The sequence below is a fragment of the Streptomyces sp. DT190 genome (assembly GCF_049846985.1).
In the GTDB taxonomy this organism is placed as follows: Bacteria; Actinomycetota; Actinomycetes; order Streptomycetales; family Streptomycetaceae; genus Streptomyces.
In genome coordinates, this window is sequence record NZ_JBNCNM010000001.1 from 341855 (window position 1) to 399421 (window position 57567).

The following is a 57567-nucleotide window of genomic DNA, read 5'->3' on the forward strand; positions in this document are numbered from 1 at the left end:
TGGGACCTGGCGTTCCGTGACGAGTTCGACGGCTCCGAACTCGACACGGACCGCTGGGCCACCTGTTACGACTGGAACGAGGACGGCTGCACCAACAGCGGCAACGACGAGAAGCAGTGGTACCTGCCCGGCCAGGTCTCCGTCGGCGACGGGCGGCTGCGCCTGGACGCCGAGCGGCGCCCCACGACCGGCAGCGACGACAAGACCTATCCGTGGCGGTCCGGCATGATCTCGACGGGCCGGGACGACTGGTACGGCGAGCCCCGTCACGTGTTCACGTACGGCTACTTCGAGGCGTCCATCCGGATCCCCTCCCAGGAGGGGATGTTCCCCGCGTTCTGGATGATGCCGGCCTCCAAGTTCACGCCCCCCGAGCTGGACATCATGGAGTTCTTCGAGCGCACCGACCGGGTCATGATGTACGCGCACTGGCGCAGCCCGGAGGGCGACCAGCGGGCGCGCGGGACGTTCGGGCCCGTCCCGTTCCCGGAGAGGCACCACGTCTTCGGCATGCTCTGGACCCCCGACGAGGTGAGCTGGTACGTCGACGGGGTCCGCAGGTTCCGCGTGACCGAGCCCGAGCGGATCCCGCACGTGCCCATGGAGGTCCTGATCAACCTGGCCGTCGGCGTGCCCCGGTCGCCGCCCCCGTCCGTCGGCTCCGCCGTGATGACGGTGGACTGGGTGCGTGTCTGGCAGCAGTAGGGCCGGCCCCCGGACGAGGACGGGCCGGTCACCGGGAGGGTGTCAGCACCGGGTAGGGATGGTCGAGGCCGGCCCGCAGCCGCCGGTAGTGCCGCCAGGCCCTGGTACGGGCCCGCTCCGGGAACGGCGCCACCGGCGCACCCGTTCCCCGCACCCAGGCCAGGAACCGCTCCCGCGAAGTGTCGGCGCGCACCATCAGCCGGGCGATGCGCAGCACTTCGTCCGCGACGGAGCTGAAGCCGTACCGGACGGCGGCCGCCGAGGTCCACCCCGCTTCCGCCACCAGGCGACGCACCGCGCGGTCGTTGTAGCCGTGGGGATAGGCGAACGCGCCGACGCGATGCCCGAGGACGTCCTCCAGCCGGGCCTTGCAGCCCTCGATCTCCTCCCGGGCGGCCTGCCGGGGGAGGGCGTCCAGCTGCGGATGGGTCCGGGTGTGCCCGCCGATCTCCACGCACGGGTCGAGCTCCCCGACCTGACGCCACGTCAGCATGGGCGCGGAGGGAAGGAGACTGCCGCTTTCCGGTGGCCGGGACGCCGCCCCGCCCAGCGCGCCCGTGGTGACGTAGAGGGTCGCCGGCAGGCCCCGGGCGGCGAGCAGCGGTGCCACGGTGGTGTGGAAGTCGGCGAACCCGTCGTCGAAGGTCAGCACGGCCGGCCGGGCCGGCAGCGGCGGACCGCCGCGCAGCGCGGCGACCAGACGGCGCAGCGGGACGACCTGCAGACCGTGGTCCGCCATGAGGTCGAGCTGCCCGGCGAAGACCCGCGGGCTCACCGTGAAGGGGGCGATCCACGCAGGCGGGTCGGCGGACACCGAGTGGTACACGAAGACGGGGACGGGCTGGTACGTCATACCGGGCTCTCCTTCACCGGCGCGCGGCGGGGCGGTTCGGCGGCCCGGCGGGGCGAGCGGGCGGCGCAGCGCCGGGCCCGCACCGAGCCCACGGCGTATCCCAGGACGGTGGCACCGACGCCGAGAGCCAGGGCGAGGGCGGTACGGGCCGGAGCGGGGCGGCCCGGGTGCAGGGCGTCACGGAAGGCGCGCGGAATGGTCGTCGTGAGGTAGGCGCGTTCGCTGGACAGGGCGGCGGAGCCGTTGCCGTACCGGGCCACCAGGGCCTTGGAGAGGCCCTCGGCGTAACAGCGGGCCCGGAAGTACGACCATGTGGCGCGTGCGGCGGGGACCCGGTGCCGGACGGCGGCCGAGGGGTCGTGGAGCAGGACGGCGTCCGGCAGGCGGGAGGTGATGCGCAGACACAGCTCCGTCTCCTCGCAGCCCAGGGGCCGGGTGCCCACCCGTCCCAGATCGGTCCGGAAGCCACCGGCCGTGCGGAGCGCGTCCTTGCGGAACGACATGTTGGCCCCGATGAAGTTGCGCACCGGCGCGGGCTCCCGGGGCAGTCCGCGGTACGAGCAGCCGACGACCCAGTCGAACTCCGGCGGGAACCAGGCGGGACGGTCCGTCTCCCACCACGGGACGACGAGCCCGCCCACCCCGGCCACCCGCGGGTCGCGGTAGTCGCTCAGCAGGCGTTGCGTCCACGAGGGGTGGGCGGCCGCGTCGTCGTCGAGGAAGGCCACCACGTCCCCGACGGCCGCCTCGACGCCGGTGTTCCGGGCGCCGGACAGGCCCCTGCGCTGCTGGTTGGCCAGCACCCGTACGCCGGGCAGCATACGGCCGGCCAGCCGCAGGAGTTCGGGGCAGTGGTCGACGACCAGCACGATGTCCTCGGGCGGACGGCGCTGGGACTGCACAGAGACGAGAGCGGCCTGCAGGTCCTCCCAGCGGTCGAGCGTGTAGGCGCACACGACGACGGAGAGGCTCGGGTCGGCGTTCATGACGTTCTCCCGGGGGTCATGGCGTGCTCACGGAGGCGGGCACCAGCCAGCGGGACCGCCGGATCAGCAGGGGTGCGGCGATCAGGCACTCCGCCGCCAGCCACGCGACACCGGCGCCCGTCACCCCCAGGACCGGCAGCAGCAGCTGGACCAGTCCGAGCACCAGCACGCACAGGGCGATCTGGAGTCCGACCACCAGGCGCATGCGGCGCCGGGCCCGCAGCACGTCCACGGCCACGCTGAAGACCAGGTTGGGCAAGGCGGCGAGGGCCAGCAGCCGCAGCGGGGTGGTGCCGTGCTCGGCGTAGCCCGGCCCGAACAGCTCCAGGATCCAGGGCGCCCCCGCGACGATCACGGCGACTCCGGCGGCCAGCATCATCCCGGAGTGGCGCAGCACCCGCAGTCCGTGCTCCGCGAGCCGTTCGGGGCGGCTCACCACTTCGACGACCAGTGAGCTGCCCATGTTGCGCACCACGAGGAACAGCACGTAGCCGATGATCCAGGCGAGGGAGAAGTAGGCGCTCTGCTCGGCTCCGAGGGCGTTCAGCACCATCAGGGGCACGAGCGTGTAGGCGGCCATGCGGAACAGGCTTCCGGCGTAGTCGGCCGCCGCGTAGCTGAGCAGCCGCGGCGGGCGCACGGCGTCGGGGTGCTCCCGCTCGTGGCGCGGCACCGCCCGGCGCAGCAGAAGGTAGTTGGCGACGAGCAGGGAGACGAGCAGGGCACCCGCCCAGGACAGCAGGATCCCGGTCCGCAGCGCCAGGAACGCACCGCCGGCCAGGAGCAGGATCTTGACGAACGCGAAGACCATGTTCTCGGCGACGACCCAGCCGGGGCGGCGCATCGCCGTCAGCGCCCCGTCCTGGAGGACGAAGACGGTGTACGCGGCGGTCGCCGCCACGAACCAGACGGCGACCAGGGGGTCCCGCAGGAAGGCCAGTTCGGGGGAGAGCGCCGGTACGAGGAGGACGAAGAGGAGGCAGACCAGGGCGCTCCAGGAGGCGGTCACCGCGTAGCAGGTCAGCAGCAGTTTCCGGGTCTGCCGTCCGGAGCAGGGCAGGAACCGGATCAGGAAGTCGTTGAGGTTGAGCTGGCCGATGTTGGCCAGCAGCAGGGACGCGGACAGGGCGGAGTAGCTCACGCCCACGACCTCGTCGTCGTACCAGTGGGTGGCGAACAGCCAGAAGATCGCGCCGACTCCCGCGTTGACCAGCGAACTGATCGCCAGCAGATGGCCGTTGCGCACCAGGGGCTCGCTGGGCAGGACGCGGGCGATGCCGGTGCGCACCGCCGTGGTCACCGACCGGCCGCGACCCGGTGGAGACGGGTCCCCGGTTCGGCCGACTGTCTCCTGGGCGGTGTCCACGCTCACTCCTCAAGGCCAGCTGCGGCCGTTGCGGCGGCGACTGCGCAGATAGCCGACCGGCCCGTACAGCAGCCCGCGCAGTTCCAGGCGGGCGAGCTGCCGGGACCGCGCGGTGCCCGTCGTCGCCGCCTTGCGGTGCGCCTGGACCAGGGCGTACCGGATGCCCCCGGGCAGCCTGCGCAACAGGGCCGGGATCATCCGGGGTTCGCCGACCAGGGCGCCGGTGAGGTACGCGCCGAGCCCGGCTCCGTAGCCGAACGCCTGGGCGCGCAGGGCGTCCTGCGTGCGGCGGTGGCGGTGCCAGACGAGCGCGTCCGGCCGGTAGGCCAGTGCCTGCCCCGCGGTCAGCACCCGGAAGAAGGCGAGCAGGTCGTCCCCGCCGCGGGCCGGGGTCCCGGTGCCCGTGGCCGGGTCGAAGCCGCCCAGTGCCCGCAGGGTGGCGATCCGGAAGGCCATGTTGGTGCCCGAGCCGAAGCGCCCCGTCGTGAAGGGGAACAACGGGTCCCCGGGCGGGTGGCGCAGGGACCACACGCGCGGCGTGTACCCCTTGGCGAAGCCGCCGTGCCGTTCCAGGGCCGCCTGGGCGGCCGTCTCCAGTTCGGCCGGGACGATGAGCCCGGTCACGCAGCCGATGCCGGGGTCCTGGGCGAAGCCGTCCGCGAGCGCTGCGAGCCAGCCGGGGTCGACCAGGGTGTCGTCGTCGGTGAAGGCGGCGATCTCGCCGCGGGCGGCGGCAAGGCCCCGGTTGTGCGCGTGCGCCAGGCCCGCCCTCGGCTCGCGTACGTAGCGCACCCGCCCCCCGTAGGCGTCGCGGACCAGTCGCTCGGCCGCGTCGTCGCCCGGGGCGTTGTCCACGACGATCACCTCGAAGTCCCGGTACTCCATCCGCAGCAGGGAGTCCAGGCACGCGCGGAGCATCCCGGGCCGGTCGTGCGTCGCGACGATCACGCTGACGGACGGCGCGACCGGCGTGGACGCCCGGGCGGGCGGCGCGGCGGGCGGCAGCGGGAACCGCCGCCGGGCGGTGTCGGCCACCGACCGCCACAGGTCCTCGGGGGAGGTGCCGGCCGCGCCGACCAGGCCCAGGGGCCGGCCGCGCAGCCGCACCAGGGCCAGGACCGGCGCCGTGGGGTGGATCGGTCCCGGTCCTCCGGGCGGGCGGAACTCGTGGGGCCGCGCCAGATCCACGTCGACCACCTCGACGGGGGTGCGTGCCGTCTCCGGCGAGCCCGGATCCGCCGTCGCGCGAGGTCCGGCCGGAGCCCTGCGGGTGACACTCATGCCGGGCTCCGTCCGGCCCGTGCGGCGGCCCGGGCCCCGGGCCGTTCGGACAGGAGCGTCCGCAGCACCCGCCGGCCGTCGGAGATCGCGTGCAGGTTCGAACGCCCGCTGCGCCGCGGCAGTTCGAGGCTCGGGACCTCGGCGATGCGCAGGCCCGAGCGCAGGGCGTGGGCGATCATCTCGGTCTCGATCTCGAAGCCGGACGAGTGCAGGTCGAGGTCGTCGAGGAAGTCGCGGCGGAAGGCGCAGAACCCGTAGCACAGGTCCGTCAGTCTGGCGTCGTAGAGGTGGTTGACGGCGGCCAGAAGCACCAGGTTGCCGAGCCGGCGAACGGGGGTGATGTCGAGGGAGCCGCCGCCGGCGATGAACCGGGAGCCCTTGACGAAGTCGAAGCCGTTGTCGAGGAAGTGCAGGTAGTGGGGAATCTCCCCGGGCAGCATGCTGCCGTCCGCGTCCATCATGACGATGTGGTCGCCGGTCGCGGAGAGGAAGCCGGTGCGCAGGGCGTTCCCCTTGCCGGGGCCGCTCTGCTCGACGTGGCGGACCGTCGGCAGGCACCGGGTCGCCATGTGCACCGTGCAGTCGACGGAGTCCCCGTCGACCAGGATGACCTCGTCGACGCAGTCCGGGATCTGCTCGAAGACCCAGGGGATGTTGCGGGCCTCGTTCCGGGCGGGGACGACCAGACTCACCGTAGCGCGGGGCGGGGGGCGGTCACCGGCCCGGCGCAGGGGATGGGCGGCGCGGTCCGGGGAGGCGGAGCCGTGGCCGTCGGACCGCGTGACGAGGGAGGGATGCTCGGGCCGGTAGTGCTTGATCTTCATGATGCCGGTGTCCTCCGGTGGAGCGTCTCCGGAGAGAAGACGCCATACGTTTACGGCGTATACGTACATATTGCCCCTTTTGTTCCCCAGGTCAAGGGCTCGCACCGCCCGCACCCTGGGCCCCTGGCCGGGACGGTGCGACGGGCGTAGCGTGGACAGGGCAAAGTGCACGGTGGCGTAGCCCGCGATCATGAATGCACTCATCGAGGATTACGCCCTCATCAGCGATCTGGAGACGGCCGCCATGGTCGGCCGGGACGGGTCGGTCGACTGGCTCTGTCTGCCCCGCTTCGACTCCCCGGCCTGCCTGGCTGCCCTGCTGGGCTCGCCGGGCAACGGCCGCTGGCGTCTCGCCCCGGTCTCCGGCGGCACCTGTACGCACCGCTCCTACCGTGCCGACACGCTGGTCCTGGACTCCGTGTGGCGGACCCCCACCGGGATGGTGCGCGTCACCGACTTCATGCCGCCGCGGGCCGACGTGCCCTGCGTCGTCCGTCTGGTCGAGGGCGTGGCGGGCACCGTGGACCTGCGCAGCGAACTGCGGCTCCGCTTCCACCAGGGCCGGGTCGTGCCCTGGGTCCGGGACGTGGGCCACTGCACCGTCGCGGTCGCCGGCCCGGACGCCGTCTGGCTCGGCGGCGACGGCCCGGTACGGGACCGGGGCGACGAGGACGCCACCGTCTGGGAGTTCACCGTCACGGCCGGGCGCCGGCTGGCCCTCACCCTGGGCTGGACTCCCTCCCACCGGCCCGCGCCGCCCTCGCCCATGTCCGTCCCGGCGGAGACCGCCCTGAAGGAGACCGTCGACTTCTGGCGGCGCTGGGCCGGAAAGTGCCGCTACCGGGGGCCCTGGCGGGAGGCCGTGGTGCGGTCCCTCATCACGCTCAAAGCCCTCACCTACGCCCCCACGGGCGCCATCGTCGCCGCGCCCACCACCTCCCTGCCCGGCACCATCGGCGGCGAGGACAACTGGGACTACCGGTTCTGCTGGCTGCGCGACTCCACCCGGACCCTGTCGTGCCTGCTGCGCAGCGGCTACCGGGACGAGGCCACCGCCTGGCTGGACTGGCTGGTGCGTACCGTCGCCGGCGACCCCGCCGACCTGCAGTCGGTCTACGGCGTGAAGGGGCAGCGGCTGCTGCCCGAGACCGAGGCGCCCTGGCTCTCGGGATACGACGGCTCCCGCCCCGTGCGGTTCGGCACCTCGGCCGTGGGCTTGTTCCAGCTGGACGTGTACGGCGAAGTCATGGACACGCTGTGGCTGTCGCTCCGCGCGGGCATCGCGATGCCCGCCCATGTCTGGGAGCTGGTCGACTCGCTCATGGGGTTCCTGCTGCGGCACTGGCGGGAACCGGACCAGGGCCTGTGGCGGACGAACGGCCCGCGCCGCCAGTTCGTCCACTCCAAGGTCATGGTGTGGGTGGCCGCCGACCGCGCCGTGCGCATGGGCGAGCTGCTCGGCCGCAACGGCTCCTCAGGGCAGTGGCGGGCGCTGCGCGACGAGGTGCACCGGCAGATCTGCCGCGAGGGCTGGGACACGGCCCAGCAATCCTTCGTGCAGTCCTACGGCGCCCCCGGCCTCGATTCCTCGGCGCTGCTCATGCCCCGGGTCGGCTTCCTGCCGGGCCGCGACGAGCGGGTGCGCGGCACGGTACGGGCCCTGGCCCGGCTCGGGCACGGCGGATTCCTCCGGCGCTACGACGGGGACGGCCCCGGGCCGGACCGGCCGGGCGGCACCGACGGGGCGTTCGTCTCCTGTTCGCTGTGGTACGCCGACGCCCTCGCCGCCACGGGGCGCAGGCAGCAGGCCCGGGAGACCTTCGACCGGGTCCTCGCCGTGCGCAACGACGTCGGTCTGCTGTCCGAGCAGTGGGACCCGGACACCGGCCGCCAACTGGGCAACGCACCCAAGGCGTTCAGCCATGTCGCCCTGGTGGAGACGGCGTTCGGCCTGTCACCGGCGTCCGCGTGGAGCCGGCGCGGTCCGGGAGCGGTCCGCGAGTGAGACCGGCGGCCCGCGTTCCCGCCCGGCCGCCCGCGTTTCCCGCCCGGCCGCCCGCCTGCAGCCCGGCGACGCAGCCCGGCGACGCAGCCCGGTGCTGCCGCCCCGGTGATGCCGCCCGGCAAGGGGAGTGGCCCCCGCCGCTCGTGACCGGCTGGCCCCGCCGCTCGTGGTCCGACCGGCCGCACCGCGCCCACCGTCCGGTGCCGGCAGGCTGTCCGCCGCCCTTCGCCCTCGGCCGGTCGTCGGGCTCCGTCGGGTCCGGGCGGGGTCAGCCGGCCGGCGTTCGGGTTCCGTTCCGCCGGTGCAGCACGGCCTCGGCCCGGTCCAGCGTCATCGGCCGGGCGAACAGGAAGCCCTGCCCGTAGCGGCACCCGAGGCCCGCCAGCAGGTCCCGCTGCGGCTCCTCCTCGATGCCCTCCGCGATCACCTGCAGGCCCAGCGTGCCCGCGAGACGGACGATGCCCTCGACGAGGGCCACCTGCTGGGGGTCCTGCGGGATGCCGTCGATGAACGACTTGTCGATCTTCAGGACGTCGATGGGGAAGTCGCGGAGATAGCGCAGTGAGGAGAACCCGGTGCCGAAGTCGTCCACCGCGATGCGCACCTGACGATCCTTCAGGGCCCGGATCTGCGCGTCGAACTGCTCGGTGCGCCGCATGAGCACCGACTCGGTGAGTTCCACCTGCAGGGTGCCCTCGGCGAGGCCGGTCGCGTCCAGGGCGGTGCGCACCTCGTCCAGGAAGCTGGTGTCCCGCCACTGCCGTGCGGAGACGTTGACACTGACGTAGGGCGGATCGGACCCCGGCGTGCGGTGCTGGAGCCGGGCGAGGTCGGCCGTCGCCCTGCGCAGGACCCAGGCGCCCAGTGCCGAGATGTGCCCGGTCTCCTCGGCGAGCGGGATGAACTGCCCCGGCGGGACGGGATCGGGGCAGAGTTCCGGCCAGCGGACCAGGGCTTCGAAGCCCACGACCGCACCGGACGCGAGGTCCACCACCGGCTGGTAGCGCACGCCGAACTGCTCCTCGCTGACGGCCCGGTCGAGCCGGGCCTGCAGCTCGTGGCGCTCCACGACCCGCAGCCGCTGCTGGGGCTGGAACCGGCGCCAGGTGCGCTTGCCGGACGCCTTGGCCGCGTAGAGGGCCAGATCGGCCAGTGCCAGCAGGCCACCGGCGTCCGCGCTGTCCTCCGCCGTGGCCACGCCCACGCTGGCCGAGACGCTCACCGTCTCCACGTCCAGGTGGAAGGGCCGGCTCAGCGTCCGGACCACGTGGCCGGCCAGCACCTCCGCGTCGAGGGGCTGCTGCACCCCCTCCATCAGCACGGCGAACTCGTCACCGCCGAGGCGCGCCGCGGTGTCGGTGCGGCGCAGCGATCCCGACAGCCGCTCGGCCACGGCGCACAGCAGCCGGTCGCCGACCGAGTGCCCGAGCGTGTCGTTGACGATCTTGAAGTCGTCCAGGTCGATGAAGAGCAGGCAGGTCGCCGTCGACTCGCGCAGGCCCCGGCGCAGCGCCCGTTCGGTCCGCTCCAGCAGCAGGGCGCGGTTGGGCAGGCCGGTCAGGGGGTCGTGGAAGGCCCTGCGGGTGAGTTCACGCTCCAGCTGCCGCTGCTCCGTGACGTCCCGCAGGGTGACGACCAGGCCGCCCACGGTGGGGTCCCGGCGCAGGTCGCGGCAGCGCACCTCCACTTCGATGCCGTCCGTGTCGCGGCGTACCCGCCAGCTGTCGTGCGCCTCCTGCGGGCCGCCGTGAAGCACGGCGTCCAGGGTCCGGACGGCCCGCTGGCGTTCCCGGGGGTCCACCAGGTCCGGCAGCCGCAGGCCGGTGAGTTCGGCGCTGCCGAACACGCTCGGCGCGGACGGGCTGGCGTAGCGGACGGTGGTGTCGTCGTCGACGATGAGGATGATGTCCGAGGCGTTGTGCACGAGCGTGCGGAAGTACGCCTCGTTCTCCTTGCGGATGACCTCCCGCCGCAGCGCGATGCGTTCCGTCGCGAGCCCCGCCTGCGAGGCGAGCAGCTCCAGGGAACCGCGCATCTCGGCGAGTTGCCGCTGGGCGCCCGCCGCCAGCAGTGCGCCCGGGAGCTCGCTGCCGGCCGGCTGCTCGGGCGGGACCATGGGGCACAGCAGGGCGGCGGGCAGCTCGCCGAGCCGGGCGGCGATCTCGGGCCCGAGTGCGTCGACCGGGACCATGACGGTGCGGCCCCGGTCCGCCTCTGCGGACCGGCGGCGCGCGGCGCCGGGATGTTCGGCCCGGCTGGGACGGCGCGCCAGACGCGCGTACAGCTCCCGGGCCTCCCCGGACGACAGCAGCAGGGTCAGGTGCCGGCCCGGCGGCCTGAACAGGGCGGTGACAGCCTCGTCGCAGACCCGTTCGATCTCCGCCGGCCAGACCGTGCCGACCAGGGACGCGGCCGCCTTGCGCAGGGCCAGCTCCCGCGTCATGGCCCGGCGGTGCGCGACGACCATCAGGGTCAGCCGCAGGATCACCAGCAGGAACAGCACACCGGAGAACGCGGCCAGCACGGTCGCGTCGTACGCCAGGCCCAGGCTCTCCTCGTGGACGAGGATCGCGGGCGGGATCAGGGTCCCGGCGGCGAGCAGCAGCAGCCGGTGCCGGGGCGGCAGCAGGGCCGGCGGCGGGGGCTCCCGGACCGCCGGCCGCGCCATGGAGGGGTGCAGCGCGGCGAGCCCCCAGGCCGTGTAGAACACGATCCGGCCGGCGTCCGGCAGGGTTCCCGGCTGCCAGGCGCCGTCGAGATGCAGGAGACCGTGGGCGACGTCGAAGCCGAGCAGGGCGAGGGCGCCCAGGGCGAGCAGCTGTGCGGACCGGTTCGGGCCGGCCGCGGAGTGCCGGGAGAGGCGGGGGACCAGCAGCGCCAGCATCAGGACGTCCCCGAGCGGACAGGCGATGCCGACCGCGCGCTGCTGCCAGCTCAGCCCTTCAGCCCGGGCCAGCGGCAGCACCAGGTACACCCACACCGGCAGGGCCAGCCCGGCGGTGATGACCACGGTGTCGAGCAGGCCGGGCAGGTCACGGGCCCTCGGGCGGTAGCGCGCCAGCCCGGCCAGCCCCACGGCGAACAGGGGATAGGCCAGGCAGCGGAAGAGGTCCGCCGGGACGGGGAGCGCGTGCGGGGCGGGGAAGCCGGTCTCCTGGGCGTGCGCGTAGGCGTCGCCCGCGGCGAGGGCCAGCAGCCCGGCCGCGAGCAGCAGCCACGGCAGGCGGTGCGCGGGCCGGTGCACGCGCACGCCGGTGACGACGGCGGCCGCTCCCGCCGGCCCGATGACGGCCCACAGCGGTGTGCGCAGCACCGGAACGGTCAGGGCGAGAGCGGTGAGCACGCCGACCGCCGCGAGGTGGCCCCCCATCAGCCGGCGGGTCGGCCGCACCGCCGTCCCGCCTGCACGGAGCGCCGGTACGGCGGGCACCGCACCGCGTCCGGTCACCGGGCGCCGGAACCGGCAGGACCGGCGGGGGGCCGGGCCCGGGCGCCGGACCGGTCTCACCGCACGGGTGGCGCGGAAGGACGGGGGCCGCACGGGGCCTACCCCTTCGTCTCCGGCCGCTGCGCGGTGTCCTCGTACCCGTGCGGGTTGAGTCGCTGGAACCGCCAGGCGTCCTGGCACACGTCGGCCAGGTCCCGGGTGGGACGCCAGCCCCAGGCACGCCCCACGGCCGAGGCGTCGGCGATCAGCTCGGCGACGTCCCCGGGGCGGCGGGCCACGATGTCGTAGGGGATGGGCCGGCCGCAGGCCCGGGAGAACGTGTCGACGACGTCCAGGACCGAACTGCCCGCGCCCGCGCCCAGGTTGTACACCTGCATGCCCGGGGCGTCGGCCAGATGGTCCAGCGCGACCCGGTGCGCCTCGACGGCGTCCATGACGTGCAGATAGTCCCGGACCCCGGTGCCGTCGCGGGTGGGGTAGTCGGCGCCGTAGACCGACAGCCTGTCGCGTCGGCCGACGGCCACCTGCGCGAGGTAGGGCAGCAGGTTCTGCGGGGTGTGACGCGGGACCTCGCCGAGGAGTCCGCTCGGGTGGGCACCGGCCGGGACGGGGTAGCGCAGGCAGACCACGGTGTAGTCGGGATGGCGGCGGCACACGTCCGCGAACATCTCCTCGCAGATCCACTTCGAGGAGGCGTAGGGGGTGCCGGGCCGGACCGGTGTGTGCTCGTCGTGCGGGCCGCTCCCGGCGTCGCCGTAGACCGAGCAGGAGGAGGCGTAGACCAGCCGGTGCACCCCGTGGTCGTGCATGATCCGCAGCAGCGCGGTGGTGCCGCCGACGTTGGTGTCGTAGTACGTGGTGGGCATCCGTGTCGACAGGCCCCCCGCCTTGTGCGAGGCAAAGTGCACGACGGCGTCCACGGAGTGTCGGTCGAAGACGGCCGAGAGGGCGAGCCGATCACGGATGTCCAGTTCGTAGACGGCGCCGACGAAGCGGCCGGCGATCCGTTCCACCCGGGTGAAAACGTGCGGTGTGCTGTTGGAGTAGTCGTCGACCACGATCACCTCGTAGCCGTGGTCCAGCAGCTCGACGCAGGTGTGACTGCCCATGAAACCGGCGCCGCCGGTGACGAGGACGGTCGTGGGTGCCCACGCGGGACCGGCTCCCCGGGCGGTCGGCGACTGGTTCCTGCGGGCCATGCCAGACTCCCGCTTCGGCTGCGGCGGTCACCGTATGTTTACGGTGTATATGTACGACTTTGTACCCGCGGCCGGGGGCGGGTCAAGGTCTCACCAGCAACTGGAAGTCGAACGTGTACCGCGACGCCGGGTAGACGTGGCTGCCGTACTCCACCACCCGCCCCCCGTCGTCGTAGGCCGTCCGCTCCATCGTGAGCAGCGCTGCCCCCTCCGTCTCCTCCAGGCGCACCGCCTCCTCGCGGGTCGCCGCGCGGGCGCCGACCGTCTGGCGGGCGCTGTGCAGGGTGATGCCCGCCGAGCGCATCATCCGGTACAGGCCCGTCGACTCCAGGCGGGCGCCGTCGAGGGAGAGCAGGGAGACCGGCAGGTAGTTGCGCATCAGGGCCACCGGGCGGCCGTGGGTGCGGCGCAGGCGTTCCAGGGCGGCGACCTCGCTGCCCTCGGGCACGCCGAGGGCAGCCGCCACGTCGCAGGGAGCCGGCACGACCTCGTTGCGCACGACCTGTGTGGTCGGGCCCTGCCCGGCCGCCTCCAGGTCGTCGTAGAGGCTGCTCAGTTCCAGGGGGCGCCTGACCCTGCTGTGCACCACCTGGGTGCCCACCCCGCGCCGCCGGACCAGCAGCCCCTTGTCGACGAGGGACTGGATGGCCTGGCGGACGGTGGGGCGGGACAGGCCCAGGCGTGCGGAGAGGTCGACCTCGTTGCCCAGGAGGTCGCCCGGGGCGAGGGCGCCGTGCTCGATCGCCGCCTGGAGCTGCTGCGCGAGCTGGTGGTACAGCGGCACCGGGGTGGACCGGTCCAGGGCGAAGTCCAGCCCGGTCAGCGCGGCGGCGGCCGCCGCCCGGGGCCGGTCACCGGCCTTCGCCATGGAGGGATCCCCTTTCCGGGTGTCAGGAGTTGCTCGGGAAACCGAGGTTGATGCCGCCGTCGGACGGGTCCGGCCAGCGGGTGGTGACGACCTTGCCCTGGGTGTAGAAGGCGATGCCGTCGTTGCCGTAGATGTGCAGGTCGCCGAAGAGGGAGTCCTTCCAGCCGCCGAAGGAGTGGTAGCCGACGGGGACCGGGATGGGCACGTTGACGCCGACCATGCCGGCCTTGACCTCCAGCTGGAAGCGGCGGGCCGCGCCGCCGTCCCGGGTGAAGATCGCGGTGCCGTTGCCCCAGCGGGAGTCGTTGATCAGCTTGATGGCGTCGTCGTAGCTCTCGGCGCGGACCACGCAGAGCACCGGGCCGAAGATCTCGTCCCGGTAGGCGTCCGCGGTGAGCGGCACCCGGTCCAGCAGGGAGACGCCGAGGAAGAAGCCGTCCTCGTGGCCGTCCACCGACAAGCCCGTGCCGTCGACGACGACCTCGGCGCCCTGCTCGGCCGCCGACGCCACGTAGGAGGCCACCTTGTCGCGGTGCTCGCGGGTGATGAGCGGGCCCATCTCGGACGCCGGGTCGTTGCCCGGGCCGATCCGCAGGGCCCTGGCCCGTTCGGCGATCTTCGCCACGAGCTCGTCGCCCGTGCCGCCGACGGCCACCACCACCGACACGGCCATGCAGCGCTCGCCCGCCGAGCCGTACGCGGCGTTGATCGCCTGGTCGGCGGCGAGGTCGAGGTCGGCGTCGGGGAGCACCAGCATGTGGTTCTTGGCGCCGCCCAGCGCCTGCACGCGCTTGCCGTGCTCGACGGCCTTGAGCTGGATGTACCGGGCGATCGGGGTGGAGCCGACGAAGGAGACCGCCTCGATGTCCGGGTGCTCCAGAAGGCGGTCCACGGCGGTCTTGTCGCCCTGGACGATGTTCAGCACACCGTCGGGCAGGCCCGCCTCGGTGGCCAGTTCGGCCAGGCGGAGGGAGGCCGACGGGTCCTTCTCCGACGGCTTCAGCACGAAGGTGTTGCCGCACGCGACGGCCAGCGGGAACATCCACATCGGCACCATGGCCGGGAAGTTGAACGGCGTGATGCCCGCGACCACGCCGAGCGGCTGGCGGATCGAGGCGACGTCGACCCGGGAGGACACCTGGGTGGACAGCTCGCCCTTCAGCTGCACCGAGATGCCGCAGGCCAGCTCCACGATCTCCATGCCGCGGGCGACCTCGCCGAGGGCGTCGGAGTGCACCTTGCCGTGCTCGGCGGTGATCAGCTCGGCGATCTCGTCGCGGTGGGCGTCCAGCAGCTCGCGGTACTTGAACAGGATCGCCGTGCGCTGGGCCAGGGACGACTGCCCCCAGCTCTCGAAGGCGGCCCTGGCGGAGGCGACCGCGGCGTCCACCTCGTCGACGGTCGCGAAGGCGACCTGCTTCTCCTGGGCGCCGGTGGCCGGGTCGTAGACGGGGCCGAACCGGCCGGAGGTGCCCTCGACGGGCTTGCCGTCGATCCAGTGGGTGATGGTCTTCATGGTGCGCAAGGGCCTTTCGGGGAGCCGGGGATCAACGGAGGGGGTCACAGGTGGCGGCGGCGTCCGGCCACCTGGCGGTCGTAGCGCTCGCGCGCCTCGACGGCGGCCTCGCGGGAGGCGGTCTCGGCGACCGGCACGTCCCACCAGGCCTCGGCCGGGGGAGCGGTCGGGGCCGGATCGGTCTCGACGTACACGCACGTCGGCCGGTCCGAGGCACGGGCCGCGGCCAGGGCCTCACGCAGCTCGCGCACGGTCTTGGCGCGCAGCACGTCCATGCCGAGGCTGGCGGCGTTCGCGGCCAGGTCGACGGGGAGCGGGGCACCGGTGAAGGTGCCGTCGGCGGCCCGGAAGCGGTAGGCGGTGCCGAAGCGCTCACCGCCGGTCTCCTGGGACAGGCCGCCGATGGAGGCGTAGCCGTGGTTCTGGATCAGGACGATGTTGAGCGGCAGGCCCTCCTGCACGGCCGTGACGATCTCCGTCGGCATCATCAGGTAGGTGCCGTCGCCGACCAGCGCCCACACCGGCGTGCCGGGGGCGGCCTGCTGCACACCGATGCCGGCCGGGATCTCGTAGCCCATGCAGGAGTAGCCGTACTCCAGGTGGTACTGGCGCGGGCTGCGCGAGCGCCACAGCTTGTGCAGGTCGCCGGGGAGCGAGCCGGCCGCGTTGATCACCACGTCGTCGTCGCCGACGGCGGCGTCCAGCGCGCCGAGCACCTGCGTCTGGGTGGGCACCGCGCTCTCGTCGGCGGCGCGGTAGGCGGCCTCGACGATCGCGTCCCAGCGGTCCTTGCCGGCGCGGTACTCGGCCACGTACTCCTCGCTCACCCGGTGGCCGGCGAGCGTCTCCAGGAGCCGTTCGAGTCCCGTCCTGGCGTCGCAGACCAGGGTGCGCGCCGCGAGCTTGTGCGCGTCGAGGCCGGTGATGTTGAGGTTCAGGAACCGTACGTCCGGGTTCTGGAAGAGCGTGCCGGAGGCGGTGGTGAAGTCGGTGTAGCGGGTGCCGACACCGATCACGAGGTCGGCGGTGCGGGCGAGTTCGTCGCTGACGGCCGTGCCCGTGTGGCCGATGCCGCCGAGGTCGGCGGGGTGGTCGTGGCGCAGCGAGCCCTTGCCCGCCTGGGTGGAGGTGACGGGGATGCCCGTGGCCTCCACGAACGCCTTGAGCGCCGCCTCCGCCTCGCTGTGGTGGACGCCGCCGCCCGCCACGATCAGCGGGCGCCCGGCCGACCGGATCGCCTCCACGGCCGCCGACAGCTCCACCGGGTCGGGCGCGGGACGCCGTACGGTCCACACGCGCTCGGTGAAGAACTCCTCCGGCCAGTCGTACGCCTCCGCCTGCACGTCCTGGGGCAGGGCCAGGGTCACCGCTCCCGTCTCGGCCGGGTCGGCCAGCACGCGCATCGCGTTCAGCGCCGAGGGGATCAGCGCCTCCGGGCGGGTGATCCGGTCGAAGTAGCGGGAGACCGGGCGCAGGGTGTCGTTGACCGACACGTCCGCCTCGACCGGGTGCTCCAGCTGCTGCAGCAGCGGGTCGGCCGAGTGCGAGGCGAAGTAGTCGCCGGGCAGCAGCAGCACCGGCAGGCGGTTGATGGTCGCGAGCGCGGCGCCGGTGACCAGGTTGGTGGCGCCCGGGCCGATGGAGGTCGTCACCGCCTGCGCGGACAGGCGGTTGAGCTGGCGGGCGTAGCCGACCGCCGCGTGCACCATGGACTGCTCGTTGCGGCCCTGGTGGAACGGCATCACGTCGGCGTACTCCACCAGCGCCTGGCCGACCCCGGCGACGTTGCCGTGGCCGAAGATCCCCCAGGTCCCCGCGATCAGGCGGCGGCGCACGCCGTCGCGCTCGGTGTACTGGGCGGACAGGAACCGCACCAGGGCCTGGGCGGTGGTCAGTCGGCGGGTGCGGGCGCTCATCGGGAGGTCTCCGGGGCGGTGTAGAGGGGGAGGCGGGGGTCGACGGGCTGGTCCGGCCAGGTGTCGCGGACCCAGGCGTGCTCGGGGTGGTCGCAGATCAGCCAGGCCCGCTCGGCCTCCGGGCCCGCCATGACGTTGAGGTAGTACATGTGGTGGCCGGGCGTGGCCATCGACGGGCCGTGCCAGCCGTCCGGGATCAGGACGACGTCGCCGTCGCGGACCTCGGCCAGCACGTCGGTGTCCCGGCCGGGTCCGGAGGGGGAGACGCGCTGGTAGCCGAGGCCGGGGACGCCGTCGTGCCCGGCGAACTCGAAGTAGTAGATCTCCTCCAGCACGGACTCCTCGCCCGGCCGGTGCTCGTCGTGCTTGTGCGGCGGGAACGACGACCAGTTGCCGCCGGGGGTGATCACCTCGACCGCGATCAGCTTGTCGCACTCGAAGACCCCGGCCGCGCCGAAGTTGTTGACCTGCCGTGAGCAGTTCCCGGTGCCGCGCAGCTCCACGGGGACCTCGGAGGCCGGGCCGTAGCGGGCGGGCAGGCGGCGGGAGCAGCGCGCGCCGGTCAGCGCGAACCGGCCGCCGGCCGCCGAGGCCACGGTCGCCCGGGCGTCGCGCGGCACGTAGGCGAAGTCGCTCACCGCGCTGAACACGTCCGGGCGGCCGTGGAGGTCGAAGGTCTCCCGGCCGGGGCCGTCGGCGCACATGACCGTGCAGGCACCGCTGAGCGGGACGACGATCCATTCGCTGTCGCCGGTGTCGAAGGTGTGGGAGCCGCCCGGCGGCAGCTCCAGCACGCGCAGGGAGGAATGGCCCCAGCCGGCCTTCTCGGGCGTGACGTCGACGGTGTAGGGGCCGCCGAGCGCCTTGCCGGCGGGAAGGTGGTACGTCATGTCATCCTCCGGGATCACAGCAGGCCGACGGCCGTGTCCACCGCTTGCTCCACGCTGCCCTCGGCCGGGTAGAGCAGCGACCGCCCGACGACCATGCCCTGGACGGTGGGCAGGCGCAGCGCCTTGCGCCAGCGCTCGTAGGCGCCCTCCTGGTCGTCGCCGACCTCGCCGCCGAGCAGCACGACGGGCAGCGTGGAGGTCTCCAGGACCTCGGCCATGTCGTCCGGGTCGTCGGTGACGGGGAGCTTCAGCCAGGTGTAGGCGGAGGTGCCGCCCAGGCCCGAGGCGATGGCGATCGACTTGGTCACCGCCTCGGCGGACAGGTCGTTGCGGACCCGGCCGTCGACGCGCCGGGAGAGGAACGGCTCGACGAACAGCGGCAGGCGCAGGGCCGCCATGGCGTCGATCGCCCGCGCGGTGGACTCCAGCGTGGTCAGCGAGCCGGGGTCGTCGTAGTCGATGCGGAGCAGCAGTTTGCCCGCGTCGAAGCGGAGCCGGGCGATGTCCTCGGCGCGGTGGCCGGTGAAGCGGTCGTCCATCTCGAAGGCGGCCCCGGCGAGGCCGCCGCGGTTCATCGAGCCCATGACGACCTTGTTCTCCAGCACGCCCAGCAGGAGCAGGTCCTCCAGGATGTCGGCGGTGGCGAGGACCCCGTCGACGCCGGGCCGCGACAGCGCGGTGCACAGACGCTCCAGCAGGTCCGCCCGGTGGGCCATGGCCAGGCGCCGGTCTCCGACCCCCAGGGCGCCGCGCGCCGGGTGGTCGGCGGCCACGATCATCAGCCGGCCGCTGTCGCCGATCAGCGGGCGGCGCGCCCGGCGGGCCGCCGCCTCGGCGACCGCCTCGGGGTGCCGGGCTCGCACCGTGGCGAGGTCGGGGATGCCGATGTTCAAGGAAGGACTCCGTTTCAGTGGCTCGGGCTCGGCGACGGCACCCCGGCGAGGAGGTCCTCGACCTCGGACGCGGTGGGCATCGCGGAGGAGCAGGCGAGGCGGGAGGCGACGAGGGCCCCGGCGGCGTTGGCGTGGCGCATGGTCCGCTCCAGGTCCCAGCCGGCGAGCAGGCCGTGGCAGAGCGAGCCGCCGAAGGCGTCGCCCGCCCCCAGGCCGTTGACCACCTCCACCGGCACCGGCGGCACCTCGGCCCGGGTGCCGTCCCGGTGCACGGCCAGCACGCCCTTGGGGCCCTGCTTGACGACGGCCAGCTCCACGCCCGCCTCCAGCAGGGCGTCCGCGCAGGCCTGCGGCTCGCGCACGCCGGTGGCGATCTCGCACTCGTCGAGGTTGCCGACCGCGACCGTGGCGTGGCGCAGGGCCTCGCGGTAGTAGGGGCGGGCCTGTTCCGGATCGCCCCAGAACATCGGGCGCCAGTCCAGGTCGAAGACGGTGGTGCCGGCCTTGTCGCGGGCCCTGAGGGCGGCGAGCGTGGCGGAGCGGCTCGGCTCCTCGCTCAGGCCGGTGCCGGTGATCCAGAAGACACGGGCCGCGCGGATGGCGGAGAAGTCCAGCTCGTCGGTGCGGATCTCCAGGTCCGGGGCCTTGGGGCGGCGGTAGAAGTACAGCGGGAAGTCGTCCGGCGGGAAGATCTCGCAGAAGGTGACCGGCGTCGGGTACGCGGCGACCGGGGTGACCCAGCGGTCGTCGACGCCGAAGCCCGTCAGCTCCTGGTGCAGGTACGTGCCGAAGGGGTCGTCGCCGGTGCGCGTGATCACCGCCGTACGGCGTCCGAGGCGGGCCGCGGCCACCGCCACGTTCGCCGCGGAACCTCCCAGGAACTTCCCGAAGCTCTCCACCGCGGCGAGGGGGACGCCGCTCTGCAGCGGATAGAGGTCGACCCCGATGCGGCCCATCGTGATCACATCGAAATCTTGTGCCGGCCCGGCCATGCGTGACCTCCTGAGGAAGCTGGGGATGCGGGTCCCGGGGCGCCCTGACACGGTGGGGGCGTGGCGTGTGCGGGACCTGCCGCCCCCCAGGTGTAGGTCCCGGAGGGCGGCGCTGTCAATACTTTGTACTTACATTCGGACCTGCTTGTGAAATGATGTCTTAACAAAGTATTGACAGCGGGCGCGGCAGGGACTTGTATCCCGTGCCATCGCAACAGTCGGTTTGCGGCATCATGATCCGGACTCCGTAAGGCTCCGGGACCACGGATCCCTTCGTGATCCCTTCCTTTCCCCCGCAGTAGCACAGTGAGGTGCCAGGAAAGATGGACCGCTCTTCTCACCCCCGCTCTCGCAGGTTCGCGCCCGTCGTCGCCGTCGCCGCGGCAGCGGCCCTGACCCTCGCCGGCTGCTCCAGCAGTTCCGGGGGCAAGAAGTCCGAGGAAGGCGGCGCGAACGCCTCGGCCGGCAAGGCCGACACCCCGCGCATGACCGTCGCCCTGGTCACCCACCAGGCGCCCGGCGACACCTTCTGGGACACCGTCCGCAAGGGCGCCGAGGCCGCGGCCGCCAAGGACAACATCAAGCTCATCTACTCCGCCGACCCGAACGCGGGCAACCAGGCCAACCTGGTCCAGAACGCCATCGACCAGAAGGTCGACGGCATCGCGGTCACCCTCGCCAAGCCGGACGCGCTCAAGGGCGTCGTCGGCAAGGCCGAGAAGGCCGGCATACCCGTGGTCGGACTCAACTCCGGCCTGAGCGACTGGAAGAACCTCAACCTGCTGGAGTTCTTCGGCCAGGACGAGTCCGTCGCGGGCGAGGCCTTCGGCAAGAAGCTGAACGAGGTCGGCGCCAAGAAGGTCCTCTGCGTCATGCAGGAGCAGGGCAACGTCGGCCTGACGCAGCGCTGCGACGGCGTGGCCAAGACCTTCGAGGGCAAGGTCGACCCGCAGAACGTCAACGGCACCGACATGCCGTCCGTGAAGTCGACGATCACCGCCAAGCTCAAGCAGGACCCGTCGATCGACTACGTCGTCGCCCTCGGCGCCCCCTTCGCGCTGACCGCGGTGCAGTCGGTCTCCGACGCGGGCAGCAAGGCGAAGGTCGCCACCTTCGACCTGAACAAGGACCTGATCAAGTCCATCAAGGCCGGCGACATCCAGTTCGCCGTCGACCAGCAGCCCTACCTCCAGGGCTACCTGGCCGTCGACGGCCTGTGGCTCTACAAGAACAACGGCAACTACAGCGGCGGCGGCGAGCAGCCCGTGCTGACCGGCCCGGCCTTCGTCGACAAGTCCAACGTCGACCGGATCGGGGAGTTCGCCGCGAAGGGCACCCGGTGATGAGCATGACCCAGCAGGCCACGCCGGCGGTGGACACACCGCCGGCCCCCGGCCCCAAGCAGTCCGACGGCCGGACCCGGCAGCGCCCGCTGGCGCTGCGGCTGCTCGCCCGGCCCGAGGTCGGCGTCTTCCTCGGCGCCGTCGCCGTACTCGTGTTCTTCCTGTTCGCCGCGCCGCCGGTGCGCGACGGAAGCTCGATGGCGAACATCCTCTACCAGTCGTCCACCATCGGGATCATGGCGCTGCCCGTGGCCCTGCTGATGATCGGCGGCGAGTTCGACCTGTCGGCCGGCGTCGCCGTCATCACCTCGGCCCTGACCGCCTCGATGCTCAGCTACCAGCTGACCATGAACGTCTGGGTCGGCGTGATCGTCGCCCTGCTCGTGTCCCTCGCGATCGGCGCCTTCAACGGGTGGCTGCTGGTCAAGACGGGCCTGCCGAGCTTCCTGGTGACCCTGGGCACCTTCCTGATCCTCCAGGGCGTGAACCTCGCGATCACCAAGCTGGTCACGGGCAACGTCGCCACCGACGACATCAGCGACATGGACGGCTTCGCGCAGGCGCAGAAGATCTTCGCCTCGACGTTCGAGGTCGGCGGCGTCAACGTCAAGATCACCGTGGTGTGGTGGCTGGTCTTCGCGGCCCTGGCGACCTGGGTGCTGCTGCGCACCCGGTACGGCAACTGGATCTTCGCCGTCGGCGGCAACAAGGACTCCGCGCGGGCCGTCGGCGTCCCCGTCACCTTCACCAAGATCTCCCTGTTCATGCTGGTCGGCTTCGGCGCCTGGTTCGTCGGCATGCACCAGCTGTTCTCCTTCAACACCGTGCAGTCCGGCGAGGGCGTGGGCCAGGAGCTCATCTACATCGCCGCGGCCGTCATCGGCGGCTGCCTGCTCACCGGTGGCTACGGCTCCGCGATCGGCCCGGTCTTCGGCGCCTTCATGTTCGGCATGGTGCAGCAGGGCATCGTCTACGCCGGCTGGAACCCCGACTGGTTCAAGGCCTTCCTCGGCGTGATGCTCCTCGGCGCCGTCCTCATCAATCTGTGGGTCCAGCGCACGGCGACCCGGAGGTGACCGCGATGACCAGCAACGAAACCGGCACCCACGGTGCCGTCCTGAAGGACACCCCGGCCGACGGCCGCCCCCTCGTCGAACTGCGCGGCGCGGGCAAGTCCTACGGCAACATCCGCGCCCTGCACGGCGTCGACCTGGAGGTGTTCCCCGGCAAGGTCACCTGCGTCCTCGGTGACAACGGCGCCGGCAAGTCCACCCTCATCAAGATCGTCTCGGGGCTGCACCAGCACACCGAGGGCGAGTTCCTCGTCGACGGCGAACCGGTGCGCTTCTCCACCCCGCGCGAGGCCCTCGACAAGGGCATCGCCACCGTCTACCAGGACCTCGCCGTCGTCCCGCTGATGCCGGTGTGGCGCAACTTCTTCCTCGGCTCCGAGCTGACCAAGGGCCCCTGGCCCGTGCGCCGTCTCGACATCGAGAAGATGAAGAAGACCGCCGACGAGGAACTGCGCAACATGGGCATCGTCCTGGACGACCTGGAGCAGCCCATCGGCACGCTCTCCGGCGGCCAGCGCCAGTGCGTCGCCATCGCCCGCGCCGTCTACTTCGGCGCCCGCGTCCTCATCCTGGACGAGCCGACCGCCGCCCTCGGCGTCAAGCAGTCCGGCGTGGTGCTCAAGTACATCGCCGCCGCCCGCGAGAAGGGCCTCGGCGTCATCTTCATCACCCACAACCCCCACCACGCCTACATGGTCGGCGACCACTTCAGCGTGCTGCGCCTGGGCACGATGGAACTGTCCGCCTCCCGCAGCGAGGTCAGCCTCGAAGAGCTGACCAACCACATGGCCGGCGGTGCCGAACTGGCCTCCCTCAAGCACGAGTTGGCGCAGGTCCGCGGCGTCGACGTCGAAGGGCTCCCCGAGGAGGGGGACCTCACCGCTCCCGTAGCCACGTCTTCGGAAGGAAAGTCCTGACATGGCGCTCGCGCTCGACCGCATCCGGGTCGGCTCCGCCCCCGACTCCTGGGGCGTCTGGTTCCCCGACGACCCGCAGCAGGTGCCCTGGGAACGCTTCCTCGACGAGGTCGCCGAGGCCGGCTACTCCTGGATAGAACTCGGCCCCTACGGCTACCTGCCCACCGACCCGGCCCGCCTCACCGAGGAGGTGGCCAGGCGGAACCTGAAGGTCTCCGCGGGCACGATCTTCTGCGGACTGCACCGCGGGCCCTCCGAGTGGGACTCCACCTGGGAGCAGGTCAGCCGGGTCGCCGCCCTGACCCAGGCCATGGACGCCAGGCACCTGGTCGTCATCCCGTCCTTCTGGCGGGACGACAAGACCGCCGAGATCCTGGAGCCCCCGGAGCTCACCGTCGAGCAGTGGCGCAACCTCACCACCGGCATGGAGCGCCTCGGCCGCGAGGTGAAGGACCGCTACGGCCTGGACATCGTCGTGCACCCGCACGCCGACACCCACATCGACATCGAGGAGCACGTCGAGCGGTTCCTCGACTCGACCGACTCCGAGCACGTCAACCTCTGCCTGGACACCGGGCACTACGCCTACTGCGGCGGCGACAGCGTCAAGCTGATCGAGACCTACGGCGAGCGCATCGGCTACCTGCACCTGAAGCAGGTCGACCCGGAGATCCTCGCGGACGTCGTCAAGAACGAGGTCCCGTTCGGCCCGGCCGTCGCGCGCGGTGTGATGTGCGAACCGCCCGCCGGCGTCCCGGAGCTGGGCCCGGTCCTCGCGGCCGCCCAGAAGCTCGGCGTGGACCTCTTCGCCATCGTCGAGCAGGACATGTACCCGTGCGAGCCGGACAAGCCGCTGCCGATCGCGGTGCGCACCCGCAAGTTCCTGAGGTCCTGCGGCGCCTGACGACCCGAAAGGACGGCCATGACGCAACGCGCCCCCCTGGGAGTCGCGGTCATCGGTACCGGACGGATGGGCGCCGACCATGTGCGCCGCATCCATGAAGTCACCAACGGAGCCCGGGTGGTGGCCGTCGCCGACGTCGACGCGGAGCGCGCGAAGGCCGTCGCCGCCCGCGTCGACGGCTGCACCGCCCACACCGACCCGGCCGCGGCGATGGCGGCCGACGGCGTCGACGCCGTCCTGATCGCCTCCCCGGGCCCGGCCCACGAGGCCACCCTGCTCGCCGCCTTCGAGCGCGATCTGCCCGTGCTGTGCGAGAAGCCGCTCACCCCCGACGCGGCCTCCGCCCTGCGCGTCCTCGAAGCCGAACAGCGCCTCGGCCACCGCCGGGTCCAGGTCGGCTTCATGCGCCGCTACGACCCCGAGTACGCCAAGCTGAAGGCCCTGCTGGCGACCGGCCAGCTGGGCCGCCCGCTGATGCTGCACAACCGGCACCGCAACGTCGCCAGCCCACCCTTCTTCACCAGCTCCATGCTCGTCACCGACTCCGTCGCCCACGAGGCCGACGTGACGCGCTGGCTGCTGGGCCACGAGATTACCGCCGTCACGGTGCTGCGCCCCACCCCCTCGGCCAGCGCCCCGGAGGGCTTGCAGGACCCGCAGTTCGTCGTCTTCGAGACCGACGGCGGCGCCCTGAGCGACGTCGAGATCTTCGTCAACTGCGGCTTCGGCTACCAGGTCCAGGCCGAGCTGGTCTGCGAACGCGGCACCGCCCGCGTCGGCGACGGCCACGCCCTGGTCACCAACATGGCCGGCCGCTGGGGCGGCACCATCGCCCAGGACTGGACGGAGCGCTTCGAGACGGCCTACGACCGCGAGGTCCAGGCCTGGGTCGACGCCACCCGCCGCGGCGTGGTCACCGGCCCGAGCGCCTGGGACGGCTACGCCGCGACGGCCGTGTGCGAGGCGGGAGCCCGGGCGCTCGAGGACGGCGGCCGGGTGGAGATCGAGCTGGCGCACAAGCCCGCGCTGTACGGGTGAGAGAGCCGGACGCGTGCGAAGGGGCCCGGGGTCGTCCCCCCGGGCCCCTTCGCACCTGTACGGGCTTCAGACCCGGGTACGCGGCCGGGGCTCCAGCCCGGCCTCCCGGTAGCAGGCGTCGATGAACCGCATCGTCGTCACCGCGTCGTCCGCGTCCAGCGGCAGGGGCGCCCCCTCGCGCACCCGGGCGGCGAACGCCTCCAGCTGGTACGCGTACGACGAGCGGGTGCCGAGGTGCTCGGTGCGCTCGCCCCGGGCCGTGCGGACCACGACACGGTCGTCCAGGTGGGGCAGGACGAAGTTCGGGGCCGTGGCCTCGCCCCGCGAGCCGACGATCCGAAGGCTCATGTCGAGCCCGCCGTACGCCATGTGGCAGCGGGCCGAACCGGTCGCGCCGCCCGGGAACTCCAGGTCGGCGTCGAGCCACTCGTCCACGCCGGGGGCGCCCGCGCGCTCGCCGGCCCGGGCCGCCGCCAGGCGCGGCGCGCCACCCGCCCAGGGGGCGAGCACGCGCACGGCGTGCAGGCTGTAGCAGCCGAGGTCCATCAGGGCTCCGCCGGCCAGCGGCAGCGACCAGCGCGGGTCGTCCTGGGCCGGCGCGGCGATCGTGACCATGGCCTCCACGTGCCGCAGTTCGCCGAGTTCGCCCAGGCCAGCAGCTCGTGCAGACGGCGGGTGACCGGGTGGAAGAGGTAGTGGAAGGCCTCCATGAAGACCGTCCCGGCCTGCTCGGCGGCGGCTCGGACCTCCGCCGCCTCCTCGGCGTTGCTCGCCGACGGCTTCTCCGACAGCACGTGCTTGCCCGCAGCGAGGGCGGCGAGGTTCCACGGGCCGTGCAGACCGTTGGCGAGCGGGTTGTAGACGACGTCGACCTCAGGATCGGCCACCAGCTCGGCGTACGAGGACACCACCCGCTCCACGCCGTGCCGGGCGGCGAACGCCTCGGCCCGGGCGCGGTCGCGGGCGGCCACCGCGACGAGGCGGTGGCCGGTCTCCCGGGCCGGGCCGATCAGGGAGCGTTCGGTGATCCGCGCGGCTCCCAGCACGCCGATGCGCAGTGGTTCCCGGCCCCGGCCGCTCATGCCTGCCGCACCTCCGCGACGGTCACGGGGCGGTGCTCCCGCAGCGACAGGGTGCACGCGTCGGCGATCCAGCCCGCCTCCAGGGCGTCCTCGATCGTGCAGGGGGAGGGGCGGGTGCCGGCCACGACCTCGGTGAACGCGGTCAGTTCGGCGCGGTAGGCCGCGGTGAAGCGGTCCATGAAAAAGTCGTGCGGGGTGCCCGCCGGGAAGGTCACGCCCGGCTCGACCGAGCGCAGCGGCAGCTTGTCCTCCAGGCCCACGGCGATGGAGTCCCGGAAGCCGTGGATCTCCATGCGGACGTCGTAACCACGGGCGTTGTGACGGGAGTTGGAGACCACCGCGAGGGTGCCGTCGTCGAGGGTGAGGATCGCGCCGGTGGTGTCGGCGTCGCCCGCCTCCTTGATGTACTCGGCGCCGCGGTTGCCGCCGACGGCGTACACCTCGGTCACCTCGCGCCCGGTCACCCAGCGGATGATGTCGAAGTCGTGCACCGAGCAGTCGCGGAAGATGCCGCCGGAGGCGGCGATGTACGCGGCGGGCGGCGGCGCCGGGTCCAGCGTGGTGGAGCGCACCGTGTGCAGGGTGCCGAGCTCGCCGCCGCGCACGGCGGCACGGGCGTTGACGAAACCGGCGTCGAAGCGGCGGTTGTACCCGATCTGGATCGGCACGTCCGTGCCCTGGACGGCCTTGAGCACCTCGACGCCCTCCGCCATCGTCCGGGCGACGGGCTTCTCGCAGAAGACCGGGATCCCGGCCTCGACCCCGGCCAGGATCAGCGCGGGGTGGGCGTCCGTGGCGGCCGCGACGACGATCCCGTCGACCCCGGCGGCCAGCAGCGCCTCCGGCGAGTCCACGACGTCGGCCCCGAACCGCTCGGCGGCGGACTTGGCGGCTTCGGCGAACGGGTCGGTCACGACGAGGGAGTCGACCGCGTCGAGGCCGGAGAGGGTCTCGGCGTGGAAGGCGCCGATGCGGCCGAGGCCGAGGATTCCGATACGCATGGGTGTTGCTCCTAGAGAGGGATGGGTGTCGTGCGGGGGTGCTCAGTCGAGTCCGCCGAGGACGTTCTGGTCCCAGTCGATCACCGAGCCGGTGACCACCCCGGACCGGTCCGACAGCAGGAAGACCACGAAGTCGGCGATCTCGTCGGGCTGTCCGAGCTTGCCCATGGGCAGCTTCGCGGCGGCCTCCTCACGCCAGTCGTCCCCGGCCCCGTGGAACGTCTTCTGCGTGGCGTCCTCGCCCTCGGTCGCCGTCCAGCCGATGTTGAGGCCGTTGATCCGGACCCGGTCCCAGCGGTGGGCGTGCGCGGCGTTGCGGGTCAGGCCGATCAGACCGGCCTTGGCCGCGACGTACGGGGCCAGGAACGGCTGCCCGCCGTGCGCCGACGACGTGATGATGTTGACGACCGTGCCGGGCGCCCGGCGCGCCACCATGTCCGCGACCGCCGCCTGCATCGCGAAGAACGGAGCCTTCAGGTTGATCGCGATGTGCTGGTCGAACAGCTCAGGCGTGGTGTCGAGCAGCGTCCCCCGGGACGTCAGCCCCGCGGAGTTGACCAGGCAGTCGACCCGGCCGTACGCGTCGGCCACCCGGGCCACGGCCGCCTTCGCCTGCCCGGCGTCGGCGAGGTCGGCGCGGACGAACATCGCCTTGGCCCCGGCGGCCGTCAGCTCCGCCACCAGCGCCTCGCCCGGCTCCGGACGCCGCCCGGTGACGGCCACGAGCGCACCCTCCCGGGCCGCGGCCCGCGCGATCGCGGCGCCCACCCCCTGACTGCCGCCGTTGACCAGGACGACCTTGTCGTCGAGAAGTCCCATGGAGTTCCTCAGCTCTCTCGTCGTTCGGCGGCGGCCCGCAGCTGCGCCCGGAACGCCTCGGGCGTCCACTCCTCGCGCAGCGCCCGCCGCATCAGGTCCGCCTGGGACGGCGGGGCCAGCCCGTCGACCGGCGGGTCGCTGTCGAGGTTGGTCGGGAAGGGGTAGCCCTCGGCGCTCGCCGCGACCACGTTCTCCAGCCACGCCCGGTCGGCGCCCTCCGCCTTGCGCTTGAGCAGGACGGGATACACGGCGTTCGCCACGGCCTGCCGGTCCACGGTCTCCATCGCGCGCCCGAACGCCGACGACACCTGCAGCAGGTTGGCCATGCGGCGGATGTCCGCCGAGCGGTTGGTGCCCGCCGCGTGGAACAGGGCCGGGTTGAAGAACACCGCGTCGCCCTTGGCCAGCGGCAGCTGCACGTACCGCGCCTCGAAGTACGCCCGGAACTCCGGCAGCCGCCAGGCGAGGTAGCCCGCCTCGTACTTCTGCGAGTGCGGCAGGTACATCGTCGGCCCGGACTCCACGGGCATGTCGCAGTGCGCGACCGCGCCCTGGAGGGTCAGCACCGGGGAGAGGCGGTGCACGTGCGCGGGGTAGGCCGCGGCGACGTCGTTCGACAGGAAGCCGAGGTGGTAGTCGCGATGCACGGTCTGCGCCGCGCCGCCCGGGTTGACCACGTTGAGCTGGGAGGTGACCTGGTAGCCGGGGCCCAGCCAGGCCGTGGAGACCAGGGCGAGGACGTCGTTGGCGTAGTAGTCGGCGAAGGCCTCCGCGTCGTAGAGGGCGGCCTTCTCCAGGGCGTTCCACACCCGGTCGTTGGCGCCCGGCTTGGCGAAGTGGTCGCCGGCCGTGGCGCCCGAGGCGCGCTGTTCGGCGATGAGCCCCTCGAACGTCGCGGTGGCCCGGTCCACGACCTCCGGGTCGGGGAAGGCACCCCGGAAGACGACGATGCCCGGGCCGCCGGACAGGGCCCGCACCAGCTCGGCCTGGACGACGCGGTCGCCTTCGAGCAGGCCGCAGTCGTAGACCGGCACGTTCCGCTCGACGGCGGAGGCGTGCGGATAGTCGGCGGGATCGGTCGCCTGCTCGACCAGCGCGCGGAACGCGTCGAGGTCGCAGTCCTGTTCGGACAGCCAGGCGCGGTGATGTACGGAAGTGAAGGACATCGTCGTCCCTTCAGGGGTCACGGAGCGACGCAGCCCTGTCATTCTTGTCAGTACAAACCCCTCGAACAACCAGCAGCGAGCCATCAAAAACCCCTCAAGGAGCCGGCGCATGGGCCACCCCTTCCCGATCCGTGAGATCGCACGTCAGGCGGGTCTGAGCGAGGCGACCGTCGACCGGGTCCTGAACGGCAGGGGAGGCGTGCGCGAGAGCACCGCGCGGGAGGTGCGCCAGGCCATCGCGGACCTGGACCGGCAGCGCACCCAGGTCCGGCTGGTCGGCCGGACGTTCATGGTCGACCTCGTGATGCAGGCACCCGAACGCTTCACCACCGCCATCCGGGCCGCCCTGGAGGCCGAGCTGCCGGCGCTGCACCCGGCGGTGCTGCGCTCCCGCTTCCACTTCCGGGAGACGGGCCCGATCGGGGAGCTGGTGCGGACCCTGGACCGGATAGCCCGGCGCGGCTCGCAGGGCGTGATCCTCAAGGCACCGGACGTCCCCGAGGTCACCGCGGCGGTCGGCCGGCTCGCGGCCGCCGGCATCCCGGTCGTGACCCTGGTGACCGACCTGCCCGCCAGCGCCCGGCTGGCCTACGTGGGCATCGACGACCGGGCGGCCGGGGCGACGGCCGCGTACCTCATGGGGCAGTGGCTCGGGGAGCGGCCGGGCAACATCCTCACCAGCCTCAGCAGCGGCTTCTTCCGCAACGAGGAGGAGCGCGAGATGGGTTTCCGCAGCGCGATGCGCGCCCGGCACCCGGAGCGCACGCTGGTCGAGATCGCCGAGGGGCAGGGCCTGGACGCCACCCAGTACGACCTGGTGCGGGCCGCCCTGGAACGCGACCCGGACATCTGCGCCGTCTACTCGATCGGCGGCGGCAACATCGCCACACTGCGCGCCTTCGACGACCTCGGCCGCGACTGCGCCGTGTTCGTCGCGCACGACCTGGACCACGACAACACCCGCCTGCTGCGCGAGCACCGGCTCTCGGCGGTGCTCCACCACGACCCGCGCCAGGACGTGCGCGAGGCCTGCCACACGGTCATGCGCGCCCACGGCGCCCTGCCCCCGGCGGGCCCGACGCTGCCCTCGGCGATCCAGGTGGTGACGCCGTACAACATGCCGCCGCAGGCGGCTGTGTGATCCGGGACGCGGGACCGGGCGTGGGGCCGGTGGCCGGTGGCCGGTGGACGGGGGCTGCGGGCCCGGGTGCCGTCTGCGGCGCCCGGGCCCGGCCGACGGCTGCGAGCGCTGCTGGGGGCGGGAGTCGGTGTCTGCGGAGCCGGGGTGACGGCCCGCAACGAGACGGGCCGCCTCGCCGGGCGCAGTACCAGCACCCGGCCGGGGAAACGGCTGCCGGCCCGCAGCCGGCCCCCGTCGGCGGCCGTGCGTCACGCCGGTCCGCTCACCTCCGCCCAGGTGCCGCTGTGCGCCGACCGCGCCATCGCGTCCAGCGCCGCCGCGCTGTGCACGGCGTCCGCGAGCGTCGCCCCCACAGGGGTGCCCCCGGCGATCGAGGAGAGGAAGCGGTACGCCTCGATGACCTTCAGGTCGTCGTACCCCATGGCGTTCGCCGCGCCCGGCTGGAACGCGGCGAACTCGCCGTGGCCCGGGCCGACGTACACCGTGCTGACGGACTGGTCCTGGTACGTCGTACCGCGGCTGATCCCCAGCTCGTTCATGCGCCGGAAGTCCCAGAACACGGCCCCCTTCGTGCCGTGCACCTCGAAGCCGTAGTTGTTCTGCTCGCCGACCGAGACCCGGCAGGCCTCCAGCACCCCGCGCGCCCCGGACGCGAAGCGCAGCAGGCAGCCGACGTAGTCCTCGTTCTCCACGGGGCCGAGCTCGCCGCCCGAGGCCCGGCTGTGACCCGCCGTCGCGCCGGTCGGGCGGGCCCGCTCCGGGAGGAAGATCGCCGTGTCGGCCGTGAGGGACACGATGTCACCGAGCAGGAACCGGGCCAGGTCCGCCCCGTGCGAGGCCAGGTCGCCCAGCACCCCGCTGCCCCCGCGCTCCCGCTCGTACCGCCAGGTCAGCGCACCCTCGGGGTGGGCCGCGTAGTCGCTGAACAGCCGGATTCGGACATGCGTGACCGTGCCGAGCTCCCCGGAGACGATCAGCTCCCTGGCCGCCTCGACGGCGGGCGCGTTGCGGTAGTTGAAGCCGACCGTGCCCTGCACACCCGCCTCGGCCACCGCATCCGCCACCGCACGGGCGTCCTCGGCGGTCAGGCCGACCGGCTTCTCGATCCAGACGTGCTTGCCCGCCCGGGCCATGGCGACGCCGATCTCGCGGTGCAGGAAGTTCGGCGCGGTGATGCTGACCGCCTGCACCCGGGGGTCGGCGGCCACGTCACGCCAGTCGCGGGTGGTGGCGGCGAACCCGAACTGCGCGGCGGCCTCCTCGGCCCGGCCCGGCACCTCCTCGGCGACCGTCACCAGCTCGGGGACGAGGGGCAGCTGCGGATAGTGGTGCCGCACACGCGCGTACGCCTGGGTGTGCACCCGCCCCATCCAGCCGAATCCGACGACGGCGACGCCGAGCGTGTCCACCATGAGAGCCCCTCTTTGGACCGTTCCAGAACCTGTCCAGGCCACCCTGGGCGCGGTTTCCCAAGGCTGTCAACCCTTTGACAAGGCCGCGCCCGCCATGGAACGGTCCAGGCATGAGACCGCCGACCATCCGAGACGTCGCCGAACGGGCCGGCGTCTCCAAGTCGCTGGTCTCACTCGTGCTGCGCGGCTCCGACCAGGTGCGCCCCGAGAAGCGGGAAGCCGTGCTCCGGGCCGCCGAGGAGCTCGGCTACCGGCCCAACGCCGCCGCGCGCAGCCTCAGCGAGCGGCGCACGCGCACCGTCGGCGTCCTCCTGAACGACCTGCGCAACCCCTGGTTCGTGGACCTCCTCGACGGCCTGAACTCCCTCCTGCACGCGCACGGCCTGCACATGCTGCTGGCCGACGCCCGGCTGAACCGCCGCACCGGCCAGGACCCGGCCGACCCGCTGCTGGACCTGCGCGTCGACGGCCTGGTCGTGGTCGGCACGCTGCCCGACCCGGCGGCCCTCGGCACGGTCGCCGAACCGATGCCGGTCGTGCTGGCCGGTGCCCGCGAGCCGGTGCCGCCCGGCGTGGACCAGGTCGCCGGCGACGACGAGCGGGGGGCCCGCCTGGTCACCGAGCACCTCATCGGCCTCGGCCACCGCCGCATCGCCCACCTCGCCGGCTTCGGGGCCGTCGGCGAACTGCGCCGCCGCAGCTTCGAGTCGACCATGCGGGCGCACGGCCTGGCGGACCACGCCGTCGTCGAGTCCGGCGACATGACCGAGGAGGGCGGCTACCGCGCGACCGTCCGCCTCCTGAACCGCCCCGACCGGCCCACCGCCGTCTTCGCCGTCAACGACATCACCTGCGTGGGCGCCCTCTCCGCAGCCGAGGAACTGGGGCTGCGCGTCCCGCGCGACCTCTCCCTCGTCGGCTACGACGACACGAGCCTGTCCCGGCTGCGGCACCTGTGGCTCACCACCGTCGACAACGCCGGTCACGACGTCGGCCGCCGAGCCGCCCGCTTCCTCCTCGACCGGCTGGAGCGGCCCGGGGGAGAGGGCCGGCTCCACCTGGCCGCGCCGACGCTCCGCATCCGCGGCACGACGGGTCCGCCGGCCGCCGCCGCCTCGGCCGGCTGAGCGGCTCGACCTCGGTCCTCGGGACGTCCCCCGCGACAGCGCCCCTGCGCTCTGCCGCCCGGCCGCCCCTGCGCCCGTGCCCGTAGGGCTGTCTGACCGTGTGCAGGTATGTCCGTGTGCAGGTATGCCCGTCCGCCCGTCACGACCGGGGGACAGCGCGGGGCGACGTCGCCGCCGGCGGCCTCCGGCGGCGCGGCCCGTGTGACGATCACCCCGCTCCCGGTGTGGGCCACCGTTCGCTCCGCCTGCCCGCGACGGCGGGTCGAGGTGGTGACCGTGGAGGAAGCGGTCGCCTTCACCGACGACGTCGTTGCCGCCGCCGATCAGCAGCACCGCGGGCCGTTGCTCGCCGCGCACAAGGGGGGACCGGGGCTTCACCGCCTTCGCCCTCGCGGGCGTGAGTTCCCTGCTCTTCATCGGCCTGGCCGCGCTCCGCTGCGCACGCCGGACGACGGGCGACAGCGCCGACCGGACACTCGTCGGCGCGCACCGATCGCGTGCGCCGTCGCGGGAGGCGCGCACGCACACCGGCCGGCGCGTCAGCGCGCGGTGCGTCTCCCGTTCCGCCGTACGCCCTGGTCAGACGCGCCTGTGGAGCTCGCTTATGGTGTGCGGCATATGCCTGGGAGTTGATGCCCGGGTGAGCGAGCGCGAAGGGGGACACGGGGTGGACGAGGCGGGGGACCGGCGGGTCCGGCGGACCGAGGCGGCCGGGGGTGCCGCCACGGCGCTGCTCGCCGTGGCGGCCTGCGCCGGACACGCGACCAAGGCGGAACTGCCCTGGTGGGCCGTGCTCGCGGTCGCCGTGTCGACGGCGGGGCTGGCCGGCTGGACCGGCGCCCGGATGGGCGGCCGGCGCGGCCCCCGCGAGGAGCCCGTGCCGCCCGGCGGCCACCTGCCCGTCCACCCCGGGCCGGGCACGGACCACGCGCACGCCCCGGAGTTCGCGCGGCTGAAGCCCCCGTCCCGTATGCGGTAGGGTTGACCTGCGCGATCACGCGGTTCACTCCGCGCGAGGCGCATCGGGACGTGGCGCAGCTTGGTAGCGCACTTGACTGGGGGTCAAGGGGTCGCAGGTTCAAATCCTGTCGTCCCGACTTGCTGCAACAGCAGGCCGGAGGCCGTGTCGGAAGGTGTCGGCACGGCCTCTTGCCGTGTTCCCCCTCAGGCGTCTTGCGCCGGCTCGCCGATTCCCAGCGCCACCAGCCGCCGATCGGCCTCCGGCCCGCCCGCGACCCGTTCCGCACCCGGCCCGGGCGGCCCGCCGGCCGTCCGCTCCGCGATCCGTTCCAGGTACGCGCGCACCGACACCCCCTCGGCCGCGGCCGCCGCGGCGAAACGGTCGTACGCGGCCGCCGAGATGGTCAGGTCCCTCGTCTCAGGCACCGGCGGGCTGCCTCCCCTGAGCCAGCAGGTCGAGCAACTCCCCGGCCCACGACGGGTCGTAGCGGTCGAGACGCGGCACCCCGCTCTCGTCGGGGTCCTTCGTCCACTCGACGTGCGCGCCCGGGTTGTGGGCCGCGTACCCGCCGGGCGCGAACAGATGGGGGCTGCCCTGCACGCCGGGGCCCTGGGCTTCCCGGAACTGCTCGTGGACCTCGGCCCGCCCGGCACCGCGCTCCAGGGCGCGGCCCAGGGCCTGTTCGTCCACGTGCTCGCACGCGGCGGCCACGTCGAGGATCTCCGGGAGGATGCTGACGCAACGGCTCTCGACGTAGAACGCGTGCCGCAGGGCGGCGTCCAGTTCGTCGCTGCCGCGCAGGCCGCCGATCGACGGGTCCTTCGCGGCCTGGACCGCCTCCATCACCGGCAGCATCGTCGACGGGTAGTCGTACTCGCGCCCCGCCCACAGGCGCCAGCCCAGATCCGGGCGGTGTGCGGAGATCACCACGATCTCCGGCTCCACGATGAACTTCGGTGTGGGCTGGTGGTTGAACAGCTCCAGCGGGAACGCCCGGTGGTCGATCAGCAGGTCCTGCCCGCGCTCGCGGGCCGTGGTGCGCAGCGTGTGCAGCGCGAGAGTGGCCCAGGGGCACCCCGGATCCGACCAGACGGTGACGGGCGGTGGCTCCGGGGCAGCGCTCATGGTGTCCTCCTCGGTAGTGGGACCACACCCGGGTCCCCGTCGGGTGTGCCGCGGCACGGAACTCCATGGTGACGCGCCTGCGGCGCCCCGCGCCCGACCCCGCCGCCACTCTGTCAAGTCCCCTTGGAACAGCCCCCGGCGAGGAGCTCGGCGACCGCGGCGGTGGTCCGGACACAGCTCGAAGGACGCGTTCCGGATGCGCGTCCCGGGGGCCGGGCAGGCGATGGTGGCCCGGCCACCGCCACTCGTCGCAAGTCCTGTGCTCCGTGTACCTGGGACCTGCACCCGGTGTACCGCACATTGGACGGGCAGCCCTTCGGATCGTCTTCGTCTACTCCCGATGGAGGGTCCGTTCATGAGTGTGGTCGCGCTGAGCCCTGACCAAGCGCAGAGTCCGACCATGCACGAGCCGCCGTACGCACCCCCGTGCAACGTGTCGCTGCCGGAGATGTGCTCACTGCTGTTCGCCTCCCTGCCCCGCAGCGACCAACGCCGCAAGGGCATGGAGTACATACGAGGTTTGCTGGAGGTGAGGGGACGCAAATCGATACGCAACATCGCCGCGCTCGCCGGGGGACAGGCGACGGAACAGAGCCTGCACCACTTCATCAGCGACTCCAGTTGGGAATGGGGGCCGGTGCGCCGGGCACTGGCCCGCTACGTGGTGAGTGTCGTCCCGCCACAGGCATGGGTGGTGCGGCCGATGGTCATCCCCAAGGCCGGGCGCCATTCCGTCGGGGTGGAGCGGCGCTTCTTCCCCGAGCACGGCCAGATGCTCAACGCCCAGCAGGCCGTGGGCGTGTGGGCGGTCGCCGAGGAGATGAGCGTGCCGGTCAACTGGCGACTGCAGCTCTCCCCGTCCTGGTTCGCCGAGGAACGCCGGCGCCGTGCGTCGATACCGGACGACGCCTCGGCGGAGACCCTGGGCGAATGCGCGCTCCAGGCCGTCCTGGAGACCGCGGCGTGGCGTCTGCCGCCCCGCCCCGTGGTGATGGACGCCCGCGGCGGCGACGTCGGCTCGACGGTGTCGGGGCTCCTCGGCCGGGGCATGCCGATGATGCTCCGGGTCGACGACTCCCTGCGGCTGTCGGTGGTGGACCCCGCGCTCAAGGGTTTCGACACCACGCCCAGGCCGGTGCGCCAGATCATGGGCGCGAGCCGCGGCCTGCAGCGGCCGGTGGTGTGGCCGGACGGCAACGGGACAGCGGTCCGGCGCTCCGGGCTCGTCACCGCCGTCCGCGTGGCGCTGCCCGGCCCGGCGGGCCGGCGGACCGGAACCGGGCCGTGTGACCTGCTCCTGCTCGGGATCGGCAGCGACGACCGGCGGCGGCCGCGTGAGGTGTGGCTGACGGACCTGACGTCGGTCCCGCCCGCGTTCTGGATGCGGCTGCGGGGGATGGTCCGCCGGGTCGACCAGGACTTCGTCCGGGCCGCCGACCAGGTGGGGCTCCGCGACTTCGCCGGACGCTCCTACCGCGGCTGGCACCGGCACGTCACCCTGGCCTCGGCCGCGCACGCCCTGGCGGCCCTGGGCGACACCGACGACGAGCTCGACTACGCGTCCTGATCACCGGCGGCGTCCCCGGCCGGCTCCTCGCGCTCCCGCAGCACCCTCCGTATCCGGGACATGCGGAGCGCGAGCTGGATCTCCAGGGCCCGTTCGGGCCGTTGCCAGTCGGGGCCGATCAGGTCACCGATGCGCTCCAGCCGGCGGGCCACGGTGTTGGGGTGCACGTGGAGCTTCTCGGCCGCGTACGTCGGGCTCCCGCCGGTGTCGAAGTAGGCGTCCAGCGTGCGGACCAGCTCCGTCAGCCGCTGCTCGTCGTAGTCGAGCACGGCACCGATCGTGCTCTGGATGAACCTTTCGGCATCCACCCGGTCCGAGAGCAGCAGGCCCACGAAGCCCATCTCGTGGGTCGAGGCCGAGGTTCCGGTGGCGCCCAGGGCGGTCATCGCGTCGAGGCAGCGTGCCGCTTCCCGGTACCCGTGGAGGACCGCGCCGGGGTCCGACACGGGTCCGGAGCCGCTGACCGTGGGCGGACGGCCGGGCAGGGACGACAGTTCGTCGTGCACCGTCCGGGCGGCGGCGCCCGGGTCGGTGCCCGGCAGCAGCAGCACGATGTCGCCCTCGTGCGTGGTGTGCAGCCCGTTCTCCCGGCGCGCGCAGGACGACGCCCGGGTCACCGCGTGCGGCTGCGCGTCCCCCTCGAAACGGGCGATCACGACGACGTGCGGCTGGTCCAGGCCGATGCCGAGCCGGCGGGCGCGCCGCTCCAGCAGGTCCCGGGGCCGGGGCACGCTGATCAGCAGATCGTCGAGCAGTTCGTCCCGGAACTGCCCCTCCACGACCGTGCCGCCGCCCTCCTGGAGGGAGAGCAGCACCGCGGCCGCCCGAGCCGCGCACCGCAGCATTTCCGCGGTCTCGCCGGACAGCGTGGGACCGGCCTGGACGTACAGGGCGCCCAGGTGGTGACTGCCGGCCAGGAGCGGCACGGACCAGATGCCGCCGTCCAGGAGGGCGGGGGAGGAGGGCGGCAGCAGACCGGTGCCCTTCGCGGCGCGGGTGAACTCCTCCCGCGCGGTCTCGGACAGGTCCCCACAGGCCGCGATCGCCGTGCCCTGCGGACCGCACAGCAGCACGGGAGCACCCAGCCTGAGGTGGCACTCCTCCACCAGCAGCTGCGGATCGCAGCCCCCGAGCACCAGGTCGAGCAGCGCCCCCTGCGTGGCGACCAGCCCGCGCGCGTCGGCCAGTTCGGCCTCCGCGCCGAACGCCCGCTCCCGCAGGGCCGCCGCCTCCTCCCGCGTCTCGTCCAGGTGCAGGGCCCGGTCCAGGGCCACACCGCCGATCTCGGCGAGCATGTTCACGAGCGCCGTCTCGTCGGCGGAGAAGTGGCGCACGCTGCGGTCCGCCACGTGCAGCGATCCCTCGGTGCCGGCGGCGCGGCTCAACGGCACGGCGAGGACGGCGTGCAGCCCTTCCGCGTTGATCCACTGGTCGAGTTCGTCGGCGTGCCGGAAACTGTCGTCCGTCAGGTAGTCGGAGGTCCACAGCGGCGCCCGGTGCGCCAGCACGGCGGACGCCAGCCCGGCTCCCCTCGGTAATTGCACCCGCGTGTTCAGCATCGTGACGTGCCCGTCGAGCGAGTGCAGCCGGAACCCCCCGCCGTCGTCGGAGGGCAGGGTGACCCAGGAGACGTCGGCGCCCAGCAGCAGCCGCGCCCGGCGGGTGATGATCTTGAGGGTGTCCTCGACGGTGTGCGGGCTCGCCAGGTCGGCGGCGGTGTCGACGAGCGTGGCGAGGGCGGCGCTCCACTGCTGGCGGCGCTCCAGCCGGGCCTGGATGTCCAGGGCCAGCCGTTTGGTCTGCTCCACCCTGCGCAGGTCGGCGCCGGTCACGCCCTGTCTGCGGGCCTCCTCGACCACCGCTTCGAAGCGGTTGGCCGGCCCGTCACCGGCCAGCAGGTCCAGCAGGGCCAGCACGGCCGCCACGGATTCGTCCTTCTTCTGCGACACGAGGCCCTCCGGTGTCTCGTTCCCCAACCGCCGGCAGTGACGGTGCACGACGGCCGAGTCGCACGGACCACGGCCTCACCGGCGCAACGGGAAGACTCCCGTGTGCGTTCCGCGAGCCGTGCCCGCGACCCGAGAGCCACAGCCTCTCCCCCCACATGGTCACCGGGTGGCCTGCGGACCGGACCGGTGCCGGCCGGCGACCCGGCAGGCGCACTGTCCTTTCGCGAACCCCCCTGGCGATTATGCCAGTTGACGCATGTAGAGGTGCTTTGGCAAGCGCGGTGTGCGCCGTCACACTCACACGGTGTGACGGCGCAGACGTGGCGGACCGCGGCGCTCAGAGCGCCAGGAGCGAGACGATGGCGGGCCCGAACGCCGCGCCGAGAAGGTACGACAGGTTGAACATGCCGATGGCGGGCGGGCGCTGGTCCTCGGGAACGGCCGAGGTGGCGTGCACCGCGAACGCCCCCTGACCCGACGCCGCCGCGATCGACGTCAGGGCCTGGGCGGCCAGCAGGACCAGGGCGGAGCCGCCGACGACCGCCAGCACGACCCCCAGGACGGCGAGACCGGTCAGAGCGCCGATCACCACCCGGCGTCCGGTCCGCGCCGAGAGCGCCACGACGAACCAGGACAGGGCGCCGCCGAGCAGCAGCGGCCACACCATGGCGACGCCGATCTCGCTGGTCGACCACGACGTGTGGTCCTCCAGCCGCTCCGGAACCGCGTACATCATGCCGAAGTTGACCACCGCCAGGCACAGCGCGAGGCCCGCCGAGACCAGGAAGCCCGGGTTGCGCACCAGGACGGCGGGGACGAAGCCCCGCGGCCGTGCGCGCACCTGGGCCGCCAGCAGTCCCGCGGCCAGGACGGAGCACACCCCGGCCACCAGCGGCTGGTGCGGCACGAACACCAACGCGGTGACCAGCGCGGTCAGCAGCACCGCGCCCAGCGGGTCGAAGGGCTCCCGGGCGACCGGGGCGCCGTGCGCGCACCGGGCCACCGCGAACGGCACCGCCACGGCGCTCAGCACGGGAAGCGCGAGGGTGGCCTGCCAGGACAGCAGGTCGTTGACGAGGGAACCGGCCAGCGGGGCCGTCGAACCCACCACGGCGAGCGAGGCGGTGACCAGTCCCATGGCACGCGGGGAGCCGGCCAGGCTCATGGCCGTCGCCGTGAGGCCGGCCGTGCCGAGGCCCATCAGGGCGGTTCCCACGACGAGCACCGGCAGGACGGGTACACCGGCCACCAGGCCCGCCCCCAGCAGGACGAGCAGACCGCACGCGCTGAGGGCGGTGCGCGCCCCGCGGCGGTCCAGCAGCCCGGCCAGCAGGGGCGTTCCGACGGCTATGCCCCAGCCGAACGCGGTCACCGTCCAGGTGGCGGCCCCGGTCGAGACGTCGAGGTCCCTCGCGGCGTCGTCCAGGACCAGGGCGGGGCCCGCGATGCCGAAGGACAGCGGGCCGGCCATGAGGGCCAGCCAGAGGGCCGCGGGTCCGCGGAACGGACCGCGGGTGTCGGTTGCTTGAGGTTTCCTGCCCGGCGCGGCGGGACCCGGGGCGCCGGACTCGGCGAGTGAGTTGCTCATCTGTGCTCCCTGAGCGGTCGGTCGTCGCTGGACCACCCTGGCCCGGTCCGGCGTGCAGCCCTTCGGGGGAGAAGGCGCCGGCCGGGCCAGGGAGTCGGGGATCGGGACAGGAGGCGAGCGGGGCGGGACGGGCCGGGCGCCGACCGCGCACCCCGCCGCCCCCTGCCCGGGGATCAGCCGTCCAGCGTCGGGTAGTCGGTGTAGCCCCGGTGGTCGCCTCCGTAGAAGGTCTCCGGGTCGGGCGTGTTGAAGGGGCCGCCTGCCTTGATCCGCGCGGGCAGGTCGGGGTTGGCGAGCCACAGCGAGCCGATGCTCACCGCGTCGCACAGGCCCTCCGCCAGCACCGCCTCGGCGGCCTCGGGCGTCACCGCGGCCTCCTCGCCCGTGGCGTGCGGGTTGAGGATCAGCACACCCGGCCACTCACGCCGGATCAGCTTCGTGATGTCACGGCCGCCGAACTCCATCAGGTGGACGTAGGCCAGGTTGAGCGGCGCCAGGGCGCGGATCAGGGCCTCGTACAGCGCGGCGGAGTCGCTCTCCTCGATGCCGTTGGTCGTGTTGGCGGGGGAGAGGCGGATGCCGACCCGCTCGGGCCCGATCGCGTCGCTGACCGCCTGGGCGACCTCGACGGCGAACCGGATGCGGTTGTCGATGCTGCCGCCGTAGGCGTCGGTGCGCAGGTTGGTGTTGTCGGCGAGGAACTGGTGGATCAGGTAGCCGTTGGCGCCGTGCAGCTCCACACCGTCGAACCCGGCGTCCATCGCGTGCTTGGCGGCGGCGATGTGGTCCTCCACCGCCCGGGCGATGTCCTCCAGGTCCATGGCCTTGGGCGTGGGGTGGTCCAGCATGCCCTCCGGCGTGTACATGCGGCCGCCCGAGGCCACCGCGGAGGGGGCCAGCGGCAGCGCGCCGTCGGGGTACAGGCTCGGGTGACCGATGCGGCCGGAGTGCATGATCTGCACGAAGATCCGGCCCTGCCTGTCGTGCACCGCGTCGGTCACCCGGCGCCATGCCTCCACCTGCTCGGGCGTGTGCACGCCCGGTGTGTCGATGTATCCCTGCCCGATCACGCAGGGCTGCGTGCCCTCGGTGATGATGAGACCCGCTCCGGCGCGCTGTGCGTAGTAGTCGGCCGCCAGCGGGGTCTGTACGCCGTCCCTGGCTCGGCTGCGCGTCATCGGCGCCATGACGAGCCGGTTGGGCAGCGTCAGCTTGCCCAGGGGCAGCGGTTCGAAGAAGTGGCTCACGATCTCCTCCATCGGGGAACCGGCTTGTTCCACACCGTAGGAAGGGGGGAGGTCAGGCCGAATCAGTAAGATTTCTGAAACCGGATACGTACATCGGCACGGCTTGCCTACCGGTGGGCCGCATCACGGGGAGTGGGGGCACCTACGTGCTGTACGGCAGGTCCACCGAGCTTGCGGCGCTTGAGGAACTGACCGCCCGGGCCCGCGAGGGAAGCAGCGGTGCCCTGGTCCTGCGCGGTGAGGCGGGCATCGGGAAGACGGCCCTGCTCGACCGGGCGGCGCAGTCGGCGTCGGCGTCGGGCATGCGGGTCGTGCGGGTCACCGGGGTCGAGCCGGAGGCGGACCTGGCCTTCGGCGGGCTGGTGCAGCTGCTGTGGCCGGTGCAGGACCGGCTGGACGGATTACCCGAACCCCAGGCGGAAGCCCTGCGGGCGGTCCTCGGTACGGGCCGCACCCGGACGCAGGACCGGTTCCTGACCGGGCTGGCCGTGCTCACGCTCCTGGCGGACCTGGCCGAGCAGGGACCGCTGCTGTGCCTGGTGGACGACGCCCAGTGGCTGGATCAGGCCACCGCCGACGCGCTGCTGTTCGCCGCCCGCCGGCTCGCCGCCGAGCAGGTGGCCATGGTGTTCGCGACCCGGGACGAGGGGTTCGCCGCACCCGGGCTCACCGAACTGCGCCCCTCCCGGCTGGACATGGGCGACGCGGTGAGCCTCCTCGCCGACGTGGGGCTGGCCCCCGCCCTGCGGGACCAGGTCATCGCCGAGTCCGCCGGCAACCCGCTGGCGCTCATCGAGTTCGGCGCCGCCCGCCGCGACGACCCCGGCAGCTTCACGCCCGTGACCGTCGCCGACCGGGTGCTGTCGTCGTACCGCACCCAGATCGCCGCGCTCCCCGAGAAGACGCGGCTGGCGCTGCTGTTCGCCGCGGCCGAGGGGCGGGGTGACCTGCCGTTGCAGATGAAGGCGGCCCGGACGCTCGGCGTCGGTCTGGAGGACCTGGAGGACGCGGAGCGGGCGGGGCTCATCCAGGTGACCGAGAGCACCGTCGTGTTCCGCCACCCGCTGATCGGGACCGCCGCCTACCAGGGAGCCGTGCTGGCCCGGCGGATCGCCGTCCACCAGGCGCTGGCCGACGCCGCTGAGGACCCCGACTGCCGGGCCCGCCACCTGCCGCTGGCCACCACCTCACCGGACGACGAGGTCGCCGCCGAACTGGTCGCCGCCGCCGAGCGGGCCGCCGACCGCAGCGCCTACGCCGCCGCCTCGCTCCTGCACCAGCAGGCCGCCCGGCTGACCCCCGACCGCCGCGCCCAGATCCACCGGCTCACCGACGCCGCGACCTGCGCCCTGAACGCCGGGCACGCGGGCCAGGCCCGGGAGCTGGCCGAGCAGGCCGAGCGGTCGGCGCCCGAGCCGGAGGACCTGGCCCGGCTCGCCCCCGTGCGGGCCGCCGTGATGTTCGAGTCGGGGGACCAGCGGGAGGCCGCCCGCCTGCTGCTGCGGCGGACGCACGTGGCCGGCCCCGGCCTCGGCCCCGCCATGCTCCGCACCGGCGCCACCTACGGCTGGTTCGCCGGTGACGCGGACTCGGTGCGGGAGGCCGCCGAGCGGCTGGCGTCCCTGGGGGAGGCCGACCCGATGGTGGAGGGCATGGCGTACCTCGTCGACGACGACTACGCCCGCGGACTGCCCCTGCTGGAGCGCGCCGTCGCGGCCGGCCAGGACGGCTCGGACGCGACACGCACCCGCGCCCTGCACAGCGCGGTCCTGCTCGGGGACGACGCCACGGCCATGGAACTGGCAGCCGCCGAGGTGGCCCGCTGCCGCGCGCAGGGCCTCATCGGGGCCCTGCCCCAGGCCCTGCACCTGCTGGCGGAGCGCCAGGTGCTGGCCGGAGCGCACCGGGACGCGGAGGCGTCTGTGGCCGAGGCCGTGGAGATCGCCCGCGACACCGGGCTGCGCGAGCGCGTCGCCTGGCTCAACGGCGTCCCCGCCCGGATCGCGGCGATCGAGGGCGACGAGCAGCGCTGCCGCAGCCTCACCCGGGACGTGCCCGACGCCGGACGGGTGGCCGGCGAGAGCGCCCTGAGCCTGCTGGAACTGGCGCGCGGCGACTACGAGGAGGCCCTCGGCCGGCTGGAGACCGCCGTCGGCCCGGGGCCGCAGCGCCACACGGCGATGGCCATGGCCACCGTCGCCGACCAGGTGGAGGCCGCGGTACGGCTCGGGCAGCCCGGGCGGGCCGAGCGGCCGATGCTCGCCTTCGAGGCCTGGGCGCGGGCGGGCCGGCAGCCGTGGGCGCGGGCGGTGGCCCACCGGTGCCGGGCGCTGGTCGAGGGGCGGGAGGAGGACTACCGCGAGGCGGTCCGGCTGCACGCACAGGCCCGGCGGCCCTTCGAGCGGGCCCGCACCGCGCTGCTGTACGGCGAGTGGCTGCGCAGGGCCCGGCGCCGCAGCGAGGCCCGGGACTCGCTCCGGTCGGCCCTGGAGGACTTCGAGCGGCTGCGCGCCGTGCCCTGGGCGGAGCGCGCGCGTGCGGAGCTGCGCGCGGCGGGCGACGCCACGACGGGCGCCAAGGCGACCGCCGAGAACGTCCTCGACCGGCTGACCCCGCAGGAGCTGCAGGTGGTCAGGCTGGCGGCCGACGGCAACAGCAGCCGGGAGATCGCCGCGCAGCTGTTCCTCAGCCGCCGGACCGTCGAGCACCATCTGTACAAGGCCTATCCCAAGCTGGGCGTCGGTTCCCGGCGGGAACTGGCCCGTCTCAACCTGGTCTGATTGACGCCCGTCCGACGGAGAGCGCCGCGGATCTGACAGAGATGGTTCCGATCTGACAGATCCGCGACGGTCTCAGGGCCGCTCGCGGACGGGGCCCGGGCCTCTTTGCCAGAATCCGTGACCATGATGCGTGCTGCCTACATTGAACAGCTCGGATCTCCGGACGTCATCCGTTACGGTGATCAGCCCACGCCGGAACCGGGGCCGACCGACGTCCTGGTGGACGTCACGGCCGTCTCGGTCAACCACGTCGACACCTTCGTGCGCTCCGGCGCCTGGCGCACCCCGCTCACCTTCCCGTTCGTCATAGGCCGGGACCTCACCGGCACCGTCGCCGCGGTCGGCGCCGGGGTCCACCGGTTCCGGCCCGGCGACCGGGTGTGGTGCAACAGCCTCGGCCACGACGGCCGCCAGGGGGCCGCCGCCGAGCGGGTGGTGGTGCCCGTCGACCGGCTGTACCGGCTGCCCGAGGGCGCCGACCCGTACGACACCGTCGCACTGGCCCATCCGGCCGCGACCGCCTACCTCGGCCTGTTCACCCACGGGCGGCTCCGCTCCGGGGAGACCGTCGTCGTGGTCGGTGCGGGCGGCAACGTCGGGAGCGCCCTGGTGGTGATGGCCGCCGCCGCGGGCGCCCGGGTCGTGGCCGTCGCCTCGGCGCGGGACGCCGCCTACTGCCGCGGCCTCGGCGCCGACCACGTCGTCGACTACCGGGACCCCGACGTGCCCGGGCGCATCCGCGCCGCCGCTCCGGCGGGTGCCGACCTCTACCTGGACGCCTCGGGCACCAACGACCTGGAGACCGCGGTGGACCTGCTCGCCGGACGGGGCCGGATCGTGCTGCTCGCCGGACTGCGCACCCGGCCCGTGCTGCCGGTGGGGCCGCTGTACCTGAGGGACCGTTCGATCCACGGCTTCGCCATCTCGCACGCCACCGCCGGGGAGCTCGCCGAGGCCGCCAGCGCCATCAACCGGCTGGTCGCCGACGGCAGCCTCAGGCCCCGGGCCGTCGAGCGGCTGCACCTGAGCGACGCCGCCGAGGCCCACCGCCGGCTGGAGGAGGGCAAGGTGCACGGAAAACTCGTGCTGAGCGTCGCCGCCGGGGTCTGAGGTGATCGGGGCGCACGGCGCCGGTGAAATGCGGGAATTCAGACCTGACAAATGAGAAAGCCGCTCTTTGACCGGTGCCGGGCAGCCTCGACAGAATTCTGCACATGAATCAGTCAATCATCGACACCTCGCCGCTCTTCGAGCTCAAGGCCGACATTCACGTTTCCGCGACCCCGCTCGAGGTCTACTCCGTCGTCAGCGATCTGCCGCGCAGCGCCGAATGGAGCCCCGAATGCCGCGGCGGCACGTGGGTCTCCGGCGAGCCCTCCACCGTCGGCGCCGTCTTCCGGGGCGAGAACCTCCGCAGCGAGGACGTCGTCGCCTGGGCGCCCCTGGTGCGCGGCGTCTGGCACACCGAGTGCCGCATCACCGCCGCCGAGCCCGGCCGCACCTTCCAGTGGATGATGCTCACCCACGCCCGCGAGGACCAGGAGAGCATCTGGGGCTTCGACATGGCGCCCGCCGGGGACGGCTGCGTGCTCACCCACCACTTCCGCATGGGCCGGGCCACCGCCGGCATCCACAAGATCGTCGCCGACCTCGACGAGGACGACCGCAAGCGCTTCGTCGCCGACTGGACCGCCAAGCTCGAGCAGGACCTCGACGCCACGCTGAAGCGCATCAAGGACGTCATCGAAAAGCGGTGACAATTCCCGGTGATCCGTACGGGAGCCTGAATTCAAACGGCCCGCCGCACGGCTGAGGAACAGTCACGGCGGATGAGAGGGTGGGCAGATGTTTCTGCAGCGCATCGGAAACAAGGGAATTCGGCTGGGTACGCTCTTCGACCGGGCCGCGGCCCGGCACCCGGCGAATCCCGTGATTCTCGACCATGATCTCGACGTCGCTCCGGAGCGCGGGCGCCGCATGACGCTCACGGAGGTCGCCGACCTCGTCGACGACCTGGCCTCCCGGCTGTGGGCGGCCGGCGTCCGGCCCGGGGAGCGCGTGGTCGTCCACAAGTCCAACGGGTTCGACATCACGCTCCTGGCCTGCTCCACGGCCCGGATCGGCGCCGTCCCGGTCCTGCTGTCCCCGAAGCTCGACGGCGCGACCGTGTGCGAGCTGGTGCGCCGCGTGGACCGTCCCTACCTGGTGACCGACCAGGACAAGCTCGACCACCACCTGCCCGCCGAGATCTTCGGCCTGGCCCGGCAGGTGCTCCTGGCCTCCGGCAGCCACGACGAGGCCGTCACGCTCGCCTCGCTGGCCGGTTCGACCCGGGTCGCCCCGGTGACCATGCCCCCGGACCACCCGACGCTGGTCACCCACACCTCCGGCACCACCGGAACGCCCAAGCTGGCGGTGCACACCGGGCGCACCTTCCAGGCCCGTTACCGCCCCCAGGGCACGGTGGCGTCCCTGGTGGGCCGCAGCGAACCGGTGGCCATCCACGTGTCGTTCGTGCACTCGCGGATGTTCACCGCCATGCCCATCACGATCCTCCAGGGGCACCCGCTGATCATCCTGCGGGACGACGACCCCGAGGTCGTGGCCGAGGTGTTCCGCCAGGCCCCGCCGGGCCTGATCGAGGCGCACCCCAACACGTTCCTGCGCTGGGAGGTGCTGGTCGACGACCCGCGCCGGCCGCTGGCGAACGTGAAGTACTTCAGCAGCACCTTCGACGCCATCCACCCGCGCACCGTGCACCTGATGCTGACCGCGTCCCGCCGCGAGTCGCCGCAGTTCGTGCAGATGTACGGGCAGAGCGAGGTCGGCCCGATCGCCGGGCGCACCTACTCCAAGAAGCGCGGCGCGGACGCCGACGGCCGCTGCGTGGGCTCCCCGTTCCCCGGCATGACGGGCGTGCGGGTGGTCAGCCGGGACGGCAAGCGGCCCACCAAGTCCAACCCGGGCTACATCGAGGTGCGTTCCGACGGACGGATCGTCACCTACCTCGGTGAGCACGCCCGGTGGGAGAAGCAGGCCGACGGCGAGTGGTGGCGCATGGGCGACCTGGGCTACCGCACCAAGTGGGGCTGCCTGCACCTGCTCGACCGGGAGGTCGACGAGATCAAGGGCATCGACAGCACCCTGGAGATCGAGGACACCCTCTTCGCCCGGATACCGGAGCTCGTCGAGGTCATCATCGTCCCGGACGAGGACGGCAAGCCCCTGCCCGTGGTGTGCACCCGCGACGACAAGCCGCTCGACCTGGCGGCCTGGAAGTCCGCGGTGGCCGGTCTGCCGGCGATGGCGGAGCCCGTGCAGTGGAAGCTCGACGACCTGCCGCAGACCGCCACCACCAAGATCAAGCGGCTGGAGCTGGCCCGGCTGCTGAAGGCGGAGCGGACGGACGCGTAGGACCCGGATCCCGTACCCCCCGTCCCGGATCCCGCACCGCCGCCTCTCCGGGGCGCGGGCCCATCCCCCCCCCGTGGGCCCGCGCCCCCGTCACCCCCCGCACGGCGGCCCGGCGTCACCCGCCGGGCCGCCGTCCCCAGCCGAGGAGTTGCCCCCGATGACGGCACTGCGCGCCTCCCGACGCCGGATCGAGCACTGGGATCCGGAGGACGAGGAGTTCTGGGAGCGCACCGGCAAGCACGTCGCCCGACGCAACCTCGTCCTGTCCGTCCTCTCCGAGCACATCGGGTTCTCGATCTGGAGCATGTGGTCGGTCCTGGTGCTGTTCATGTCCCCGGCCATCGGCCTGGGCTTCGCCCCGAGCGAGAAGTTCCTGCTGGTGGTCACCCCCACCCTGGTGGGGGCGCTGCTGCGACTGCCCTACAGCTACGCCGTCACCCGGTTCGGCGGGCGCAACTGGACCGTGTTCAGCTCGGCCCTGCTGTTCGTGCCGGCACTGCCGGCGCTGTACTTCGTCCAGCGGCCCGGCACACCCCTGTGGGTGTTCCTGCTCATCGCCGCGACCGCGGGCGTCGGCGGCGGCAACTTCGCCTCCTCCACCACCAACATCGCCCACTTCTTCCCCCGGCGTCACCAGGGCTGGGCGCTCGGCCTCAACGCCGGCGGCGGCAACCTGGGCGTCGCCGTCATCCAGCTCGTCGGCCTGCTGGTCATCGCCACCGCGGGCGACACCCACCCCGCCTACGTGATCGCCGCCTACCTGCCGCTGATCGCCCTGGCCGCCGTGCTCGCGGCGCTCGGCATGGACAACGTCGACACCGGACCGGCCTCGACGGGCGCCCTGCGCGAGGCGGCGGGCAACCCGCACACCTGGTGGATCTCGCTGCTGTACCTCGGCACGTTCGGCTCGTTCATCGGGTACGGCTTCGCCTTCGGGCTCGTGCTGCAGAACCAGTTCGGCTCCACACCGCTGGAGGCCGTCGGCTACACCTTCCTCGGGCCGCTGCTCGGCTCGCTGTCCCGGCCGCTGGGCGGGCGGCTCGCCGACCGCTGGGGCGGCGCCCGGGTCACGTTCTGGAACTTCCTCGCCATGGGCGCCGGCACGCTGTTGCTGCTGGTGGCCTCGGCCCACGACTCCCTGGCGCTGTTCGTCGCCGTGTTCACGGTGCTGTTCGTGCTCAGCGGCCTGGGCAACGGGTCCACGTACAAGCTGATCCCGGTCGTCTTCGCCGGGCAGGCGGAGGCCGCCGTCACCGCCGGCCACGACGCGACCGAGGCCTTCGCCCGCGCCCGCCGCCTGACCGGCGCGGTCATCGGCATCGCCGGTGCCGTCGGCGCGCTCGGCGGCGTGGTCGTCAACCTGGCCTTCCGGGCGTCCTACGGCAGCCGGGGCACGGGCGAGCCGGCCTTCTGGTTCTTCCTCGCCTTCTACGCGGTGTGCGTGACCGTCACCCTGCTGGTCTACCTGCGCACCCCGCACGGCACCCCGCCGGGCGACGTGCGGGAGGCCCGGCGGGCCGGGCGCGGGGCCGCCGAGTCCTCGGAGGTCACCCGTGCCTGACAGCGCGCCGCGCGCGAGCGTGGCCACGCACTGCCCGTACTGCGCCCTGCAGTGCGGCACCCGCCTCGGCCACGGCGCCTCGGGGACCGTGGTGGAGCCCTCCGACTTCCCCGTCAACGACGGCAGCCTGTGCCAGAAGGGCTGGACCGCGCCCGCGGTGCTCGACGTCCCGGACCGGCTGCGCCGGCCGCTGCTGCGGGGCGCCGACGGCCGTCTCGCCCCGGCCGACTGGGACACCGCCCTCGACACGGTCGCCGCGCGGCTGCGGCGCATCCGCGACGAGCACGGCCCGGACGCGCTCGCCGTGTTCGGCGGCGGCGGCCTGACCAACGAGAAGGCCTACCTGCTGGGCAAGTTCGCCCGGCTCGCCCTCGGAACCAGCCAGATCGACTACAACGGCCGGTTCTGCATGTCCTCGGCCGCCGCGGCCGGCAACGCCGCCTTCGGCCTGGACCGCGGACTGCCGTTCCCCGTCGGCGACCTCGACGCGGCCGACACGATCCTGCTCGCCGGCGCCAACCCCGCCGAGACCATGCCCCCGCTGATGCGGCACCTGCGCAAGGCCGACCTGATCGTCGTCGACCCGCGCCGCACCAAGACCGCCGAGCGGGCCGCCCTGCACCTGCAGCCGGTGCCGGGCACCGACCTCGCACTGGCGCTGGGGCTGCTGCACATCGCCGTGAGCGACGGCTGGTGCGACAAGGAGTACGTCCAGGAGCGCACCACCGGCTTCGACGCGGCCTGGCGGCGCGCCGTCACCTGGTGGCCCGAGCGCGTCGAACAGGTCACCGGCGTCCCCGTCGCCGAACAGCGCGCCGCCGTGGAGATGCTGGGCGAGGCGCGCCACGCCTACGTGCTGACCGGCCGGGGCGCCGAACAGCACAGCAAGGGCACCGACACCGCCGCGGCCTTCATCAACCTCGCCCTCGCCCTGGGCCTGCCCGGGGTCGCCGGCAACGGCTACGGCTGCCTGACCGGCCAGGGCAACGGCCAGGGCGGCCGCGAGCACGGGCAGAAGGCCGACCAGTTGCCCGGCTACCGCATGATCACCGACCCGGAGGCGCGGGCCCACGTCGCCCGGGTCTGGGGCACCACACCGGACGCCCTGCCCGGCCCCGGCCGCAGCGCCTACGAACTGCTCGACGCGCTCGGCACCGAGGGCGGCCCGCGCGCCCTGCTGGTGTTCGGCTCCAACCCCCTGGTGTCCGCGCCCCATTCCGCCCGCGTCGCCGACCGGCTGGCCGCCCTCGACCTGCTGGTGGTGGCCGACTTCGTGCCCTCGGAGACCGCACGGACCGCCGACGTGGTCCTGCCGGTCGCGCAGTGGGCCGAGGAGGAGGGCACCCTGACGAACCTGGAGGGGCGGGTGCTGCGCCGCCGCCGGCTGCTGCCCCCGCCGCCGGGCGTGCGCACCGACCTGGAGGTCCTGCACGGCCTCGCGGTCCGGCTCGGCGAACCGGCCGACCGCTACCCGACCTCGCCGCGCCGGGTCTTCGACGAACTGCGGCGCGCCTCCCGCGGCGGCACGGCCGACTACTCCGGCATCACCTACGAGCGCCTCGACGCGGGGGAGGCCCTGCACTGGCCCTGCCCCGAACGCCCCGGCGGACGGCCGCACCCCGGCACGCCCCGCCTCTTCCTCGACGGCTTCGCGACCCCGGACGGCCGCGCCCGGTTCGCCGAGGTCGACCACCGCGACCCCGCCGAGACGCCCGACGCCGACCACCCCCTGTACGCCACCACCGGCCGGGTCCTCGCCCACTACCAGTCCGGCGCGCAGACCCGCCGCGTGCCCGAACTCAACGACGCCGTGCCCGAGCCGTTCGTCGAGATCCACCCCGACACCGCCGAACGCGCGGGCCTGCGCGAGGGCGGCACGGCCCGGGTCACCTCGGCCCGCGGCACCACGGTCGCGCGGGTCAGACTGGTCGGCAGCATGCGCACGGACACGGTGTTCCTGCCGTTCCACCATCCCGGCGCCGGCCGGGCCAACCTGATCACCGCAACCGCCCTCGACCCCCGCAGCAGGATGCCCGAGTTCAAGGTCTGCGCCGTGCGGATCGAACCCGGCACCGACGCGTCGTGAGGCCCGCCATGTCCGCCACGCACCACGTCCTCGTCGTCGGCCACGGCCCCGCCGCGCACCGGCTCGTCGAGCGGCTGCGCGCACACGGCCACCGGGGCCCGGTCACCGTCCTCGGCGCGGAGCCGCGGCCGGCCTACAACCGGGTCCTGCTCACCTCCGTCCTCGACGGCACCCTCACCGCCGGGGACCTGGAACTGCCCGCCCCACCCGACGGCGTGCACGTCCGGCACGGCGTCACCGTCACCGCCGTCGACCGCGCCCGCCGCCTGGTGCGCACCGGCACCGGCGAGACCATCCGCTACGACCGGCTGGTGCTCGCCACCGGCGCCCGGCCGAGGGTCCCGCAGCTGCCCGGCGTGCTCACCGCGGACGGCCGGCTCACCGAGGGCGCCACCACCCTGCGCACCCCCGACGACGCCGAACGGCTCGCGGACGGGCCCGTGGTGGTGCTCGGCGGCGGCGTGCTCGGCACCGAGACCACCCTCGCGCTGCTGCGCGCCGGCCGTGACGTCACCCTCGTGCACCCCGGGCCGCACCCGATGCACGACCGGCTCGACGGCGCGGCCGGCACCCTGCTCGCGGACCACCTGCGCGCCGCCGGTGCCCGCCTGCGCACCGGGCGGGCCGCCGTGGAGTACCGGCCCGGCAAGCTGGCCCTCGACGACGGCGAGGTCCTGCGGGCCGACGCGCTCGCGCTGTGCACCGGCGTCGAGCCCGAGACCGCGCTCGCCCGGCGCGCCGGACTGGCCGTCCGGACGGGCATCGTCGTCGACCGGCGGCTGCGCACCGGCGATCCGCGCATCCACGCCCTCGGGGACTGCGCCGAGTTCGGCGGCGAGGTGCCCGGACTCGTCGGCGCCGCCTGGGAACAGGCGGAGACCCTCGCCCGGATCCTCGCCGGCCACGACACGCACCACCGCGCCGGCCGGCCCCTGCTGCGGGTGCGGGCGCCCGGCCTCGACCTGGCATGCCTCGGCCCGCCCGACCCGCCGGGCGCCACCCGGCACATCACGCTGTCCGACCCCGCCCGGGGCCGCCACGCCGCACTCGCCCTGTCCGGGGAGCGCGTCGCGGGCGCGGTCCTCGTCGGCCTGCCGCGCGCCACCGCCGCGCTCGCCCAGCTGTACGCGCGCGACCTGCCGGTGCCGTCCGACCGGTTCGGGCTGCTGCTGGGCACGGCGTCCGGCGCACCACCCGCCCGCGTCGAACTGCCGGACGCGGCGGTGCTCTGCCACTGCAACCACGTCACCAAGGCCGACCTGCTCCGCGCCTGGCACGCCGGTGCCCGCGACCTGGCGGGCATCGCCGCCGCGACCCGCGCCACCACCGGCTGCGGCGGCTGCGCGGACGACGTCCGCCTGGTCCTCGCGTCGGCGGCCGGAGCGCCGGCGTCCGGAACGTCGTCGGCCGGAGCGCCGGTGTCCGGAGCGCCGGCCGGAGCGCCGGTGTCCGGAACGTCGGCCGGAACGTCGTCGGCCGGAACGTCGGCCGCCGGAGCCCCGGCCGCCGCAGCCCCGGCGACCGGAGCATCGGCGACCGGAGGGAACAGCGACCCATGACCCGCACCCCGCGCACCCTGGTGGTCGTCGGGCACGGCATGACCGGCCACCGCCTCGTCGAGCACCTGAGGGCCCACGACCGGCACGGCACCTGGCGCGCCGTGGTCCTGGCCGAGGAGCCCCGCCCCGCCTACAACCGCGTCGCCCTGTCCTCCTACCTGGAAGGCAGGAGCGCCGCCGACCTCACCCTCGCGGACCGCGCCTTCCTCACCGACCCCCTGGTGGAGCTGCGCACGGCCGCCCCGGTGACCGGCATCGACCGGCGGGCCCGCACGGTCACCACCGCCGACGGCACGGCCACCCGCTACGACGCCCTCGTGCTGGCCACCGGCTCGCGGCCGTTCGTGCCGCCCGTGTCGGGACACGACCTGCCCGGCTGCTTCGTCTACCGCACCCTCGACGACCTCGACGCACTGCGCGAGGCGGCACGCGACGGGCTCACCGGTGTCGTGGTCGGCGGCGGCCTGCTCGGCCTGGAGGCCGCCAACGCGCTGCGGCTGCTCGGCGTCCGCCCGCACGTCGTGGAACTCGCGCCGCGCCTGATGCCGGTGCAGCTCGACGACGGGGGAGCACGCGTGCTCACCCGGCTCGTCACCGGCCTCGGACTGCGGGTGCACTGCGGCACCGCCGTCCGCGAGATCCGCCCGGCCGCCGACGGCCGGGTCGGCGGGGTCACCCTCACCGACGGCACCGCTCTCGACGCCCGGCTGGTGGTGTTCTCGGCGGGCGTGCGCCCGCGCGACGAACTGGCCGGACCCGCCGGGCTCGCCACCGGCGAACGCGGCGGCTTCCTCGTCGACGACCTCTGCCGCACCGACGACCCGCACATCTGGGCCGTCGGCGAGTGCGCGGCCGTCCGCGGCCGCACCTACGGGCTGGTCGCCCCCGGCTACCGGATGGCCGAACTCGTCGCCGACCGGCTGCTCGACCGCCCCACGCCCCCTTTCGCCGACCCCGACACGGCCGCCAAGCTCAAACTCCTCGGCGTCGACGTGGCCAGCTTCGGCGACGCCCACGCCGAGACCGAGGGCGCCGTGGAGTACGTCCTGCGCGACGACACGGCCGGCACGTACGCCAAGCTCGTCCTCGACCCCGACGGGCGGGTCCTGCGCGGCGGTGTGCTCGCCGGCGACGCCACCGCCTACCGCACCCTGCGCGCCCTGACCGGCCGCGAACTGACCGCTTCGCCCGACCGGTTGCTGTCCGCCCCGGGCCCCGGCAGCACGCCGCCCCCGCACCGCGCGGCGGACGCGGCCTGACTTGACGGAGTAGTGACCGGCGGTTGGCGGCCGGCCCGGCACCGGAGCGACGATCACTGTGCCCCATGGTGCGCGCCGCGCCGCCCCCGACAACGCCGAGGCGGGAAATGAGGTTCACCAGATGCCCAGTCGCACAGTGGTCGTCCGGACGACGGCGGGACGAGTGGCCGGAGAGCGGGCCGACGGACTGACCGTCTTCCGGGGCGTGCCCTACGCGGCCCCGCCGGTGGGCCCGCTGCGGTTCTCCTCGCCCCGCCCGCCCGAGCCGTGGCAGGGCGTGCGGGACGCCACCGCCTTCGCCGCCCCCTCCCTCCAGGGCGACTACCTGCCCGACAGCAGCGAGGACAGCCTGTACGCCAACGTGTGGACCCCGGACGTTCAGGGCCGTCTGCCGGTCCTCGTCTACATCCACGGCGGCGGCTGGATGCTCGGCGCGGGCAGCGAGCCCGACTACGACGGTGCCCGCACCGCCGTCCACGGCCGCATGGTCGTCGTCAACTTCAACTACCGCCTGGGCGTGTTCGGCTGGGGCCTGCACGAGGACCTCACCGACCCGCGCACGGGCTCCTGCGCGAACTGGGGCCTGCAGGACCAGGCCGCGCTCGTGCGCTGGGTCCGCGACAACGCCGCCGCGTTCGGCGGCGACCCGGACAACATCACCGTCTCCGGCACCTCGGCGGGCGGCTCCAGCACCTGGCAGCTCGCCCTGCTGCCCGAACTGCGGGGCATCATCAAGCGGATCATCCCGATCAGCGTCAAGCACGTGTGGGAACCGGCCAGTTCCACCACCCCCCGGGAGTCCCGCAGGGTCTACCGGTACCTCGCGCGCCGCTTCGGCACGACCGTGCCGGGCCTGCGCGCCGTTCCGGCCACCGAACTGCGGGACGCCTTCGACGAGGTGTACGCGGGCAGCCCCACCGAGCGATTCGTGCAGGGCGCGCGCGAGTACCGCGGGCCGATCGTCGACGGGCGGTGGATGCGCGGCTACGACCACGCGCTGCCCACCCCGCGCATCCCGATGATGCCCATGTACTGCCGCACCGAGGGCTCCTTCTTCACGACCGGACCCGGATACCCCTACCCCGGCCCGCACCCGGCCGACGACGCCGGACTGCGCGCCGCCGTGCGCGAAGTCCTGGAGAAGGGCGCCGCCAAGGTCACCGACGAGCAGGTGGACGACTGCATCGCCCACTACCGGCGGGCGTCCGAGGCGGAGGGCCTGCCCCGCGACCCGGTGTCGGTGTGGACGCAGGTGTGGGGCGACGGGCTGTTCCGCTACCAGATCGTGCGGCTCGCCGAACGGCACGCCCGCGAACGCGACCCCGGCGCCGCACCGCAGTACCTGATGGAGTTCGCCCACTCCCTCAAGCCGCCGTACGCCGGCACCACCCCCCACGAGGCCGTCGCGAAGTTCCTCTTCGGCACGTTCACGCTGCCGGTCAACGCACCCGCCTACGGCGACGGACCACTGGAGCGGCGGATCTCGGACACGCTGATCGACCTCGTGGCGACCTTCGCCCGCGGCGGGGCACCGAGCAGCGAACACGCCCCCGACTGGCCGGTGTTCACACCGGACCGGCCCACCGTGATGGTCCTCGGCGGCGAGCGGGTGGCGCGGATCGGCACGGTGTCGGCCCAGCCCCACCTGACGTACTGGGACCGCGCCGGCTGGGTGCCGCGGCCCTGAGCACCACCCCATCCCCCCGCCACACACCACCACAGGAACGAAAGGACTGGGACTTCGATGTGCGGACTCGCAGGCTGGGTCGCCTACGACCACGATCTGTCGGTACACGGCGGGACGGCGTCGGCCATGACGGAGACGCTGGCGTGCCGGGGCCCCGACGACCGCGGTGTGTGGATCGCACCGCACGCGATCCTCGGGCATCGCCGGCTCTCCATCATCGACCTGGAGGGCGGCCGCCAGCCCATGCACGTCACCGGTGAGGGCGACGGCCTCCCCGTCCTCGCCTACACCGGCGAGGTGTACAACTACCGCGAGCTGAAGGAGGAGCTCGCCGGCCTCGGCCACGCGTTCCGCACCTCCAGCGACACGGAGGTCGTCCTGCACGCCTACCTGGAGTGGGGCGAGCACTTCGCCGAACGCCTCAACGGCATGTACGCCCTCGCGCTGTGGGACCCGCGCACCGAGGAACTGCTCCTGGTCCGCGACCGCATGGGCGTCAAGCCCCTCTTCTACTACCCGACGCCCGACGGCGTGCTGTTCGGCTCCGAGGCCAAGGCCATCCTGGCGCACCCCGACGCCGAGGCGGTCGTCGACCGCGAGGGCCTGGCGGAGATCTTCGCCATCATCAACACCCCCGGCCACGCCGTCTTCAAGGGCATGCACGAGGTGGTGCCCGGCACCGTCGTGCGCTTCCACCGCGGCGGTCACACCACCCGCACCTACTGGCAACTGGAGGCGCGCCCGCACACCGACGACCTCGACACCACCGTCGCGCGGGTCCGCGAACTCCTCGAGGACATCGTCGAACGCCAGCTCATCGCCGACGTGAAGGTGGGCACCCTGCTCTCCGGCGGTCTCGACTCCAGCGCCATCACCGCGCTCGCCGCCAAGGTCTTCCGCGACCAGGGCAAGCAGGAACGCATCAAGGCCTTCTCCATCGACTTCAAGAACAACGAGGAGAACTTCCGCGGCAACGGCATCTGGATGGACCCCGACACGCCGTACGCCGTCGACGTCGCCCGCCGCTCCGGCGCCGAGCACGTCATCGTCGAGCTGGAGAACCACCACGTCCTCGACGAGGACGTGCGCAGCCGGGTGCTGCGCGCCCAGGACCTGCCCATCTCCACCGGCGACATGGAGCACTCCCTCTACCACCTGTGCAAGGCGCTCAAGGAGCAGGTGACGGTCGCCCTGTCCGGCGAGACGGCGGACGAACTCTTCGGCGGCTACAACTGGTTCTTCGACAAGGAGGCCGTGGAGGGCGACACCTTCCCCTGGTACGACGCCTGGCGCCGGCTCGGCGGCCTGGACACCATGAAGGAGATCGGCCTCTGGGACCGGCTCGGCCTCGACGAGTACGTCGCCAAGCGGTACGCCGAGGCGCTCGCCGAAGTACCGCGCCTGGAGGGGGAGTCCGCCGACGAGGCGCGGATGCGGGAGCTGACGTACCTCAACATCAGCCGCTGGGAGAACTTCCTGCTGGACCGCAAGGACCGCATCAGCATGGCCGCGAGCCTGGAGGTCCGGGTGCCGTTCACCGACCACCGGCTGGTGGAGTACGTCTTCAACGTGCCGTGGGCCATGAAGACCTTCGACGGCCGGGAGAAGAGCCTGCTGCGCGCCGCCGCGAGCCACGTCCTGCCCGAGTCGGTGCTGGAGCGCAAGAAGAGCCCCTACCCGTCCACCCAGGACGTGGAGTACGTGCGGGCCCTGCGCGCCAAGGTCGAGGCCCTGCTGGACGGTTCCCCCGTGCTCGACCTCGTGCCGGCCGAGGGCGTCCGCAAGCTCGTGGACAAGCCCGTCGAGTCCTACGCCGGTCTCGGCGGCCTGTGGGGCATGCGAGCCGTGATGGAGCGCCTGGTCGAGTTCGACGCGTGGGTGAAGGAGTACGACGTCCGCGTGGAGTGGTGACGCTCCCACCGGCGCGGCGTGGGGCGCGCCGCACCCGGACCCGCCCCCCGCCCCCCCCCCCACGCCCCCGCCGCCCCCCACCACCCCCCGGAGGACCCCACAAAAGCA

Annotated in this window: 43 protein-coding genes, 1 tRNA gene and 1 pseudogene (1 of these 45 running past the window's edge); 22 read left to right on the forward strand and 23 right to left on the reverse strand. The window is 73.5% G+C overall.

Features of this window, described 5'->3' with window-relative positions:
* Positions 1-705: the 3' portion of a glycoside hydrolase family 16 protein gene (locus ACPXCS_RS01515; RefSeq protein WP_425946057.1), read on the forward strand. The gene continues 123 nt to the left of window position 1, outside the view; the window shows 705 of its 828 coding nt (coding positions 124-828); its start codon lies beyond the left edge, outside the window; the stop codon is at positions 703-705.
* A 28-nt stretch (positions 706-733) separates the two neighbouring features.
* On the opposite strand, the gene ACPXCS_RS01520 is transcribed toward ACPXCS_RS01515, so the two are convergent.
* The 5 genes from ACPXCS_RS01520 to ACPXCS_RS01540 are packed head-to-tail and all read right to left on the reverse strand — an operon-like array spanning position 734 to position 6015.
* Positions 734-1558: a polysaccharide deacetylase family protein gene (locus tag ACPXCS_RS01520; protein ID WP_425946058.1), complete on the reverse strand. Its 825-nt coding sequence runs from the start codon at positions 1556-1558 to the stop codon at positions 734-736.
* Complete coding sequence (locus tag ACPXCS_RS01525; protein WP_425946060.1) at positions 1555-2544, reverse strand: glycosyltransferase family 2 protein; 990 nt, start codon at positions 2542-2544, stop codon at positions 1555-1557. The genes ACPXCS_RS01520 and ACPXCS_RS01525 overlap by 4 nt, the downstream gene beginning before the upstream one ends.
* A gap of 16 nt (positions 2545-2560) precedes the next feature.
* Entirely contained in the window at positions 2561-3910 is a 1350-nt protein-coding gene (locus ACPXCS_RS01530) for a lipopolysaccharide biosynthesis protein (RefSeq protein WP_425946062.1), read from the reverse strand.
* A gap of 9 nt (positions 3911-3919) precedes the next feature.
* On the reverse strand, positions 3920-5191 hold the full coding sequence (locus ACPXCS_RS01535; protein ID WP_425946063.1) for a glycosyltransferase: 1272 nt from the start codon (positions 5189-5191) through the stop codon (positions 3920-3922).
* A complete protein-coding gene (locus tag ACPXCS_RS01540; protein WP_425946064.1) occupies positions 5188-6015 on the reverse strand; it encodes a glycosyltransferase family 2 protein in 828 nt (275 codons plus the stop codon). Before ACPXCS_RS01540 ends, ACPXCS_RS01535 begins: the two co-directional genes overlap by 4 nt.
* A gap of 190 nt (positions 6016-6205) precedes the next feature.
* On the opposite strand from ACPXCS_RS01540, the gene ACPXCS_RS01545 reads away from it, so the two are divergent.
* A complete protein-coding gene (locus ACPXCS_RS01545) occupies positions 6206-8020 on the forward strand; it encodes a glycoside hydrolase family 15 protein (protein ID WP_425946065.1) in 1815 nt (604 codons plus the stop codon).
* A 268-nt stretch (positions 8021-8288) separates the two neighbouring features.
* Here ACPXCS_RS01545 and ACPXCS_RS01550 read toward each other — a convergent pair whose 3' ends face one another.
* The 8 genes from ACPXCS_RS01550 to iolC form a co-directional block, all read right to left on the reverse strand.
* Entirely contained in the window at positions 8289-11390 is a 3102-nt protein-coding gene (locus ACPXCS_RS01550) for a putative bifunctional diguanylate cyclase/phosphodiesterase (protein ID WP_425946066.1), read from the reverse strand.
* Between the two features lie 176 nt (positions 11391-11566).
* Complete coding sequence (gene galE, locus ACPXCS_RS01555; protein WP_425946067.1) at positions 11567-12667, reverse strand: UDP-glucose 4-epimerase GalE; 1101 nt, start codon at positions 12665-12667, stop codon at positions 11567-11569.
* A gap of 82 nt (positions 12668-12749) precedes the next feature.
* Complete coding sequence (locus ACPXCS_RS01560; RefSeq protein WP_425946068.1) at positions 12750-13535, reverse strand: GntR family transcriptional regulator; 786 nt, start codon at positions 13533-13535, stop codon at positions 12750-12752.
* 22 nt (positions 13536-13557) lie between these two features.
* A complete protein-coding gene (locus ACPXCS_RS01565) occupies positions 13558-15051 on the reverse strand; it encodes a CoA-acylating methylmalonate-semialdehyde dehydrogenase (RefSeq protein WP_425946069.1) in 1494 nt (497 codons plus the stop codon).
* 44 nt (positions 15052-15095) lie between these two features.
* The gene (gene iolD / locus ACPXCS_RS01570; protein ID WP_425946070.1) at positions 15096-16967 is read right to left on the reverse strand and encodes a 3D-(3,5/4)-trihydroxycyclohexane-1,2-dione acylhydrolase (decyclizing); all 1872 of its coding nucleotides are present in this window, start codon (positions 16965-16967) and stop codon (positions 15096-15098) included.
* Positions 16964-17857: a 5-deoxy-glucuronate isomerase gene (gene iolB / locus ACPXCS_RS01575; protein WP_425946071.1), complete on the reverse strand. Its 894-nt coding sequence runs from the start codon at positions 17855-17857 to the stop codon at positions 16964-16966. The genes iolD and iolB overlap by 4 nt, the downstream gene beginning before the upstream one ends.
* A gap of 14 nt (positions 17858-17871) precedes the next feature.
* Positions 17872-18750, reverse strand: a complete 879-nt coding sequence (locus ACPXCS_RS01580) for a Cgl0159 family (beta/alpha)8-fold protein (protein ID WP_425946072.1) — start codon at positions 18748-18750, stop codon at positions 17872-17874.
* Positions 18751-18764: 14 nt separating this feature from the next.
* The gene (gene iolC, locus ACPXCS_RS01585; protein ID WP_425946073.1) at positions 18765-19742 is read right to left on the reverse strand and encodes a 5-dehydro-2-deoxygluconokinase; all 978 of its coding nucleotides are present in this window, start codon (positions 19740-19742) and stop codon (positions 18765-18767) included.
* Between the two features lie 323 nt (positions 19743-20065).
* Here iolC and ACPXCS_RS01590 point away from each other — a divergent pair, with 323 nt between their 5' ends.
* Genes ACPXCS_RS01590 through ACPXCS_RS01610 form a run of 5 tightly spaced genes read left to right on the forward strand, consistent with a single transcriptional unit; the run spans position 20066 to position 25017 of the window.
* Positions 20066-21085, forward strand: coding sequence for a sugar ABC transporter substrate-binding protein (locus ACPXCS_RS01590; RefSeq protein WP_425946074.1), 1020 nt, complete (start codon positions 20066-20068; stop codon positions 21083-21085).
* Positions 21085-22161 carry an ABC transporter permease gene (locus tag ACPXCS_RS01595; RefSeq protein WP_365095556.1) on the forward strand — a complete coding sequence of 359 codons (1077 nt, stop codon included), beginning with the start codon at positions 21085-21087 and terminating at the stop codon, positions 22159-22161. The genes ACPXCS_RS01590 and ACPXCS_RS01595 overlap by 1 nt, the downstream gene beginning before the upstream one ends.
* Before the next feature lie 5 nt (positions 22162-22166).
* Entirely contained in the window at positions 22167-23075 is a 909-nt protein-coding gene (locus ACPXCS_RS01600) for an ATP-binding cassette domain-containing protein (protein ID WP_425946075.1), read from the forward strand.
* Position 23076: 1 nt separating this feature from the next.
* Positions 23077-23979 carry a sugar phosphate isomerase/epimerase family protein gene (locus tag ACPXCS_RS01605; RefSeq protein WP_425946076.1) on the forward strand — a complete coding sequence of 301 codons (903 nt, stop codon included), beginning with the start codon at positions 23077-23079 and terminating at the stop codon, positions 23977-23979.
* An 18-nt stretch (positions 23980-23997) separates the two neighbouring features.
* A complete protein-coding gene (locus tag ACPXCS_RS01610) occupies positions 23998-25017 on the forward strand; it encodes a Gfo/Idh/MocA family protein (protein WP_425946077.1) in 1020 nt (339 codons plus the stop codon).
* Positions 25018-25083: 66 nt separating this feature from the next.
* Here ACPXCS_RS01610 and ACPXCS_RS01615 read toward each other — a convergent pair.
* From ACPXCS_RS01615 to ACPXCS_RS01630, 4 genes and pseudogenes are all read right to left on the reverse strand, one after another.
* Positions 25084-26099 (reverse strand): annotated as a pseudogene (locus ACPXCS_RS01615) (Gfo/Idh/MocA family protein).
* Complete coding sequence (locus tag ACPXCS_RS01620; protein ID WP_425946078.1) at positions 26096-27100, reverse strand: Gfo/Idh/MocA family protein; 1005 nt, start codon at positions 27098-27100, stop codon at positions 26096-26098. Before ACPXCS_RS01620 ends, ACPXCS_RS01615 begins: the two are co-directional and overlap by 4 nt.
* Before the next feature lie 42 nt (positions 27101-27142).
* Positions 27143-27919 (reverse strand): SDR family oxidoreductase, encoded by a 777-nt coding sequence (locus ACPXCS_RS01625; protein ID WP_425946079.1) that lies wholly within the window; start codon positions 27917-27919, stop codon positions 27143-27145.
* An 8-nt stretch (positions 27920-27927) separates the two neighbouring features.
* The gene (locus ACPXCS_RS01630; protein WP_425946080.1) at positions 27928-29085 is read right to left on the reverse strand and encodes a phytanoyl-CoA dioxygenase family protein; all 1158 of its coding nucleotides are present in this window, start codon (positions 29083-29085) and stop codon (positions 27928-27930) included.
* Positions 29086-29194: 109 nt separating this feature from the next.
* Between ACPXCS_RS01630 and ACPXCS_RS01635 the strand changes: the two genes are divergently transcribed.
* Positions 29195-30226: a LacI family DNA-binding transcriptional regulator gene (locus ACPXCS_RS01635; RefSeq protein ID WP_425946081.1), complete on the forward strand. Its 1032-nt coding sequence runs from the start codon at positions 29195-29197 to the stop codon at positions 30224-30226.
* 248 nt (positions 30227-30474) lie between these two features.
* On the opposite strand, the gene ACPXCS_RS01640 is transcribed toward ACPXCS_RS01635, so the two are convergent.
* Positions 30475-31638, reverse strand: a complete 1164-nt coding sequence (locus tag ACPXCS_RS01640; RefSeq protein WP_425946082.1) for a Gfo/Idh/MocA family protein — start codon at positions 31636-31638, stop codon at positions 30475-30477.
* 110 nt (positions 31639-31748) lie between these two features.
* Here ACPXCS_RS01640 and ACPXCS_RS01645 point away from each other — a divergent pair, with 110 nt between their 5' ends.
* From ACPXCS_RS01645 to ACPXCS_RS01655, 3 genes are all read left to right on the forward strand, one after another.
* On the forward strand, positions 31749-32765 hold the full coding sequence (locus ACPXCS_RS01645; RefSeq protein ID WP_425946083.1) for a LacI family DNA-binding transcriptional regulator: 1017 nt from the start codon (positions 31749-31751) through the stop codon (positions 32763-32765).
* Positions 32766-33405: 640 nt separating this feature from the next.
* Positions 33406-33744, forward strand: a complete 339-nt coding sequence (locus ACPXCS_RS01650; protein WP_425946084.1) for a hypothetical protein — start codon at positions 33406-33408, stop codon at positions 33742-33744.
* A gap of 44 nt (positions 33745-33788) precedes the next feature.
* Positions 33789-33862: transfer RNA gene (locus ACPXCS_RS01655), tRNA-Pro, on the forward strand.
* 67 nt (positions 33863-33929) lie between these two features.
* On the opposite strand, the gene ACPXCS_RS01660 is transcribed toward ACPXCS_RS01655, so the two are convergent.
* Together ACPXCS_RS01660 and ACPXCS_RS01665 are read right to left on the reverse strand one after the other, a co-directional pair.
* Positions 33930-34151, reverse strand: a complete 222-nt coding sequence (locus ACPXCS_RS01660) for a hypothetical protein (RefSeq protein ID WP_425946085.1) — start codon at positions 34149-34151, stop codon at positions 33930-33932.
* Complete coding sequence (locus ACPXCS_RS01665) at positions 34144-34851, reverse strand: DsbA family oxidoreductase (protein WP_425946086.1); 708 nt, start codon at positions 34849-34851, stop codon at positions 34144-34146. Before ACPXCS_RS01665 ends, ACPXCS_RS01660 begins: the two co-directional genes overlap by 8 nt.
* Before the next feature lie 355 nt (positions 34852-35206).
* Here ACPXCS_RS01665 and ACPXCS_RS01670 point away from each other — a divergent pair, with 355 nt between their 5' ends.
* Entirely contained in the window at positions 35207-36418 is a 1212-nt protein-coding gene (locus ACPXCS_RS01670; RefSeq protein WP_425946087.1) for an IS701 family transposase, read from the forward strand.
* Here the strand turns inward: ACPXCS_RS01670 and ACPXCS_RS01675 are convergent.
* From ACPXCS_RS01675 to ACPXCS_RS01685, 3 genes are all read right to left on the reverse strand, one after another.
* On the reverse strand, positions 36406-38367 hold the full coding sequence (locus ACPXCS_RS01675) for a helix-turn-helix domain-containing protein (RefSeq protein WP_425946088.1): 1962 nt from the start codon (positions 38365-38367) through the stop codon (positions 36406-36408). The genes ACPXCS_RS01670 and ACPXCS_RS01675 overlap by 13 nt on opposite strands.
* A gap of 337 nt (positions 38368-38704) precedes the next feature.
* Complete coding sequence (locus ACPXCS_RS01680) at positions 38705-39955, reverse strand: MFS transporter (protein WP_425946089.1); 1251 nt, start codon at positions 39953-39955, stop codon at positions 38705-38707.
* A 173-nt stretch (positions 39956-40128) separates the two neighbouring features.
* On the reverse strand, positions 40129-41214 hold the full coding sequence (locus tag ACPXCS_RS01685) for an alkene reductase (protein WP_425946090.1): 1086 nt from the start codon (positions 41212-41214) through the stop codon (positions 40129-40131).
* Between the two features lie 134 nt (positions 41215-41348).
* Between ACPXCS_RS01685 and ACPXCS_RS01690 the strand changes: the two genes are divergently transcribed.
* The 10 genes from ACPXCS_RS01690 to asnB all read left to right on the forward strand — a co-directional run bounded on the left by ACPXCS_RS01690 (position 41349) and on the right by asnB (position 57459).
* The gene (locus ACPXCS_RS01690; protein ID WP_425946116.1) at positions 41349-43982 is read left to right on the forward strand and encodes an ATP-binding protein; all 2634 of its coding nucleotides are present in this window, start codon (positions 41349-41351) and stop codon (positions 43980-43982) included.
* A 126-nt stretch (positions 43983-44108) separates the two neighbouring features.
* On the forward strand, positions 44109-45092 hold the full coding sequence (locus tag ACPXCS_RS01695) for an NADPH:quinone reductase (RefSeq protein ID WP_425946117.1): 984 nt from the start codon (positions 44109-44111) through the stop codon (positions 45090-45092).
* 104 nt (positions 45093-45196) lie between these two features.
* Entirely contained in the window at positions 45197-45739 is a 543-nt protein-coding gene (locus ACPXCS_RS01700; protein ID WP_425946091.1) for an SRPBCC family protein, read from the forward strand.
* Between the two features lie 88 nt (positions 45740-45827).
* Positions 45828-47396: a class I adenylate-forming enzyme family protein gene (locus ACPXCS_RS01705; RefSeq protein WP_425946092.1), complete on the forward strand. Its 1569-nt coding sequence runs from the start codon at positions 45828-45830 to the stop codon at positions 47394-47396.
* Between the two features lie 157 nt (positions 47397-47553).
* A complete protein-coding gene (locus ACPXCS_RS01710; protein WP_425946093.1) occupies positions 47554-48957 on the forward strand; it encodes a nitrate/nitrite transporter in 1404 nt (467 codons plus the stop codon).
* Positions 48950-51043, forward strand: coding sequence for a molybdopterin oxidoreductase family protein (locus tag ACPXCS_RS01715; protein ID WP_425946094.1), 2094 nt, complete (start codon positions 48950-48952; stop codon positions 51041-51043). The genes ACPXCS_RS01710 and ACPXCS_RS01715 overlap by 8 nt, the downstream gene beginning before the upstream one ends.
* Positions 51044-51051: 8 nt before the next feature.
* Positions 51052-52602 (forward strand): FAD-dependent oxidoreductase, encoded by a 1551-nt coding sequence (locus tag ACPXCS_RS01720; RefSeq protein ID WP_425946095.1) that lies wholly within the window; start codon positions 51052-51054, stop codon positions 52600-52602.
* On the forward strand, positions 52599-53861 hold the full coding sequence (locus ACPXCS_RS01725) for an FAD-dependent oxidoreductase (RefSeq protein ID WP_425946096.1): 1263 nt from the start codon (positions 52599-52601) through the stop codon (positions 53859-53861). The genes ACPXCS_RS01720 and ACPXCS_RS01725 overlap by 4 nt, the downstream gene beginning before the upstream one ends.
* 121 nt (positions 53862-53982) lie before the next feature.
* Positions 53983-55548: a carboxylesterase/lipase family protein gene (locus ACPXCS_RS01730; RefSeq protein WP_425946097.1), complete on the forward strand. Its 1566-nt coding sequence runs from the start codon at positions 53983-53985 to the stop codon at positions 55546-55548.
* 57 nt (positions 55549-55605) lie between these two features.
* Positions 55606-57459, forward strand: coding sequence for an asparagine synthase (glutamine-hydrolyzing) (gene asnB, locus ACPXCS_RS01735; protein WP_425946098.1), 1854 nt, complete (start codon positions 55606-55608; stop codon positions 57457-57459).
* The last annotated feature ends 108 nt before the right edge of the window (positions 57460-57567 follow it).

Bases quoted from the DNA above. Each gene is read 5' to 3' on its own strand.
- ACPXCS_RS01680 (WP_425946089.1), bottom strand. From the start codon at position 39,955: ATGAGCAACTCACTCGCCGAGTCCGGCGCCCCGGGTCCCGCCGCGCCG.
- ACPXCS_RS01600 (WP_425946075.1), top strand. From the start codon at position 22,167: ATGACCAGCAACGAAACCGGCACCCACGGTGCCGTCCTGAAGGACACC.
- ACPXCS_RS01565 (WP_425946069.1), bottom strand. From the start codon at position 15,051: ATGAAGACCATCACCCACTGGATCGACGGCAAGCCCGTCGAGGGCACC.
- ACPXCS_RS01595 (WP_365095556.1), top strand. From the start codon at position 21,085: ATGAGCATGACCCAGCAGGCCACGCCGGCGGTGGACACACCGCCGGCC.
- galE (WP_425946067.1), bottom strand. From the start codon at position 12,667: ATGGCCCGCAGGAACCAGTCGCCGACCGCCCGGGGAGCCGGTCCCGCG.
- ACPXCS_RS01610 (WP_425946077.1), top strand. From the start codon at position 23,998: ATGACGCAACGCGCCCCCCTGGGAGTCGCGGTCATCGGTACCGGACGG.
- ACPXCS_RS01620 (WP_425946078.1), bottom strand. From the start codon at position 27,100: ATGCGTATCGGAATCCTCGGCCTCGGCCGCATCGGCGCCTTCCACGCC.
- ACPXCS_RS01720 (WP_425946095.1), top strand. From the start codon at position 51,052: ATGTCCGCCACGCACCACGTCCTCGTCGTCGGCCACGGCCCCGCCGCG.
- ACPXCS_RS01695 (WP_425946117.1), top strand. From the start codon at position 44,109: ATGCGTGCTGCCTACATTGAACAGCTCGGATCTCCGGACGTCATCCGT.
- iolD (WP_425946070.1), bottom strand. From the start codon at position 16,967: ATGAGCGCCCGCACCCGCCGACTGACCACCGCCCAGGCCCTGGTGCGG.
- ACPXCS_RS01590 (WP_425946074.1), top strand. From the start codon at position 20,066: ATGGACCGCTCTTCTCACCCCCGCTCTCGCAGGTTCGCGCCCGTCGTC.
- ACPXCS_RS01545 (WP_425946065.1), top strand. From the start codon at position 6,206: ATGAATGCACTCATCGAGGATTACGCCCTCATCAGCGATCTGGAGACG.
- ACPXCS_RS01700 (WP_425946091.1), top strand. From the start codon at position 45,197: ATGAATCAGTCAATCATCGACACCTCGCCGCTCTTCGAGCTCAAGGCC.
- ACPXCS_RS01710 (WP_425946093.1), top strand. From the start codon at position 47,554: ATGACGGCACTGCGCGCCTCCCGACGCCGGATCGAGCACTGGGATCCG.
- ACPXCS_RS01725 (WP_425946096.1), top strand. From the start codon at position 52,599: ATGACCCGCACCCCGCGCACCCTGGTGGTCGTCGGGCACGGCATGACC.
- ACPXCS_RS01535 (WP_425946063.1), bottom strand. From the start codon at position 5,191: ATGAGTGTCACCCGCAGGGCTCCGGCCGGACCTCGCGCGACGGCGGAT.
- ACPXCS_RS01625 (WP_425946079.1), bottom strand. From the start codon at position 27,919: ATGGGACTTCTCGACGACAAGGTCGTCCTGGTCAACGGCGGCAGTCAG.
- iolB (WP_425946071.1), bottom strand. From the start codon at position 17,857: ATGACGTACCACCTTCCCGCCGGCAAGGCGCTCGGCGGCCCCTACACC.
- ACPXCS_RS01560 (WP_425946068.1), bottom strand. From the start codon at position 13,535: ATGGCGAAGGCCGGTGACCGGCCCCGGGCGGCGGCCGCCGCCGCGCTG.
- ACPXCS_RS01630 (WP_425946080.1), bottom strand. From the start codon at position 29,085: ATGTCCTTCACTTCCGTACATCACCGCGCCTGGCTGTCCGAACAGGAC.
- ACPXCS_RS01645 (WP_425946083.1), top strand. From the start codon at position 31,749: ATGAGACCGCCGACCATCCGAGACGTCGCCGAACGGGCCGGCGTCTCC.
- ACPXCS_RS01550 (WP_425946066.1), bottom strand. From the start codon at position 11,390: ATGGGGGGCCACCTCGCGGCGGTCGGCGTGCTCACCGCTCTCGCCCTG.
- ACPXCS_RS01605 (WP_425946076.1), top strand. From the start codon at position 23,077: ATGGCGCTCGCGCTCGACCGCATCCGGGTCGGCTCCGCCCCCGACTCC.
- iolC (WP_425946073.1), bottom strand. From the start codon at position 19,742: ATGGCCGGGCCGGCACAAGATTTCGATGTGATCACGATGGGCCGCATC.
- ACPXCS_RS01705 (WP_425946092.1), top strand. From the start codon at position 45,828: ATGTTTCTGCAGCGCATCGGAAACAAGGGAATTCGGCTGGGTACGCTC.
- ACPXCS_RS01635 (WP_425946081.1), top strand. From the start codon at position 29,195: ATGGGCCACCCCTTCCCGATCCGTGAGATCGCACGTCAGGCGGGTCTG.
- ACPXCS_RS01640 (WP_425946082.1), bottom strand. From the start codon at position 31,638: ATGGTGGACACGCTCGGCGTCGCCGTCGTCGGATTCGGCTGGATGGGG.
- ACPXCS_RS01520 (WP_425946058.1), bottom strand. From the start codon at position 1,558: ATGACGTACCAGCCCGTCCCCGTCTTCGTGTACCACTCGGTGTCCGCC.
- ACPXCS_RS01685 (WP_425946090.1), bottom strand. From the start codon at position 41,214: ATGGAGGAGATCGTGAGCCACTTCTTCGAACCGCTGCCCCTGGGCAAG.
- ACPXCS_RS01540 (WP_425946064.1), bottom strand. From the start codon at position 6,015: ATGAAGATCAAGCACTACCGGCCCGAGCATCCCTCCCTCGTCACGCGG.
- ACPXCS_RS01670 (WP_425946087.1), top strand. From the start codon at position 35,207: ATGAGTGTGGTCGCGCTGAGCCCTGACCAAGCGCAGAGTCCGACCATG.
- ACPXCS_RS01525 (WP_425946060.1), bottom strand. From the start codon at position 2,544: ATGAACGCCGACCCGAGCCTCTCCGTCGTCGTGTGCGCCTACACGCTC.
- ACPXCS_RS01730 (WP_425946097.1), top strand. From the start codon at position 53,983: ATGCCCAGTCGCACAGTGGTCGTCCGGACGACGGCGGGACGAGTGGCC.
- ACPXCS_RS01665 (WP_425946086.1), bottom strand. From the start codon at position 34,851: ATGAGCGCTGCCCCGGAGCCACCGCCCGTCACCGTCTGGTCGGATCCG.
- asnB (WP_425946098.1), top strand. From the start codon at position 55,606: ATGTGCGGACTCGCAGGCTGGGTCGCCTACGACCACGATCTGTCGGTA.